At 67.9% G+C, this 51,718-nt stretch carries 42 protein-coding genes and 3 tRNA genes; 12 read left to right on the plus strand and 33 right to left on the minus strand.

Annotation, left to right across the window (positions count from 1 at the left end; all coding sequences use genetic code 11):
• Positions 1-593: 593 nt before the first annotated feature.
• From ASF40_RS20080 to ASF40_RS20090, 3 genes are all read right to left on the minus strand, one after another.
• On the minus strand, positions 594-1,331 hold the full coding sequence (locus ASF40_RS20080; protein ID WP_056372573.1) for a hypothetical protein: 738 nt from the start codon (positions 1,329-1,331) through the stop codon (positions 594-596).
• 125 nt (positions 1,332-1,456) lie between these two features.
• Positions 1,457-2,923, minus strand: coding sequence for a cardiolipin synthase (cls, locus tag ASF40_RS20085; RefSeq protein ID WP_056372574.1), 1,467 nt, complete (start codon positions 2,921-2,923; stop codon positions 1,457-1,459).
• A 160-nt stretch (positions 2,924-3,083) separates the two neighbouring features.
• Positions 3,084-3,278 carry a hypothetical protein gene (locus tag ASF40_RS20090; protein ID WP_056372494.1) on the minus strand — a complete coding sequence of 65 codons (195 nt, stop codon included), beginning with the start codon at positions 3,276-3,278 and terminating at the stop codon, positions 3,084-3,086.
• A 118-nt stretch (positions 3,279-3,396) separates the two neighbouring features.
• Between ASF40_RS20090 and ASF40_RS20095 the strand changes: the two genes are divergently transcribed.
• Entirely contained in the window at positions 3,397-4,704 is a 1,308-nt protein-coding gene (locus ASF40_RS20095) for a DUF4192 family protein (RefSeq protein ID WP_056372496.1), read from the plus strand.
• A 29-nt stretch (positions 4,705-4,733) separates the two neighbouring features.
• On the opposite strand, the gene lysS is transcribed toward ASF40_RS20095, so the two are convergent.
• Positions 4,734-6,248, minus strand: coding sequence for a lysine--tRNA ligase (gene lysS / locus ASF40_RS20100; RefSeq protein WP_056372497.1), 1,515 nt, complete (start codon positions 6,246-6,248; stop codon positions 4,734-4,736).
• Positions 6,249-6,394: 146 nt separating this feature from the next.
• On the opposite strand from lysS, the gene ASF40_RS20105 reads away from it, so the two are divergent.
• Complete coding sequence (locus ASF40_RS20105; protein ID WP_235560305.1) at positions 6,395-7,588, plus strand: MFS transporter; 1,194 nt, start codon at positions 6,395-6,397, stop codon at positions 7,586-7,588.
• 45 nt (positions 7,589-7,633) lie between these two features.
• On the opposite strand, the gene ASF40_RS20110 is transcribed toward ASF40_RS20105, so the two are convergent.
• From ASF40_RS20110 to ftsH, 11 genes are read right to left on the minus strand one after another with little or no spacing between them, the layout of a single operon-like run.
• Positions 7,634-8,428, minus strand: a complete 795-nt coding sequence (locus ASF40_RS20110) for an MBL fold metallo-hydrolase (protein ID WP_056372502.1) — start codon at positions 8,426-8,428, stop codon at positions 7,634-7,636.
• Positions 8,429-8,455: 27 nt separating this feature from the next.
• Positions 8,456-9,301: a pantoate--beta-alanine ligase gene (gene panC / locus ASF40_RS20115; RefSeq protein ID WP_056372503.1), complete on the minus strand. Its 846-nt coding sequence runs from the start codon at positions 9,299-9,301 to the stop codon at positions 8,456-8,458.
• The gene (locus ASF40_RS20120; RefSeq protein ID WP_056372505.1) at positions 9,298-10,014 is read right to left on the minus strand and encodes a Rossmann-like and DUF2520 domain-containing protein; all 717 of its coding nucleotides are present in this window, start codon (positions 10,012-10,014) and stop codon (positions 9,298-9,300) included. Before ASF40_RS20120 ends, panC begins: the two co-directional genes overlap by 4 nt.
• Positions 10,011-11,795 carry a PH domain-containing protein gene (locus ASF40_RS20125; protein ID WP_082497234.1) on the minus strand — a complete coding sequence of 595 codons (1,785 nt, stop codon included), beginning with the start codon at positions 11,793-11,795 and terminating at the stop codon, positions 10,011-10,013. Before ASF40_RS20125 ends, ASF40_RS20120 begins: the two co-directional genes overlap by 4 nt.
• On the minus strand, positions 11,792-12,388 hold the full coding sequence (locus ASF40_RS20130; RefSeq protein ID WP_056372508.1) for a PH domain-containing protein: 597 nt from the start codon (positions 12,386-12,388) through the stop codon (positions 11,792-11,794). The genes ASF40_RS20125 and ASF40_RS20130 overlap by 4 nt, the downstream gene beginning before the upstream one ends.
• A complete protein-coding gene (locus tag ASF40_RS20135; RefSeq protein ID WP_056372510.1) occupies positions 12,333-12,827 on the minus strand; it encodes a DUF3180 domain-containing protein in 495 nt (164 codons plus the stop codon). Before ASF40_RS20135 ends, ASF40_RS20130 begins: the two co-directional genes overlap by 56 nt.
• A complete protein-coding gene (gene folK / locus ASF40_RS20140) occupies positions 12,824-13,381 on the minus strand; it encodes a 2-amino-4-hydroxy-6-hydroxymethyldihydropteridine diphosphokinase (RefSeq protein WP_056372512.1) in 558 nt (185 codons plus the stop codon). The genes ASF40_RS20135 and folK overlap by 4 nt, the downstream gene beginning before the upstream one ends.
• Positions 13,378-13,773, minus strand: a complete 396-nt coding sequence (gene folB / locus ASF40_RS20145) for a dihydroneopterin aldolase (RefSeq protein WP_056372514.1) — start codon at positions 13,771-13,773, stop codon at positions 13,378-13,380. Before folB ends, folK begins: the two co-directional genes overlap by 4 nt.
• Entirely contained in the window at positions 13,773-14,600 is an 828-nt protein-coding gene (folP, locus tag ASF40_RS20150) for a dihydropteroate synthase (protein ID WP_056372516.1), read from the minus strand. The genes folB and folP overlap by 1 nt, the downstream gene beginning before the upstream one ends.
• A complete protein-coding gene (gene folE, locus ASF40_RS20155) occupies positions 14,597-15,187 on the minus strand; it encodes a GTP cyclohydrolase I (RefSeq protein WP_056372518.1) in 591 nt (196 codons plus the stop codon). The genes folP and folE overlap by 4 nt, the downstream gene beginning before the upstream one ends.
• 9 nt (positions 15,188-15,196) lie before the next feature.
• A complete protein-coding gene (gene ftsH / locus ASF40_RS20160; protein ID WP_056372521.1) occupies positions 15,197-17,206 on the minus strand; it encodes an ATP-dependent zinc metalloprotease FtsH in 2,010 nt (669 codons plus the stop codon).
• A 188-nt stretch (positions 17,207-17,394) separates the two neighbouring features.
• Here ftsH and ASF40_RS20165 point away from each other — a divergent pair, with 188 nt between their 5' ends.
• Entirely contained in the window at positions 17,395-18,441 is a 1,047-nt protein-coding gene (locus tag ASF40_RS20165; protein WP_056372522.1) for a hypothetical protein, read from the plus strand.
• A 6-nt stretch (positions 18,442-18,447) separates the two neighbouring features.
• Here the strand turns inward: ASF40_RS20165 and hpt are convergent, their stop codons facing one another.
• A complete protein-coding gene (gene hpt, locus ASF40_RS20170; RefSeq protein ID WP_056372524.1) occupies positions 18,448-18,999 on the minus strand; it encodes a hypoxanthine phosphoribosyltransferase in 552 nt (183 codons plus the stop codon).
• A gap of 23 nt (positions 19,000-19,022) precedes the next feature.
• On the minus strand, positions 19,023-20,018 hold the full coding sequence (tilS, locus tag ASF40_RS20175) for a tRNA lysidine(34) synthetase TilS (protein ID WP_056372526.1): 996 nt from the start codon (positions 20,016-20,018) through the stop codon (positions 19,023-19,025).
• A 168-nt stretch (positions 20,019-20,186) separates the two neighbouring features.
• Between tilS and ppa the strand changes: the two genes are divergently transcribed.
• Entirely contained in the window at positions 20,187-20,720 is a 534-nt protein-coding gene (gene ppa / locus ASF40_RS20180) for an inorganic diphosphatase (protein WP_056372528.1), read from the plus strand.
• 68 nt (positions 20,721-20,788) lie between these two features.
• Here the strand turns inward: ppa and ASF40_RS20185 are convergent, their stop codons facing one another.
• Positions 20,789-22,105 carry a M23 family metallopeptidase gene (locus ASF40_RS20185; RefSeq protein WP_082497243.1) on the minus strand — a complete coding sequence of 439 codons (1,317 nt, stop codon included), beginning with the start codon at positions 22,103-22,105 and terminating at the stop codon, positions 20,789-20,791.
• A 321-nt stretch (positions 22,106-22,426) separates the two neighbouring features.
• On the opposite strand from ASF40_RS20185, the gene ASF40_RS20190 reads away from it, so the two are divergent.
• From ASF40_RS20190 to ASF40_RS20200, 3 genes are all read left to right on the plus strand, one after another.
• A tRNA-Glu gene (locus ASF40_RS20190) sits at positions 22,427-22,499 on the plus strand.
• A gap of 20 nt (positions 22,500-22,519) precedes the next feature.
• Positions 22,520-22,593: transfer RNA gene (locus ASF40_RS20195), tRNA-Asp, on the plus strand.
• Between the two features lie 77 nt (positions 22,594-22,670).
• Positions 22,671-22,743 (plus strand) — tRNA-Phe (locus tag ASF40_RS20200).
• Between the two features lie 116 nt (positions 22,744-22,859).
• On the opposite strand, the gene ASF40_RS20205 is transcribed toward ASF40_RS20200, so the two are convergent.
• Entirely contained in the window at positions 22,860-24,002 is a 1,143-nt protein-coding gene (locus ASF40_RS20205) for a site-specific integrase (RefSeq protein ID WP_235560307.1), read from the minus strand.
• Positions 24,003-24,260: 258 nt separating this feature from the next.
• Here ASF40_RS20205 and ASF40_RS21215 point away from each other — a divergent pair, with 258 nt between their 5' ends.
• Both ASF40_RS21215 and ASF40_RS20210 read left to right on the plus strand, forming a co-directional pair.
• Positions 24,261-24,608, plus strand: coding sequence for a trypco2 family protein (locus ASF40_RS21215; protein ID WP_157549856.1), 348 nt, complete (start codon positions 24,261-24,263; stop codon positions 24,606-24,608).
• A 57-nt stretch (positions 24,609-24,665) separates the two neighbouring features.
• The gene (locus ASF40_RS20210; RefSeq protein WP_056372533.1) at positions 24,666-29,432 is read left to right on the plus strand and encodes a hypothetical protein; all 4,767 of its coding nucleotides are present in this window, start codon (positions 24,666-24,668) and stop codon (positions 29,430-29,432) included.
• A gap of 111 nt (positions 29,433-29,543) precedes the next feature.
• Here the strand turns inward: ASF40_RS20210 and ASF40_RS20215 are convergent, their stop codons facing one another.
• The 13 genes from ASF40_RS20215 to ASF40_RS20275 all read right to left on the minus strand — a co-directional run bounded on the left by ASF40_RS20215 (position 29,544) and on the right by ASF40_RS20275 (position 46,885).
• Entirely contained in the window at positions 29,544-30,611 is a 1,068-nt protein-coding gene (locus ASF40_RS20215) for a Gfo/Idh/MocA family protein (RefSeq protein WP_056372535.1), read from the minus strand.
• Positions 30,608-31,099: a heme-degrading domain-containing protein gene (locus ASF40_RS20220; protein WP_056372537.1), complete on the minus strand. Its 492-nt coding sequence runs from the start codon at positions 31,097-31,099 to the stop codon at positions 30,608-30,610. The genes ASF40_RS20215 and ASF40_RS20220 overlap by 4 nt, the downstream gene beginning before the upstream one ends.
• 46 nt (positions 31,100-31,145) lie before the next feature.
• Positions 31,146-33,332, minus strand: a complete 2,187-nt coding sequence (locus tag ASF40_RS20225) for a glycoside hydrolase family 3 N-terminal domain-containing protein (RefSeq protein ID WP_235560308.1) — start codon at positions 33,330-33,332, stop codon at positions 31,146-31,148.
• The gene (locus ASF40_RS20230; protein ID WP_056372539.1) at positions 33,325-34,224 is read right to left on the minus strand and encodes a hypothetical protein; all 900 of its coding nucleotides are present in this window, start codon (positions 34,222-34,224) and stop codon (positions 33,325-33,327) included. The genes ASF40_RS20225 and ASF40_RS20230 overlap by 8 nt, the downstream gene beginning before the upstream one ends.
• Complete coding sequence (locus ASF40_RS20235) at positions 34,221-34,808, minus strand: nuclear transport factor 2 family protein (RefSeq protein ID WP_056372541.1); 588 nt, start codon at positions 34,806-34,808, stop codon at positions 34,221-34,223. The genes ASF40_RS20230 and ASF40_RS20235 overlap by 4 nt, the downstream gene beginning before the upstream one ends.
• Complete coding sequence (locus ASF40_RS20240) at positions 34,805-35,770, minus strand: alpha/beta hydrolase (RefSeq protein ID WP_056372543.1); 966 nt, start codon at positions 35,768-35,770, stop codon at positions 34,805-34,807. Before ASF40_RS20240 ends, ASF40_RS20235 begins: the two co-directional genes overlap by 4 nt.
• 39 nt (positions 35,771-35,809) lie before the next feature.
• On the minus strand, positions 35,810-36,679 hold the full coding sequence (locus ASF40_RS20245) for an ATP-binding cassette domain-containing protein (RefSeq protein ID WP_056372545.1): 870 nt from the start codon (positions 36,677-36,679) through the stop codon (positions 35,810-35,812).
• Positions 36,676-38,529, minus strand: coding sequence for a dipeptide/oligopeptide/nickel ABC transporter permease/ATP-binding protein (locus ASF40_RS20250; protein WP_082497236.1), 1,854 nt, complete (start codon positions 38,527-38,529; stop codon positions 36,676-36,678). Before ASF40_RS20250 ends, ASF40_RS20245 begins: the two co-directional genes overlap by 4 nt.
• Positions 38,526-39,467 carry an ABC transporter permease gene (locus ASF40_RS20255; RefSeq protein ID WP_056372547.1) on the minus strand — a complete coding sequence of 314 codons (942 nt, stop codon included), beginning with the start codon at positions 39,465-39,467 and terminating at the stop codon, positions 38,526-38,528. The genes ASF40_RS20250 and ASF40_RS20255 overlap by 4 nt, the downstream gene beginning before the upstream one ends.
• Before the next feature lie 61 nt (positions 39,468-39,528).
• Positions 39,529-41,043: an ABC transporter substrate-binding protein gene (locus tag ASF40_RS20260; RefSeq protein ID WP_056372549.1), complete on the minus strand. Its 1,515-nt coding sequence runs from the start codon at positions 41,041-41,043 to the stop codon at positions 39,529-39,531.
• A 351-nt stretch (positions 41,044-41,394) separates the two neighbouring features.
• Positions 41,395-42,648 carry an ROK family transcriptional regulator gene (locus ASF40_RS20265; RefSeq protein ID WP_056372551.1) on the minus strand — a complete coding sequence of 418 codons (1,254 nt, stop codon included), beginning with the start codon at positions 42,646-42,648 and terminating at the stop codon, positions 41,395-41,397.
• A gap of 1,254 nt (positions 42,649-43,902) precedes the next feature.
• Positions 43,903-45,357, minus strand: coding sequence for an aldehyde dehydrogenase family protein (locus ASF40_RS20270; protein WP_056372554.1), 1,455 nt, complete (start codon positions 45,355-45,357; stop codon positions 43,903-43,905).
• Positions 45,358-45,391: 34 nt separating this feature from the next.
• Entirely contained in the window at positions 45,392-46,885 is a 1,494-nt protein-coding gene (locus ASF40_RS20275) for an APC family permease (protein WP_082497239.1), read from the minus strand.
• Between the two features lie 161 nt (positions 46,886-47,046).
• Here ASF40_RS20275 and ASF40_RS20280 point away from each other — a divergent pair, with 161 nt between their 5' ends.
• Both ASF40_RS20280 and ASF40_RS20285 read left to right on the plus strand, forming a co-directional pair.
• Entirely contained in the window at positions 47,047-47,991 is a 945-nt protein-coding gene (locus ASF40_RS20280; protein WP_056372556.1) for a LysR substrate-binding domain-containing protein, read from the plus strand.
• Between the two features lie 171 nt (positions 47,992-48,162).
• Positions 48,163-49,506 (plus strand): aspartate aminotransferase family protein, encoded by a 1,344-nt coding sequence (locus ASF40_RS20285; RefSeq protein WP_056372558.1) that lies wholly within the window; start codon positions 48,163-48,165, stop codon positions 49,504-49,506.
• 416 nt (positions 49,507-49,922) lie between these two features.
• Here ASF40_RS20285 and ASF40_RS20290 read toward each other — a convergent pair whose 3' ends face one another.
• Complete coding sequence (locus tag ASF40_RS20290; RefSeq protein WP_082497244.1) at positions 49,923-50,393, minus strand: Lrp/AsnC family transcriptional regulator; 471 nt, start codon at positions 50,391-50,393, stop codon at positions 49,923-49,925.
• A 115-nt stretch (positions 50,394-50,508) separates the two neighbouring features.
• On the opposite strand from ASF40_RS20290, the gene ASF40_RS20295 reads away from it, so the two are divergent.
• On the plus strand, positions 50,509-51,528 hold the full coding sequence (locus ASF40_RS20295) for a 1-aminocyclopropane-1-carboxylate deaminase/D-cysteine desulfhydrase (RefSeq protein WP_235560309.1): 1,020 nt from the start codon (positions 50,509-50,511) through the stop codon (positions 51,526-51,528).
• The last annotated feature ends 190 nt before the right edge of the window (positions 51,529-51,718 follow it).

Raw genomic sequence — 51,718 nt, forward strand, 5'->3', positions numbered from 1 at the left:
CCTGACAACGCGGTCGCTCGCGGTGGCGCTCGGTTCAGCCTGCTGTGGACAACGGCACCGCCGCTCCTCCTTGGGGAGGAACCAGCGCCTGCCGCTCCGCAGTCAGTAAGGGCTGGACTCGGGGCCCAGGACGCGCCAAGGGTGACTGCCGAACGAAGGCGCCCGAACGCCGGGGCACGCGGCGCCCGCACGGCGCGGTACGCGGCGCGCGAACGCCGGGGGACGCGGCGCCCGCACGGCGCGGTACGCGGTGCCCGAACGGCCGGGTACGCAGCGCCCGCCCACGGCGTTCCGCAGTCAGTTAGGGCGGGACTCGACGCCGGGAACGCGCCAAAAGTGACTGCCGAACGAAGGCGCCCGAACGCCGGGGTACGCGGCGCCCGCACGGCGCGGTACGCGGTGACCGAACGCCGGGGCACGCGGCGCTCGCCCACGGCGTTCCGCAGTCAGTTAGGGCGGAACTCGACGCCGGGAACGCGCCAAGAGTGACTGCGGAGCGATGAGCGGGCGGGCGGGTCGGCGGCAGGCGGGGGCGGGCGGGCGGCTGAGGGGTGGACGGATGCTGCGGGCCGCGGCATCCGTCCATCCGGGTGTCAGTTGGGGTAGATCGGGATGCGGATGTTGTCGAACTCGCCGCCGGTGAGGATCGCGAAGGTCTCGGCGTCCTCGTCTTCGAGGCCGTTGACCGCCGTGACGACGCCGCGCGGGGCCATGTCCATGGTGCAGACCTGGTCGGCCGGCGGGGTCACGAAGGTCACGGTGACCTCGGTCGCGCTGGTCGGCTCGGTGTTCTCGATCGTGGGGGCGCACGACGACGAGCCCCACGACAGGATCACGAACTGGCCGTCGACGTCGGTCCAGCCGGCGCTCGGCAGGTAGTCCGTCTCACCGTCGGCCGCGAGGCCGGCGACGCCCTCGAGGTCGGTGTCGCCGTGCCAGCCCTCACCGGTCACCTCGATCTCGACGCCCGCCGCCGGGTCGACGCCCTCGGGCACGCCCACGAGGGAGACCCGCGGAACAAGGTCCCGCGTGCAGGCGGTGTCGCCCGCCGGCTCGACCAGCGTCACCTTCATGATGCCGTTGTCGTAGGTCGCATCCTCGGCGGTGGGGATGCATGTCGACGAACCCTGCGTGACGATGCCGATCGTGCGACCGCCGTCGAGCCAGGCCGCGCCGACTTCCTGCTCGTTGCTGTCGTCGCTCTTGTCGGTCGCGGCCGGCGAGGGGGTGGTGCCGCCGCCGCCGGCGGGGGTCGCGCAGGCGGTCAGGAGTCCTGCGGTGAGCAGCGCCAGGCCGAGCCCGGCGAGCAGTGAACGGGAGCGAACGGGCATGAGGGCCTCCTGGAGTTCCGCGGACGCCATCCCCCGCGGCATCCGTCACCCATATCGTGTCGCAAAACGCCCCGGAATCTCAGCACTCCCATCACGTCGAGGTCACGATCCGCCGGGAGAACGCCCTACTGCAGCGCCGAGGTGAGACGCGCGAGATTGTCGAGCACCGTCGAGCGCAGCGGCTGCTTCTCCCACTCCTCGAGCGTGAGCTCGCGCGAGAGCGAGCGGTACATGTCTTCCACGATGCGCATCTGGCGCACGAACTCCTCGCCGCGCACGAGCATCGAGATCTCCATGTTGAGACCGAACGAGCGCATGTCCATGTTGCTCGAGCCGACGATGGCGACCTCGTCGTCGATGGTGAGGCTCTTCGTGTGCAGGATGAACGGCTTCTTGTACATCCAGATCTTCACGCCCGCGCGCAGCAGCGCCTCGTAGTAGCTGCGCTGCGCGTGGTAGACGATCGCCTGGTCGCCCTCCTCCGACACGAAGAGCTCGACATGGATGCCGCGTTGGCACGCTGTCGTGATCGCCAGGAGCATCGCCTCGTCAGGCACGAAATACGGGCTCACCACGATGATCTTGCGCTGCGCCGCATAGAGCAGCCCGGCGAAGAGCTTGAGATTGTTCTGGAATTCGAAGCCCGGTCCCGAGGGGATGATCTGGCAGTCGAGATCGCCCGGCCCGCTCGTCACGTCGAACAGGTCGATCTGGTCGGTGAGCACCTCGTCGGTCTCGCTGTACCAGTCGCTCAGGAAGACGGCATTGACGGATGCCACGACCGGGCCTTGGATGCGCGCCATGAGGTCGACCCAGTGCAGGCCCCGCTTGATGTTCTTGCGCAGGTTGTACGTCGAGGCGGTGACGTTCTGCGAGCCGGTGAACGCGACGCGGCCGTCGACGACCAGGAGCTTGCGGTGGTTGCGCAGATCGGGCCGCTGGTACTTGCCGCGCAGCGGCTGCACCGGGAGCATGAGGTGCCACTGCGCGCCCATCCCGGTCAGTCGTTTGAGCGTGCGCTTGTAGAACGGCTTGCCGCGGTTCGCCCAGTGATCGAGCAGCACGCGCACCGTCACGCCGCGCGCCGCCACCTCTTCGAGCGCGCGGAAGAAGTTGTCGGTCGCCGCATCCGCCTGCAGGATGTAGAACTCGACGTGCACGAACCGCTCGGCTTCGCGGATGGCGTCCGCCATCGCGTCGAGGCTCTCCTGGTAGTCGGGGATCAGGTGTGCGGCGTTGTCGCCCGCCAGGGGCATCGCACCGAGATTGCGGTTGAGCGTCACGAGCGACGTGAACCAGCTCGGCGCGTGCGGGCGCAGTGTTCCGAAGTCCAGCGACGCGCTGGTGTCGTGGATGTAGTCGTTGATGCGCTCCTGCTTGCGACGGCGTTTGCGCGGAAGCCGCGGGTTGCCGATCAGCAGGAACAGGAAGACGCCGATGATCGGGATGAAATAGATGGCGAGCAGCCACGCCATCGCCGCCGTCGGGCGGCGGTTGCGCGGTACCACGATGATCGCCGTGACGCGGATGACGATGTCGACGATGAAGACGAGCACCACCCACCACGTCGCGTCGAACGTGATGGTGATCATCGAGCGGAGCCTCTCCCCGGCGTCGGGCGGACCGACCGGATCGGACACGCCGATCGAGCGGTGTGCCCCACACTATCGGGGGCGGCGGACGCGGCCCTCATCCAAGCGAGGTCGGCGCGTGCCGCGCGGGATCGGCGTGCGGCGCCGGCGCCGGCGCCGATCAGGCGTCGGTGGAAGCGGTGCCGGGCGCCACCGGCGGCAGCCCGCGCTTGGCGCGCTCTTCGGCCTCGATCTTCGCGTAGACACGACGCTCGGTGCGGTCGGCGCGGACGATGCTGCGCAGCACGAAGAAGAAGATCAGCGACACGAGGACGGTCGGCAGGAGCGTCCAGAGCGCCGCGACCCAGTAATCCATGTCTTCAAGGATACGCCGTGCGGGTATCGCCTCCTCCCCAGTGCATCTCTTTCGGCCTTGCAGCGGCGGCGCCTGTGGAAACGGCGGTGAGGGCCTCGCGCGTCACGACACTCGTCCCATGACCCCTACCATCGTCAAAGCCGCGGACGCCGCGCAGTTCCTCTCCTTCGTCCCCCGCATGCTCGGCTACCACCCGACGCAGAGCCTCGTGGTGATCCCGTTCCACGGGGCCCGCAGCCTGGGCGCCATGCGCTTCGACCTCCCCGACGGCGACGCGGACGCCGTCGACCGGATCGCAGCGACGGTCGCGGGCATGGCGTGCCGGCTCCCCGAGGCCGATGCCGTCGCCGCGATCACGTATACCGGAGCACGGTTCCAGGACGAGAGACGGATGCCGCATCGCGACCTCCTCGCCGCGCTCGAGCGCCGCGCGGATGCGTGCGGACTGCGGGTCACCGATCTGCTGTGCGTCGGCGCCGACGGGTGGGGCTCGTTCCTCGACGCAGAGTGTCCCGCGACGGGGAGATCGCTCGGCGACCTGGAGTGGATCGGCTCCGGAGACATCCCGGAGCCGGACGGCGATCAGTCGACGGGCGCCGACCTGCCGGAAGGCTCGCCCGAGGAGCGGGAGCGGGTCGCGAAGGCGATGACGGCGCTCGACACGGCGGTGGCGGTGCTGTGCGGACCACAGGCGGACGGCGGGACGGCGGCGCGCACTGCGCGATCTGCCCGCACCGCGTGCGACGACGCGGTGACGGGCTTCGCCCGCGGAACGGAGGACGCGACGAGCGCGGCGCTGCCGAGCGCGCGGGTGAGCGACCTCGGCCCCGTTCCGGCGCCGGTGTCGGGCGCGGCGGAGGCTGCGGCATCCGTCGCCGACGAGGCAGCGCGGGTCGACCCGCAGGCGCTCGCGGCCTTCTGCCGGTTCGACGATCTGCCCGGGTTCTTCGAGGACGCCCTCGCACGACCGCGCGATGCGGCGGACGCGTACGACGTCGCCGCCCTCGTGTGGTGCCTCGCGCGCCCGTCGCTGCGGGATGTCGCGCTCGTGCAGTGGAGCGGCAACCTGGCGCAGGGCGACGAGGCGTTCGATGCGCAGCTGCGGTGGGAGTCGGGCGAGGAGTATCCGGCGCACCTCGCGATGCGCATGTGGGGAGAGGGCGACCGCCCGCAGGTGTCACGGCTCGAGACCGCCCTGCAGCTGTCGCGGGGGGCGGCCGCAGTCGCGCCGCGGGACGCGCAGCCGGGTCCGCTCGCGATGTGCGCGTGGCTGTCGTGGGCTCTCGGTCGCTCGACCCATGCGGCGGCCTACGCGGAGCGCGCATGCGAGATCGAGTCCGAGCACGGGCTGTCGCAGATCGTGCTGTCGTTCGTGAACGCCGGGCACCTGCCGGACTGGGCGTTCCAGAGGGCGAGCGCCCCGTGATCCGCGCGCGGGAGGATCCCGCCGGCGGACTACTTGACGAGCGGGAAGAGGATCGTCTCGCGGATGCCGAGCCCGGTCACCGCCATGAGCAGCCGGTCGATGCCCATGCCCATGCCACCGGTCGGGGGCATGCCGTGCTCGAGCGCGCGCAGGAACTCCTCGTCGATTCGCATCGCCTCGAGGTCGCCCTTCGCGGCGAGCTTGGCCTGCTCGACGAAGCGCTCCCGCTGGATGACCGGGTCGATGAGCTCGGAGTAGCCGGTCGCGAGCTCGAAGCCGCGAACGTAGAGGTCCCACTTCTCCACGACGCCGGCGATCGAGCGGTGCTCGCGGACGAGCGGGCTCGTGTCGACCGGGAAGTCCATGACGAAGGTGGGGCGCACGAGGCCCGGCTTCACGAAGTGCTCCCACAGCTCCTCGACGAGCTTGCCGTGGATCGCGTGCGGCGGCAGGTCGACGCCCTCGGCCTCGGCGAGCGAGACGAGGTCCTCGAACGGCGTCTCGGGCGTGATCGAGCGGCCCGCCGCCTCCGACAGCGACTCGTACATCGACAGGCGGTCCCACCGCCCGCCCAGGTCGTACTCGGTGCCGTCGGCCCAGATCACCGTGGTCGAGCCCGAGATCGCCACGGCCGCGTTCTGGATCAGCTCCTGCGTGAGGTCGGCGATGCCGTTGTAGTCGCTGTACGCCTGGTACGCCTCGAGCATCGCGAACTCGGGGCTGTGGGTCGAGTCGGCGCCCTCGTTGCGGAAGTTGCGGTTGATCTCGAAGACGCGGTCGATGCCGCCGACCACGGCGCGCTTGAGGAACAGCTCGGGCGCGATGCGGAGGTACAGGTCCGTGTCGAACGCGTTGGAGTGCGTGATGAACGGGCGTGCCGACGCTCCACCGTGCTGCACCTGCAGCATCGGGGTCTCGACCTCGATGAAGTCGTGCGACGCGAACGTCTGTCGCAGGCTCGCGTTGACCTTCGCGCGTGCGAGGACCGTGTCGCGCGCGCGGTCGCGCACGATGAGGTCGAGGAAGCGGCTGCGGACGCGACTCTCTTCACTGAGCTCGGAGTGCAGGTTCGGCAGCGGGAGCACGGCCTTCGACGCGATGCGCCACTGCGACACCATGATCGACAGCTCGCCGCGGCGGCTCGAGATGACCTCACCCGAGACGAAGACGTGGTCTCCGAGGTCGACGAGCTCCTTCCAGGCCTGCAGCGACTCGTCGCCGACGGCTGCGAGCGAAACCATCGCCTGGATGCGGCTGCCGTCGCCCGCCTGCAGCGAGGCGAAGCAGAGCTTTCCGGTGTTGCGGCTGAAGACGATGCGTCCGGCGACCGCAGCGGTGACACCGGTTTCGGCCCCCGCCTCGAGGTCGGCGAACCGATCGCGCAGAGCCGGGATCGTGTCGGTGATCGGCAGGCTGACCGGATAGGCCCCACCCGCGGCATCCGTGCGCTCCGCGATCAGTCGCTCGCGCTTGGCCAGCCGCACGGCCTTCTGCTCGAAGACTTCTTCTTCGGTCGGCTCGTCGGGCGCGGTCGCGTCGGTCACGGGGTGGGCTCCTCGGTGGGGTGTTCTCCGCAGAACGCGGACCCCCAAGTCTACCGAGGTGCTCAAGGGCGCGAGTAAGGTCGGGGGCGGCCCTTCGAACGCCCTCGACACGATCGGACGACGCGATGTCGCAAGCTCGTCGCACGATGTCGGATCTCGCCGGGTTCTGGGTCGTCGCGGCCGCGTTCACGAGCGTCACCGCCTACGCCACAGTCCCGACGCCCCTGTACCCGCTGTACCAGGCGGCCGACGACTTCCCCGTTCCGGTCGTGACGTTCATCTTCGCCGCGTTCGCGGTGGGGGTCGTCTTCAGCCTCTTCCTGGTCGGCCACATCAGCGACTGGGCGGGACGCCGCCGGATGGCGGAGACCGCGGTGCTCGTCTCGGCGCTCGCGGCGGTCGTCTTCCTCGTGTGGAACTCGGTCCCGGGCCTCATCGTCGCGCGGTTCGTCGACGGGGTCAGCGTCGGCATGCTCAGCGCCGCGGCGGCGGCCCACCTCGCCGAGCTGCGCGCAAGAGCCCGCCCCGCGGAGACTGCGGTGGTTGCGGCGTCGGTCGCCGGAGCCGCCAACCTCGGCGGGCTGGCGCTCGGCCCCCTGGTGGGCGGCCTGTTCGCCGAGTTCGCCCCCGACCCCCTCGAGCTGCCGCACTTCGTCTTCCTCGTGCTCTTCATCGCCGCGGCGTTCGTTCTGCGCCACGTGCCCGAGACGGTCGACACGTCGGCGCGGCATCCGGCCTACCGACCGCAACGGCTGGCGTTCCCCGCCGGGTCCGGCGCGGCCTTCGCTGCGGCGGGCACCGGCGCGGCCGCCTCGTTCGCGCTGTTCGCGCTGTTCACGTCGCTGGCGCCGACATTCCTCCACGACACGTTCCACGTGTCCGACCACCTCGTGGACGGTGCCACCGTCTTCGCCGTCTTCGGCGCCGCGGCGCTCGCGCAGCTGCTGCTGGTCCGCGTCGCCCAGCGGGCGCAGCTCCTCATCGCCATCCTGTGCTTCGTCGTCGGACTCGTGTCCATCGCCGCGGGCGCCCTGATCCCCGCGCTCGCGCTCTTCATCGGGGGCGGGATCGTCGCCGGGTCCGGCGCCGGCATCATGTTCCGCTCGGCGATCGCCGCGGCCGGGGCGCTCTCGGCGCCCGACCGCCGGGGCGAGACGCTCGCACTTCTCTTCCTCATCGCCTACGGGGGACTCGTCGCACCCGTGCTCCTCGTGGGCCTGAGCCTTCCGTTCGTGGGCGAGACGACGGTGCTCCTCGTCTTCTCCGCCGTCGTGCTCCTCGCGACGCTCGGCGCGGGTGTCGCCATGCGCCGCCACTCGCTCCCGGCACGCACGCGATAGGGCGACCGGGCAGGGTGATCCCGGCTGTGGCCTCCGCGGATCACCTCAAGGCAGGTCGACCGGCACCCCGAGCGGTGCCCAGCGGATGCGCTCCCGCACCGGCCCCGGGGCGGCGTCGAAGACCGCCGCGGCGGCCTCCTCCTGCTGCGAGAAATGGCTCCAGCCCTCGACATGGACGGGCACGGCGACGCCGGGCTGGGCGAGTCCGATCAGTTCGACCGCGTCGTCGGCGTCCATCGTGTACGCGAGCGGACCCGTGAGCGGGAACTTCACGGCACCGATGTGGACGAGCGCCACGTCGGGCAGCATCCCGGTCGCCGCGCGACGCAGGCCGCCGTACAGGACGGTGTCGCCCGTCATCCACAGGCCGGGCCGGGCGGCGCCCGCGAGCGAGAGCGCGAACCCGACGACGGGTCCGACGATCGGACCGGTGAGCGGGGCGCCGTGCCGGCACGGGGTCGCGGTGACGACGAGGTCGCGCTTGCCCTCTGCGGTGAGGGTGACGGCATCGCCGGTGGCGAGGCCCTGGGCGTCGGGATGTGCGCCGTCCTTCGTCAGCGCCTTCGCGCCCGCGACGGTGGTCAGCACCGTCCGCGCCGCCGACAGCCCGGCCCGACCCGCGTCGTCGAGGTTGTCGGCGTGGTGATGGTGGCTCAGCAGCACCACATCGACGGGGCCGATCTCGTCGAGCGGGATGGCGGGACCGGTGGTCTTGCGCGACGACGTGCCCAGCGCGAAGGAGTAGGTGCGGCCCGGCGGGTCGAACGTCGGGTCCGTGAGGATCCGCCACCCTTCCCATTCGACGAGGGCGGTCGGACCGCCGATCCGCGTGACGCGCATGTCACCTCCCAGCCCTTGTTCCCGGGGTCAGCCCAGGTAGATCTCGGCGTTGTCGATGAACCGATGCCCCGCCACAGAGGCGGCGATGAGAGCGAGGGCGGGACCGCTGCTGCCCTCGTCGACGGGCAGGAACGTCGCCGGGTCGACGACGCTCAGGTACTCCAGCCGGATGCGCGGCTCCCCCATGAGCGCAGACTGAGCGGCGGCGATGCAGGCATCCACGCCGCGGTCCGCGTTCGCAGCGGCCGCGTCGAGCGCGGCCGGCAGGAGCGCGGCGGCGGCGAGGTCGCGCTCCTCGAGCATCCCGACCCGCGTCGACACGGGAAGGCCGTCGTCCCCGCGCACGGTCTCCACCGTCGCGACCTCGACGTCGAAGAGCAGATCGCGGATCATGCGGCGTACGAGGAAGACCCGCTGCCGGTCCCGCTCGCCGTAGACGGCGACGTCCGGGTCGACGAGGTGGAAGAGCTTCGCCTCCACCGTGAGGAGCCCGTCGAAGTAGAACGGGCGCGCACGCCCTTCGTAGCGGAGGCCGAGATCGCCCGCGGTGATCTTCGTCGTCGCGGAGCCGGTGGGGAGCAGCTCGTTCGCGTCGGGCGCGAACACGACCTCGACACCGAGCGACTCGAGGAGGCGCTCGTCCTCGTCGGGCGTCCGGGGATACGCCGCGAACTCTGCCGGCGACGCGAAACGCAGCGGATTGACGAACACCGAGACGACCACGACGTCGGCGACTTCACGCGCGCGATGGACGAGGTCGATGTGCCCGTCGTGGAGGGAGCCGATGGTGGAGATGAGCGCGATGCGCGCCCCCGGGGCGGCGGCGCGGACCTCGGCGAGCCGAGCCCGCAGCTCGTCGACGGTGCTGATCATCCTTGGATCGTAGCGGGGGGTTCGCCACGCGCCGGACCAGAGCCTGCTTCTGCCAGCGCCTGATCGAGCGTGGTGTGCGCGAGAGCCGACAGGAACGACCCGGGATACGGCACCCCGGCCTCCGCCAGCAGCGCGGCCGCCTGGTGCACGATGGACCGTGAGAACACCCGCGCCGTCGCGATCGCCTCCCCGTATGCGGGACGCGCCGACTCTTCGACGACGACAGGCTCGCAGCCGAGTTCGACGGCGAGCGCCTGCGCGATCGGCAGCACGGGAGCGGGTGCGGTGACAGCCGCGTACGCACTGGAGAGCGCCCGCAGATCCATCGAGGTCCCGGTGAACTCGATCGCGGGGTGCACGGCGAGCGGGATCACGCCCTTCGCCACGGCGGCCGACAGGATCCCGGTGCCGAAGGTCGGATCCGTGTGCAGCACGAGCTGCCCCGGCTGCCACGCGCCGACCTCGGCCAGACCGCTGACGAGACCCTCGAGCTGGTCGTGCGGCACCGCGACGAGCACGAGCTCGCTCCGGCGGGCGACCTCGGTCGCGTCGAGCACGGGAACTCCGGGCAGGATGGCCTCGACCCGCTCGGGATCGGAGCCTTTCGTGACGCCCACCAGCGCGTGCCCGGCCCCGCCGAGCGCAGCGCCGAGCACGGGCCCGACCCGGCCGGCGCCGATGATGCCGACCCCGAGACGGCCCTCGCGGCTCACTCTCGGTCCTCCCCCGGCTTCGGAACGACGATGTAGCCCGCCGGCGGCGGGGGCACGGATGCTGCCGCCTGGGCATCTGCGCCGGCAGCAGGTGGAGCGGGCACCGCAGCGGCCGGCGCGTACACCTCGGGGGTCAGGGAGACGGAGTCGGCAGCTTCCGGTTCGTCCTCAGCCCAGCGGTGGGTGCGGTCGACCAGCGCCGCGCGCACCGACCCGTGGGCGACGTCGTCGAACAGCGCCAGGGCGGCGTCGCGGTCGACGGCCGCGAGGAACGGCGACACCGGACCTGTGACGACGTGCGCGCGCACGTTGGTCACGCGCGACGCGCGGTCGAGCGGCCCCTGGTGGAGCCCGAAGCTCTGCAGGCGCGCGAGCGGGAGGATGACGAGCTTGCGCCACACCACGCCGCGCCGCATCAGGAGCACGTCGTCGGTGAGGCGGAAGCCGTTGCGGCGGTACGAGAACGGCCGGATCCACCACGCGCGCTTCGGCGTGTTCGTGAACGTGTCATCGTCGGTCGGCCCGAACATGCCCTGCCGCACGATGAGCGCCCGCTCGTCGTCGGGCAGCGAGGGCTGGAGCAGGCGCAGCACCCGCTCGACGTCCGCCGCGGTGCCGACCGGCAGCACCGTCGTGAACTGATCGGTCGTGGTGTCGGCGGCGCTGCGGCCGGTGAGGCGGTTGATGCGGATCGTCCACCATCCGGCGGGGCGCCAGAAGACCCCCTGCGTCACTTCGACGGCATGCACCCGGCCGGGCGGGACGATCTCGGTGATCGTCGTGAAGAGCCCGAACGTGATGCGCACGCCGTCGGGCGTCGGCGCGATCGAGTAGCGCAGCGAGCGGACGATCGAGCGCACCCAGTACGCGCCGAAACCGATGATCGCGGGCACGAAGCCGAGCAGCAGCCACGTCACGCCCTGGCTGACACCGATCACGATGGCGATGATGGCGAACAGGAGTCCGAGCGTCGACGCGCTGAGGACATGGGATGCCACGAGCCGGCCGACCGGGATGTGCACGACCGATTCCCGTTCGGCGACGGGGGCCTCGGGTCCCTCGATGAGCCCCGTGATCTCGCGTCCGACGGTCTGGCTGAGGGACGCCACCCTGCCGGCCTGTCGCGACGCGGCCCCACTGCCGGGGCCGGCGGCCATCGCGAGGCGGCGCCCCGACGCGAGGCGGAGGATGTCGGCACGGACCGCCTCGGCATTGGCGGTCGAGAGGTACTCGAGCTTGACGTTCGCGTCGGTGCCCGCGCCGACGACCTCGAGCTTGGCCATGCCCAGCAGCCGCGCGATCATCGGCCGCGTGAGGTTGACGCCCTGTACACGGTCGAGGGGCGCACGCCGCTGCGTGCGGAACAGGATGCCGCTGCGCACCTCGACGTCGTCGTCGGTGATGCGGAAGGTGTGGAAGCGCCACGAGGTGTAGAACACCGCGACGAGCACGATGAGAACCGCGAGGACGGCGACACCCGCCAGCACGTAGAGGTTGTTCGCGATGATGAAGTCGATGGGGTCGCCGCCGACCTGCTCCCACTCCACGACCTCGTCCCCCACCCCGGGCGCGAGCCATGGCAGGAAGATGTACAGCAGGCGGTCGCGCAGGTTCGCGAAGACGATGCCGATGACGACGATGAGGAACAGGCCGCCGCGCAGCAACGGCGTCAGCGGGTGCAGCCGGTGCCACTCGCCGTCACTCAGCGGCGATCGCACCAGCTGCGGCGGCGGAGCGCCGGGGCCGGCAGGCGTCGCCTCAGGAGGGGGAAGCGTGCTCATAGCCCGGTACGGCGGCTCTCGGCGACCTCGACGAGGTGGTCGCGGAGGGTCTCGGCGGTGGACTGCGCCAGCCCCGGGATCACGACGCCTGTCGCGGCGGCGGCCGTCACGAACTTGAGCTGCGCGATGCCGAAGCCGCGGTCGAGCGGACCGTGCGTGATGTCGATGAGCTGCATGCGACCGTAGGGCACGGCGACGAAGCGCTGCCACAGGATGCCACGACGGAAGACGAGGTCGTCGTCGCGGAGCTGGTAGCCGATCGCCCGCGCCTGCCGCGGAAGGATGGCGAGGGTCCACGCGAGGATCACGGTCATGATGCCGCCGGGGATCCACGCCCACAGCTGGTGCATCAGCAGCGCGAGCACGAGCGTGGCGGCGATGACGATCAGCAGGAACGACCCCGTCGAGATCAGCTGCACCGTCACGTACTTCGGCGAGATCTGGTGCCACACCCCGCCCTCGAGCGCGAGACGGTTCTCGGACCGCGGCTCGACGAGCCCCTCGAACTCGGGGGCGGTGACGGGCACCGCGGCCGTCTCAGTGGTCGTGGATGCGCGGTTCGAGTCCGGAATCTTCTCCGGGCTGTTCGTCATCGTCGTCCTTCCGGATCGTGCACAGGTGCTCCGCGACCAGACCCGCGGCGACCAGCAGGGCGCCGCACACGGTCGTCGCGATGACCGTTCCCAACGAGCCTAGCGAGGGCGTGACCGGCCGGGTCGAAAGGAAGATCCACAGGCCTGCGCCCAGCCCGCCGATCGCGGCGCCCACGATGCTCGACGCCTTCGCGAGCATCGCGATGCGCACGGCGCGGAACGGGTCGACCGTCGTCTTGGCGATGCCGTGGGTGGCGCGGCGGATCGGGACCGCGAGGGCGATCACCACCACGCCGAGCAGCACGAGGAGGATGGGCAGGGTCACCGCGGGCGTGAACGTGGGGCTCCCCGCGGAGGTCAGCAGCTGGTCCACGAGGAAGCCCGCCGCGACCCCGAGGACCGCGGCGATGATCAGCACGCCCGCACTGGTGCGCTTCATCGGCTCTCCGTCCGCAGCCGGCGCAGCGCCTCGTCGACTCGGCCGGCACCCGGGAGCACAGCGTCGGGGTCGACGGCCAGCCACGGCCCGAGCACGAAGTCGCGCTCGGCCGCGCGCGGATGCGGCAGCAGCAGGCGAGGATCGTCGCTGACCACGTTGCCGTAGGCGATCAGATCGAGGTCGAGCGTGCGGTCCTCCCAGCCTCCCTCGCGCGCGGAACGCGCGACCGCCCGTACCCGGCCGTGCCGCTGCTCGATCGCGTGGAGGTAGCCGAGCAGCACCGAGGGCGCCAGGCGTGTGGTGAGGATCGCGACGGCGTTCAGGTACGCCGGAGCGGAGGCATCCGGTCCTTCCGGCTTCAGCGCGACCGACTCGACAGGCTCCGACACGCGGACGGCGTCGACGAGCGGCACGCGGGCGAGGTCCTTGATGGCCGCGGTCATCGTCTCGGCGCGGTCGCCGAGGTTGGCACCGAGCGCCACGACGGCTTCGACCGCCTCGCGCGGATGGCGTGCGGGGTCGCCGTCGAAGCCCTCGGCGAGTCGACGGTTCACGAGCCCACCGTCCTCGCCGGCTCGACGGGGCGGCCGCGGCGGATGGTGACCGCCACATCGGAGAACGGAACAGTGATCGGTGCCTGCGGCTTGTGCACCGTGACCGCCACCATCCGCACGAGGTCGTACGTGAGGAGGTCGTCGGCGATGCGCGCCGCGACGCCCTCGATGAGGTTCAGCGGCTCGCCGCCGACCAGCTCGACGATGCGCTCGGCGACCTCGCCGTAGTGCACGGTGTCGGCGACGTCGTCGGTCTCGGCCGCCTCCGTCGTGCTGAGGTACAGGGTCACGTCGACGACGAACTCCTGGCCCTCGCGGCGCTCGTCCTCGAACACCCCGTGGTACCCGTAGGCGCGCACACCGGTGAGCGTGATCTCGTCGATGAAGTCCATCAGCCCTCCCGGCCGCCTGTTCGATCCACGCCGGCCCAGCGCTCGGCGACCACCAGAGCATCCCGTGTGGCGCCGACATCGTGGACGCGCACCGCCCACACACCCGCCTGCGCCGCGAGGACGCTGGTCACCGCCGTCGCCAGGTCGCGCCGTGCCTCGGAGGCGTCGGCGGGATCTGCCGCGAGCGCGTCCGCCAGGAACCGCTTGCGGCTGGTGCCGATGAGCACCCGCTGCCCGATCCCGACGAAGCGGTCGAGACCCCGCAAGGTCTGCCAGTTCTGCTCCCCGCGCTTGCCGAAGCCGATGCCGGGGTCGACGATGATCCGCGCGGGATCGATGCCGGCCTGCGCGGCAGCCTCCATCCTGGCGGTGAGTTCGCGCGTCACCTCGGCCACGACGTCGTCGTAGACGGCACGCGCGTACATGTCGGCGGAATGGCCGCGCCAGTGCTGCAGCACCACGTCCGCATCGGTCGGGGCGACGGCCGCCAGCATCCCGGGGTCGGCCATGCCGCCCGAGACGTCGTTCACGATCCGCGCGCCCGCCTGGACGGCGAGGGCGGCGGTCGAGGCGTTCATCGTGTCGATGCTGACGACGACGCCTGCGTCCGACAAGGCGCGCACGACGGGGATCACCCGCTCCTGCTCGACCTCCGGCGGCACGCGCTCAGCGCCCGGCCGGGTCGACTCGCCGCCGATGTCGAGGATGTCGGCGCCCTGCGCCCGAAGGATCAGTCCGTGGGCGACGGCGGCCTCGGCATCCACGTACCGCCCGCCGTCGCTGAAAGAGTCGGGCGTCACATTGACGACGCCCATGATGAGGGTCATGAGCGGCCGGCCCCGATCAGCGCGACCAGCTCGGCGCGCGCGGCCGGTTCGGCGAGCTCCCCGCGGGCGGCGATCGTCACCGTCGAGGCATCCGGCTGGCGTCCGCCACGCATCGTCACGCACTCGTGCGAGGCGTCGAGCACCACGAGCACGCCGCGGGCGTCGAGGGAGCCGGCGATCACGTCGGCGATCTGCTCGCCCAGGCGCTCCTGCACCTGCGGCCGCGACGACAGGATGTCGACGACCTTGGGCAGTGCGCCGAGGCCGACGACCCGCTCGCCGGGGAGGTAGGCGAGGTGCGCGTGCCCGCGGAAGGGCAGGAGGTGGTGCTCGCACACCGAGCGGAAGATGATGTCGCGCAGGATCACCGCGCCAGACGGCAGGGTGTCGGGAGCGGGGCCGCGCGACACCGAGATCGTGTGCGCGAGCGGGGCGGCAGCATCCGCCCCCACCCCCGCGAAGAACTCGGCGTACGCGTCGGCGACCCGCTCGGGTGTCTGCTTCAGTCCGGGGCGCTCGGGGTCTTCGCCGATCGCCTCGAGCAGTTCGCGCACGAGCGCGGCGACGCGCTCACGATCGACGGCCATAGGCCGAGCCTACGCGGTCGCCGGGCGCGCCTGTCCGGTGGGGCGGCGCTTGGTCGCCTTCTCGGCAGCCGGCAGCTCGTCGGCTTCGACGCTCGCGGCGAGTCCTGCCTCGTCGCGACGCTGCGGGACCTCCACGGGCGGCAGCTCCGAGACGGGACGCTGCTCGCTCGACAGCCACTGCGGGCGCGGCGGGAGACGCTTGACATCCTTGAAGATCTCGGCGAGCTCGAGGTGGTCGAGCGTCTCCTTCTCGAGAAGCTCCAGAGCGAGCTTGTCCAGCACCGCGCGGTTCGCGTTGATCACCTCGTACGCCTCGTTGTGCGCCTGCTCGATGAGGTCGCGCACCTGGACGTCGACCCGCTCGGCGACGCGCTCCGAGAACTCCCGGCCGTGGCCCATGTCGCGGCCCATGAAGACCTCGCCCGAGGACTGGCCGAGCTTGACCGGGCCGATGTCGCCGGTCATGCCGTACTCGGTGACCATCTTGCGGGCGATGTTCGTCGCCTTCTCGATGTCGTTGGACGCGCCGGTCGTCGGGTCGTGGAAGACGATCTCCTCCGCGACGCGACCGCCCATCGCATACGTGAGCTGGTCCTGCAGCTCGTTGCGGGTGACGGAGTACTTGTCGTCGAGGGGCAGCACCATCGTGTAGCCGAGGGCCTTGCCGCGCGGAAGGATCGTGACCTTCGTGACGGGGTCGGTGTGGTTCATCGCCGCCGCCGCGAGCGCGTGACCGCCCTCGTGGTACGCCGTGATGAGCTTCTCCTTGTCCTTCATCACGCGCGTGCGGCGCTGCGGGCCCGCGATCACGCGGTCGATGGCCTCGTCGAGCGCGCGGTTGTCGATCAGCTGCGCGTTCGAGCGGGCCGTCAGGAGCGCGGCCTCGTTCAGCACGTTGGCGAGGTCGGCACCGGTGAAGCCGGGCGTCTTGCGGGCGACGACCTCGAGGTCGACGCCGTCGGCGAGCGGCTTGCCGCGGCCGTGCACCTCGAGGATCTTCGTGCGGCCCTTGAGGTCGGGGGCGTCGACGCCGATCTGGCGGTCGAAGCGGCCCGGGCGCAGCAGCGCCGGGTCGAGGATGTCGGGGCGGTTCGTCGCCGCGATGACGATGACGTTCGCCTTGGGATCGAAGCCGTCCATCTCGACGAGCATCTGGTTGAGCGTCTGCTCGCGCTCGTCGTGACCGCCACCCATGCCGGCGCCGCGGTGGCGGCCGACGGCGTCGATCTCGTCGATGAAGATGATGGCGGGAGCGTTCTCCTTCGCGTTGTTGAAGAGGTCGCGCACGCGGCTCGCGCCGACGCCGACGAACATCTCCACGAAGTCCGAGCCCGAGATCGAGTAGAACGGCACACCGGCCTCCCCCGCGACCGCGCGGGCGAGGAGCGTCTTGCCGGTTCCGGGAGGGCCGTACAGCAGCACGCCCTTCGGGATGCGGGCGCCGACCGCCTGGAACTTCGACGGGTCCTTCAGGAAGTCCTTGATCTCCTCGAGCTCTTCGATCGCCTCGTCGGAGCCCGCGACGTCTTGGAAGGTGACCTGCGGCATCTCCTTCGTCACGAGCTTCGCGCGCGACTTGCCGAACTGCATGACCTTGCTGCCGCCGCCCTGGGCGCTCGACAGCAGGAACCAGAAGAGGAGGCCGAGCAGCAGGATCGGCAGGAGGAGCGAGATGAAGCCGTCGAACCACGTGGCACGCGGGACGGCGTCGTTGAAGCCGTCCTTGGGGTTCGCCTCGTTGATCGCGGTGACGACCTCGTCAGCGCGCGCCGAGACGTAGTAGAACTGCACGTCGGAGGCGCCCTCGTACTCCTTCGAGAGCTTCATGTCGACCCGCTGGTCGCCGTCGGTGTTGACGACCTCGGTGACTGTGTCGCCCGAGAGCAGCTCCAGACCCTCCTGCGTCGAGATCTGCTTCGCGCCGCCCAGGCTCGAGATGAGCGAGAAACCCACGATGAGGAAGACCCCGATCAGCAGGACGTAGAAGAGCGGGTTGCGGGTGATCTTCTTGAAGTCCATGGCGCGGGCGAGAGCCCGACCCCTTTCGTCGACGTGCCGCCGCGGACGGGAAAACCCCCGTCGACGGTTGAATCAGGGTATCGCGCGATTCCTAGGCGCCGTCTGTGCATTCGCCCCGGGCGTAATCACAGTCCGCCCGATAGCGTTGGGGGCGAAGCGCCGCACGAGCCCACGACGAGGAGGACCCCGTGCCCCGCATCCACCCCTCGCTCATCGTCCTCACCGCAGCGGCCGTCGCGCTGACCGGCTGCGCGTCCGCTCCGACGGCGCTGACGCCCTCCGAGATCGTCGCCGAGATCTCCTGCGCGGGCACGGACCCCTTGGGCGGCGACCCCGGCGGAGCCGGCTCCATGCCCGATGACTTCGAGCCCGTCGCCGCGGTCCGCTGCGTGCCCTTCCAGACCGTCGAGGACGACGAAGGCATCTGGTCCGTCGTCCTCCGTGAACGGCTCGAAGGCGATCTCACGGCGCTCCTGCGTGCTCAGGCGGAGCCCGACGACGGGCGCTCCCTGGGACCATGCGCGGCGATCGCGATGATCGCCCCGCAGATCTGGTTGACGGATGCCGCGGGCCGAGGCATCCGTGTCCGCTATCCGGCCGACGGCTGCAGCCAGCCGAAGCTCGACCTGATCGGCGATGCACTGGCCGGGCTCGCCGTCGTGCAGACCGACGAGGAGCAGCGCACGCTCACGCAGCCGCGCGCCGCGCTCGACGCCGGATGCGCGCCGACGTGGTCGGCCCGTCCGCTTCAGATCGCCTCGCCGAAGGATCTCGAGGAATGGGAGGGCACGCTCGACGCACCCGCCCCTGCGCCGACGTCGACGTCGACGGGGATCCAGACCATGCCGTGGGCACCGCCGCGGACGCCCGCACCCGGCGAGGTCGAGGCGCTCCGGCTCTGCGCGTACTCGACCGACGATGCCGCGAACCCCTCGGCGGCGCCCACGGCCGGCGCGGCGACCTGGGCCACCGTCGACGTGGAGGGAACCGCGTGGTTCACCGGCAGCCGTCAGCTCGACGCCGCCGAGACGCGCGCAGTGCTCGAGGCGGCAGCATCCGCTCGGCCGATGCCGGAGCCGTGCGACGACATCCCCGGTTCCCTGGTCGTGCTCGACGCGAACGCGGAGGGGAAGGCACCGATCACGGTGGAGCTGGACGGATGCCGCCGGCTCATCGTCGACATGGTCACGACGTACGCCGTCCCACCGGCGCTCGCCGACATGCTCGCCGGCTGACCGGGATCAGCTGTAGACGTGCGGCGCGAGCACGGCCACGTCGCGCAGGTTGCGGTACTTCTCGGCGTAGTCGAGGCCGTAGCCGACGACGAACTCCGTCGGGATGTCGAAGCCGACGTACCGGCAGTGCACCTCGACCTTGGCGGCCTCGGGCTTGCGCAGCAGCGCGAAGACCTCGACGGATGCCGCACCGCGGGCCGCGAAGTTCTCCAGCAGCCAGCTGAGGGTCAGACCCGAGTCGATGATGTCCTCGACGATGAGCACGTGCTTGCCGAGGATGTCGGTGTCGAGGTCTTTGCGGATCTGCACGACACCGCTGGACTTCGTGCCGGCGCCGTAGGACGACACCGCCATCCAGTCCATCGTCACGTGCTTCTTGAGCGCGCGCGAGAAATCGGCCATGACCATGATCGCGCCCTTGAGGACTCCGACCAGCAGAAGGTCTTCGTCGGCGTAATCCTCGGCGACCTGCGCCGCGATCTCGTCGAGCTTGGCTCGGATCTCCTCCTCGGTGACGAGGACTTCGGTGATGTCGCTGGAAACGTCGGCCGCGCGCATGCGACGAGTCTAGAGGGGCACCCTCAACGGGCGGTGAACTCGACGCGCCCGCCGACGCGGCGGGCGCGGCATCCGGGAAGATCGATGGGTCCCTGACCCGACCAGTCCGTGACCAGGCGCGCCACCTCGAGCGTCTGCGTCCGCGTGAGGCTCTCGTGGAACTCGCTGGCCACGACGTGCCGGATGATGCGGTTGCGCAGCGCCGCCGGGTTGGCGACGAGCGCCGCCGCCGACACCGAGATGCCGGCCTCGGCGTGCTCGACGATGTCCTCGATCGTCTCGTCGATCATCTCGTCGAACGCCTCGGCGTCTTCGCGCAGCTGCGCTGCCGTGCGGGCGAGCGCCTCGGCGATCCCCGGGCCGAGTTCGGATTCGAGCACCGGCAGCACCGTCTCGCGCACGCGCACGCGCGCGAACCGCGGGTCGGCGTTGTGGGGGTCGTCCCAGGGCTCGAGCCCCTCGGCGGCGCACGCGGCGCGGGTCGTGACACGACGCACGCCCAGCAGCGGGCGCAGCAGCGCGACGCCCTCGAGAACGGATGTCTCGGCCATGCCCTGCAGGCTCGTGGCGCCCGCGCCGCGGGCGAGTCCGAGCAGGACCGTCTCGGCCTGGTCGTCGAGCGTGTGGCCGGTGAGGATCGCGGCCGCACCGATCGCCCGCGCCCCGTCGGCCAGGGCGCCGTAGCGCGCCTCGCGCGCCGCCGCCTCCGGACCGCCTGCTGCCCCGACCTCGACGCGCGCCACACGAGCCTCGAGCCCGAGCGCCTCGGCCTTCGCGGCCGCGGCGGCGGCAGCATCCGTCGATCCGTCCTGCAGGCCGTGGTCGACGGTGAGCGACGCGGCGCGCAGTCCTCGCTTCGGGGCCTCGAAGGCCGTCGCGGCCGCCAGCGCGAGGGAATCCGCTCCGCCCGACAGCGCGACCAGCACGGTCGCACCGGGTTCGAGGCCCGTGAGCGCGCTGCGCACGGCGAGCCGCACCTCGGCGACGGCGGGGTCGAGTCCGGGTCTGCGCTCCTCCACCCGCCCACCGTACCGGGGACGACGTACCGTTCTCAGGATCGGAGCCTCGCGGTCACGCCTCTCCGCGGCGTGTCGCGCCTGTGCGCGCCGACGATCCTGAGTTAGTGCCCGATAGGCGCCCGAACTAGGCTGGTCGCGGCAATCCACAGTCTTCGAAGGAGCACCACTATGGGCGCGTACGACGCCGTCATCGAGATCCCGCGCGGCAGCCGCGTGAAGTACGAGGTCGACCACGGCACGGGCCGCGTCTTCCTCGACCGCATCCTCTACACGCCCATGGGCTACCCGACCAACTACGGGTTCTTCGAGAACACCCTCGGCGAGGACGGCGACCCGCTCGACGTGCTCGTGATCCTCGACGTCGACCTGGCCCCCGGCATCCTCGCGAGCGTCCGCCCCGTCGGCGTGCTCAAGATGAGCGACGAGGCCGGCGGCGACGACAAGGTCGTGGCCGTGCTCGCCAAGGACCCCCGCTGGGCGCACATCCAGGACGTCGGCGACATCTCCGAGTACCTGCAGAAGGAGATCACGCACTTCTTCGAGCACTACAAGGACCTCGAGCCCAACAAGTGGGTCAAGGTCGACGAGTGGGCGAACGCGGCAGAGGCCGAGCGTCTGGTCGACGAGGCGTTCGCGCGCTTCGCCCAGCACGAGGGCCAGACCGCGACCCAGGGTGAAGGCGTCGCGCCGAACACGCTCTGACCAGTGTCTTCACGCGAGAACCGGATGCCTCGGCATCCGGTTCTCGTCTTTTTCAGGTGTGTCCGGGGTCAGACCGAGATGCCCCGCGCCGCCATGAAGTTGATCGGGTTCGTCGTGCCGCCGTTGACGTAGGTCTCGAAGTGGAGGTGGCAGCCGAAGGAGTTGCCGGTGTTGCCTTCGCTCGCGATCAGTTGACCCGCGTTGACCCACTGGCCGACGCCGACGAAGATGCCGCCGTTGCGGATGTGCCCGTAGCCGGTGCCGATGCCGCCGCCATGGTCGATCTTGATGTAATTGCCGTAGCCGCCGTTCGGGCCGGCGTAGACGACCCGACCGGCCGAGGCGGCGTAGATGCCTGAGCTACAGCCCGCGGCGAGGTCGACGCCGTAGTGGAAGCCGCTGGAGCAGTAGCTGTTGCCGCACTGCACGGTACGCGGGCCATAGCCGGAGCTGCGCCAGCCGGATGACGGACGGGCCCAGCCCGAACCGACGACGGCTCCGCCGCCACCGCCACCGCCACCGCCGCCTCCGCCACCGCCGCCGCCGCCCTGGTTCTGCTGGGCGAGGCGGTCGGCCTCCTCCTTCGCGCGGCGGGCTTCCTCCTCGCGGCGCAGGCGCTCCTGCTCGGCGCGGACGCGCTCGCCCTCCTGGTAGTCGGCGACGGTCTTGGCCGTCGCGTCCTGCAGGGCCGCGAGCTGGGCCTCGAGTTCGCCGCGCTTCGCGTTCTGCGCGTCGAGGGCGGCTTGCGCCTCGTCGGCGGCCTTCTGCGCGGCGACCATCTTCTCTTCGGCGATCTTCTGCAGCCGGTCGCGCTCCGCCCGCTGCACACCCGCCTGGTCGCTCAGGCTCTGCGCCGAGTCGCGGGCAGTGACGGCCTGGGCGTACACGTCCTGGTTGCGCTGGACGAGCTTGTCCATCGTGCCCAGGCGCGCCAGCAGATCATCGGCGCCGGCGGCCGATCCCGCGAAGAACAGCTCGAGCGACGTGTCGTCGCCGCCGTTGCGGTACAGCTGTGCCGCCACGCGGCCGGCCTTGTTCGCGGCGTCGATCGCGGCGGCGGCCTGCTCGTCGGCCTGCTGCTGCAGCTGGTCGGCGCGCAGCGCGGCGTCGAAGTACGCCTGCTGCGCGACGTAGAACTCGTCGGCCATCTGCTGCGCGACCTGCTGCTTCGCGGCGACATCGGCTTCGAGCCCGGCGATGAGCTGTTGGATCTTGGTGATCTCGGCGGCCTTGGCGGCCTCGTTGTTCTTCGCGGCGACGACGTCGTCCCACGACGGGTAGTCGGCGGCGAACGCCGGGGCGACGAGCGGCCCGAGCGTTCCGCCGGCGGCGCCGAGCGCGGCGACACCGAGGATTCCAAGCCCGAGCGCGGTGCGCCGATTCATCGCGGGCCAGAGCCGCCGCTGCTCGCGGGCAGACGGCGCGCACCCGCAGTCCACGGAGGCGTCGTCGGACACGGCCTGATCAGTGACGTTTTCGGGCTGCACCGGATCCCTCCCTCACGGCGTCAACTCGTTTCACACTAGCAACATCAGTAACATGCGCAACCCCCCAGAGGTGCGCGGCGACCGCCGCCTCGGGAAGCGGTCACCCGGTCAGTGTGCGCCTCGGGAACGCGATGCACAAGGGCGGCGCGCGCTCGATTCGCGTTTTCGCGAGGAGTTACGTATGCTTGGTCCTCGGCAGTGAGCCCCAAAGGTTCACCCGGCCCCATCGTTTAGCGGCCTAGGACGCCGCCCTTTCACGGCGGTAGCACGGGTTCGAATCCCGTTGGGGTCACTCCACAATTCAATAAGCATGGCCCTGTAGCGCAGTTGGTTAGCGTGCCGCCCTGTCACGGCGGAGGTCGCGGGTTCAAGTCCCGTCAGGGTCGCTCCGAGCGACGGGCCCTTTTTTCGAAGAGGGCCTTTCGTCTAGGACGCGGCAGGTCTTGTATGAGAGATGCCGTGCGGCTCTGTAGCTCAGTTGGTAGAGCGTTCGACTGAAAATCGAAAGGTCACCGGATCGATGCCGGTCGGAGCCACTGAAACCCCCGCGTAGCTTCTACATCGCGGGGGTTTCGTCTTTTCCGCGGAATTGCGCGGATCTCAGGGTGTCGCGGGCTCGGGAACGCGACGCAGATTCGGCCAGATCTCGTCGTCAGGGCGCAGGGCTTGGGTCGCCGTCGGGAGCTTTTGCCCACGGTTTGCCCACGAACGAATCACGCGCCGCCCGGTCGAGGGCGATCGAGACGGACGTAAGATCCTCCGGAAACAGGTCTGCGTAGACGTCGAGCGTCATCGCTGCGGACGCGTGTCCGAGCATCCGTTGCAGGATCTTCACATTGGCTCCGGCAGAGATCGCCAGACTTGCGGCGGTGTGGCGGAGGTCGTGCGGGGTGATGTGTGGGAATCCGTCTGGCGAGGCGAGTTGAAGCCTCGCGACGGCCGGCGCGAACACTCGACGACGAAAGTTCCCTCCGCGGAGCACGGTGCCCTCCGCTGTGGGGAAGACGAGATCGTGCCGCTGTCCCGTCCTGACGTGAGCGGCGATCCCCTCGTCGAGCAGAGACGGATACGGAACGATGCGCTGCTCGTGGGTCTTTGGGGTGCCGAAGATCAGGGAGCCACGCACATCAGCGACCGCTCGACGCACGTGCACGACTCTGTTCGCCAGATCCACGTCGACAGGCCTCAGTGCTGCTGCCTCACCCCATCGGAGCCCGCTGTAGGCAAGGAGCCTCACAAGCGTGCCCCACTCCCCCGTGGCATCTGCAAGCTCGTGTACCTGCACGTGGCTCAGGTAGTGTCGCTCCGCCTTCGAGAGCCTCGGAAGCTCGATGTCCGCAGCCACATTGCGGGCAAGTCGCCCGTCGCGGACGGCATATGCGAGCGCACCCGACACAACGAGGTATATCTGCCGCGTCGAGGACGCGGACAGGGTCGTCGACAGTCGGGCCACCCACGTTTGCACGTGTGCGTGATCGATGTCGACAATTCTCACGTCGCCCCATTCGGGCAACACATGCTTGTCCAGCGAGTTTCGATAGCCCGACCGAGTCGTCGGCTTCACGCGGATCTTGCTCGCATACCACGCCTCCGCGATCTCCGAGAAGCGCACGCGTGAGCGACTCGGGTCTACCCACTCGCCTCGAAGCTTCGACGTCTCCACGGAGGTAAGGAAGTTCTCCGCCTCGCGCTTTGTGCGAAACCCGCGCTTGTCGGTTTGCTTGTTGTCGGGGCGACGGTATCGCACACGATAGCGACGCCCCGCTTTGGAATCGTAGGATTCGACGCTACCCACGGGTTCATAGTACCAATGCTTTGCGGAATGGACAGAGAGTTACGCAGTTCTTCGATCCGCCCCCATCTAGGCGGATGCTTCACTGCGTCATCCAAGGCTCTGTACGGCTCGTCCTCCGAGGCGGGCTGCATGTCATGCGGCGGAGCACGACGAACGCACGAGAGAGGACTGTTCGCGTTGGCGGACAGTTACCGGCAGTATCGACAGGACTGGAGAGTTCGGGTTAGCGGTCTGAATTGGGGAATGAGCGGGGGAGCTATGGCGGATCGACTTGAGCTGGCGAATGTGATCAGTGCATTGCGCACGGAGCTTGCGAGTGCGTGGGCCGACGGTGCTGAAAGCGCCATGGCATTTGAAGCAGGGCCGATCACTATCGAACTCACGACGGAGGTTCAAGTGGTCGATGTGAGCGGCAAGGTCTCCGCGAAGTTCTGGGTGCTATCGGCGGAAGCGAGCGCAAATCACGGCCGGACAAACACGCAGACGTTGACCTTCTCCATTACTCCACGGCTGCGGAGCGCGCCGAGTGAATCGATGCTCATTGGAGGATCGCCAGAGCCGGGCGTCACACGCCGCGCCCAGGCAGGACCAGAATCTTCAGACTAGTCCCGGGACGGGCGGTAACCACTGCGATGTGAGTGCTTCATGGATCTAAATCGCGTCGTGCAGATCTTCTCCTACGACGTTGCCGGAAATGAGATCACCGGCTCGGGCTACCTGCTGGCGCCGGACGTGGTGTTGACGGCGTCTCATCTCGTCGGCCCCTCGCCCGATGGTATGCAGGTGGAGTCCGGATTAGTTGAAGGATGGACCTCACGGGTCACCCAAAGTTTCGATCTCGGCAGTGACGTAGCCGTCCTCATCTGCGCAACCGCGGCGCCGATGGAACTCGGCGAGCGGCCCGTGGTCGGAAGTCTGGGCCGCGCGGGTGCCGTCGTGAGCTGCAGCGCCGCCGGTTTCCCAAGCATCGCCACGAAACGCTCCAACGCCATCATCCCCGGTCGCGGTTCTCCCATGGGTGACCGCGCATATGTCAGGGTCACTCATCTAGCGGGCGAAGTGAGCACGGGAACGGGCTTCACCGATAGATCAGTCACCATGCACCTCGACGCGAACTCCCGCCCGATCACGATGCCCGCACCCGGGAAATCTTCATTCGCGGGCCTCTCCGGCTCAGCGTTGTTCGTAGGAAACCACCTCATCGGCGTGGTGACGATAGATCCATCTCCAGATCATCCGACCGTACTTGAAGGCGTGCGGATCGCCGATGTTCTCGCGGGCCTACAACTCCACGACCCGAAGTTGATACAGCAGTTGGCGGAGCGTGTCCCGCAGCTTTCGATTGCGCCATTCGATGACGTGACGATCGATCGAACGGCCCCGATGACGCGCGCGGCTCAACGAGCGCGGGTCCAGACAATCCTCGAAGCAATCGACGGACAGCGCGTGCGGGGCCGTGCGGCTGAGTTGGCGATCATGAGCGACTTCTGCGCGAACTCGGACAGCACATACTTGGTTTGGCACGCAGACGCCTGGTCAGGCAAGACCGCGTTACTGGCGACGTTCGTGGCGGACGCCCCGGCGGGCATCGATGTGGTCTCGTTCTTCACTAGCCGCAACAGGCCAGATCAGCGAGACGCACGCGCCTTCGTCGAGTCCATAACCCATCAGCTTGAGGCCTACCTGGGCGAGCCACCGACGCAGAGCATGTTCTCCTATCGACTCGGCACAATTCAGGAGGGGTACTACTTCGAACTCCTGAGACGCGCATGCGAGCACGCGGCGGAGAATGGCCGGAGACTCGTGTTCATTGTCGACGCCCTCGACGAGGACGAGGCCTTCGATCTCGGGCCAGCATCGACTCCGTCGATCGCGAGCCTGTTGCCGGGCAGCATTCCTGGGTTAAGAGTGATTGTCGCTACTCGGCCCTATGACCTCATCTATCAATCATTGCCGCGACACCACCCGATGAGGGCAGCGGGCCCGCTGCAACTGACCCCCTCCTCCTTCGCTGCGGGAATCGAAGAGGAAGCCCACATACAGATCCGGCAGGCAGCGCAGCGCGACGACGGCACCACAAAACAGATCCTCGCCCTACTCGCCGCTGCCGGGGTCGCGATGTGTGCGAACGATCTCGCGAGTGTGCTCACCCGCCTGACTGATCCGGTCAATCCGGCGCAGGTTCTTCAGCGCCTTCAGAGCAGCCTGAGCCGAGCGGTTCGACGGGTCGTCCCACCGTTGGGGGCGAGGATACCTTCCGACTTCAATACCGCGTACGAATGGTCGCACGAAACCATACCCGGCATCGTAAGAGATGAACTCAGCCGCTCATATGTCGACCAGTGCCGCACAGCGCTCTCGCAATGGATCGACGTCGAGCAGGCGGGCGGCTGGTCGACCGATCGACCAATGTTCTTCGAGACCGCCTATCCCGCGGTGCTCACGATTTCGAGGAACTTCAACGAGTTGGCGCGCTGTGCGGTCGACCCCTACCGGCAGGACTGGTTGCGCTCGCGCCTCGGCACGGATGACCAGGCTCATACCGAAGTCCGAGACGCCATCGAGATGGGTATTCGAGATGGCGTCGCGGACATGGGCGACCTGCTTGTGCTGCGAACCGCAGAGAAGCGACTCATCCGTGCGGACAGTCGCGTGCCCGACGAGCTCGTACGGCTCCTCATCCGACTCGGACACCAAACCCGGGCGATTTCGCTGGCTGGTCGCCGCGGGTCACCGCACGACCGCGCGGCAGCGCTCATCGATGCTGCGAGAGTACTCGCGGAGCACTCCCGGGAGGCGCTCGCGGCTGAAACTCTGACCGGGGTGGAACGAATCGTGGCTTCGACCGACGCCGGAGACGATTCCGACGCATTGCTGTTGAAAGTAGGCGTGACGTTCGCACTTATGCGTGCGCCCGAAGAGGCGTTCCGCGTCGTCGACGGCATTAACGGCGATGGGAACAGAGGTGATGCGCTGCGAGCTGTTGCCACGGCGTTCGCCAAATCAGGAAATCCCGACGAAGCTCAACGCTTCCTCGACCGCATCGCCGACGACGAGCCACAGGTCGACGAGTGGCGAGCCTTGGCGATTGCTTTCGCTACCGCGGGGAGTCCACAGAAGGCGCACCTCGTGTTGGCGGGGATCGACGACGACGAATCGCGGGAGGATGCGCTACGCGGAGTCGCGATCGCATTCGCCGAGGCAGGAGACCCCGACGAAGCGCACCGAGTTGTTAGAAGCATCGCCGACGACAGCGTGCGGGAAGTCGCGCTACACGGCATGGCTTCCGCATTTGCAACCGCGGGGGAACCACATGAAGTCCAGCTCGCCGTTGGGGGCATCACGGACGAGACGTACAGGGACGACGCATGGCGAGCCGTAGCGATCGCATTCGTTGAGGCCGGACTTCCTGTCGAGGCCAACCTAGCGCTCGACCGGATCCGAGATCAGGTTGAACGTCTGGTCGCGACGACTTTCGTCGTCGAAGAATTGGTGCAGGCACAGATGTTGACTGAAGCCGAATCTCTCGCCGGACGTTCAGCGGATCCGTCTGAGGCTCTTGCGCTGGTCGGCCAGGCCTTCGTGGCCAACGGCGACGTGGCCGCAGCATCGCGGGTGTTTGAGGAGGCCGAGAGGCAGGCACGGAAAAGGACCTTCGTTTCAGATGCCCTGTCGGAACTCGCTGTTGCTCTGGCTGCGGTCGGCAATCTCTCCGATTCGTCTCGACTGTTTGCCGAGGCTGAGCGCGTACTCGGCGAGCCTGGTGGAGACTCCATCAGGGCGATCGATCTACTTGAGCTGGTGGAGCGACTCGCGACAGCGGGCCACGTCACTGACGCCGCGCGTTTGCTATCTCGCGTCGATCTAACTGATCGCGGTGCAGAGGTCAGGGGCGAGCGGGCAGTGCAATTGACCATCCGGGCGTACGCGCGCGCCGGCGACGCTGAAGGAGCAGATCGCCTAGCGAGGACGATACGGTCAGCATGGTCTCGGGCGGACGCGCTTTCCGGCGCCGTCGTCGCCCTGGCAGAGAACGGAAACCTCGTCAAGGCACGGACTCTCGCAAACTCGATTCCGATTCAGCACAAGCGGGACGAGGCGCTCTCAGCGGTGGCGGTGACTCTGGCTACACAAGGGCTGCGGGGCGCTGCGGAAGGGTTTCTCTCCGAGATCCCAACGTACGAACGCACGGGCGCTGTCGTTGAGGTCGCGGAAGCGCTGGCCGATGCAGGATTCATGGTCGACGCGGAACAGCTGATTCTCGCCGAGGCGGATCGCTACATCGACGCGCGCCCTGCCGACTACCTCTCGTTCGCCCTGGCGGGCGTCGCCGAAGGGCTGGCGCGAGTGGGTCGCCTTACTGAAGCCGAGCGATTGATCGACGCGATCGCAGAGGGGACACTGAAGAACGCAGACGAACGAGAACGTGGATTCGGGTATCGATGCATCGTCGCTGAGATCGCGCGAGCGGGCAATTACGTCGAGGCCGAACGCATCGCTAGAAGCGTCCGCTCCGAGCTCATCAGGGCATGGGCTCTACTTGACATTTGCAAAGCGCTGACGGAGTCGAATCTCCGGACCGTAGCAACGCGGCTCCTACTTGACGCCGAAGACGTGGCTGTCCACATAGAGAACGATGATCAGCGTGCGCGATGGTATGCAAGCTCCGCGAGCGTTTGGGCCGCATTGGGAAGAGTCATAGAGGGCAGACGAGTCCTCGACGTTTCTGAATCCGCGGCCATTGCCGTATCCGACCAAGTCCAACGCGCGCTGACACTGACGAAGATTGCAGCAGCTGCAGTCAATCTGTGGCATATCGCTGACGCGGATCGCCTGTTCTTCGAAGCCGAGCAGTTGGCCGATGCTCTCGACCGCGGCTCAATGCATCAGATTCTCGCGGGCATTGCTTCCGCTCAGGCAGACGCAATGAATATCGGAGAAGTGACGCGGCTGGCTAAGCGGCTTCAGCGGACCTTCCATCACGACAGGGTGCTCAGCAGTCTGGCAATAGCCCTGGCCCGCGGCGGCGATACCCAACGGGCGAAGAACACCGCCCATGGGCTCGAGAATCAATGGCGCCGCGCCCAGGCCTACCTCGATCTCACAATGGCACTGATGGATACCCGCAACCCACGCGAGGCGGCCGACACTCGGGCCGAAGCATTGGAGATGGTCGCCGCGCTTGAGAAGGAAGCGGCCAAGGTCGTCGATCCCGTCGAGCGCGCGTCGTCATTCATGCGAGTCGCGGAGTTCTTCACGCAACTCGGCGAGTTTGCGAGGGCGCGCATCTACGTGCTTCAAGCATTGTCGCTCGCGCCCAACGACACAGGATCGGGTGAGATGTGGGCAACGCTCGCGGCTGCAGACCCCTCGGGTTGGCCGCGCCGACTTACATTGATCCTCCCGGGCACGAGACCCTCTGATCCGTAGGCAAGCGGGAACGGTTGTCGATCCCTTGTGAACATTGGGATCGACGCCGCCGGTTCACACATTGGTGCACACATCCCTGGCGTGTGCGAGAGCGGGCTCACCCCGCCGATCTCAACCACCCTGTCTGTGGTTGTGGACGAAAGCCGGCCGCGCGCTCCGGCGCAGCTGCCCTCGGACCTCGTCGATCGTCGCGAGGATCGACACCGTCTCGTCGTGCGTGTGCAGCGGCGACTCGACCCACCCCTCGGCCACGTATGACGCGAATGCGGTCGCCTGATAGGCGTAGCCGTCGGTCGGCCCGTCGACGGACGGATGCCGCCACGTCGCGGTCTCCTGGGCACCCCACGGCCCCACCACGACGGTCATCTCCGTGGGCGTGAACCATGGCGAGGCGAACGCGACGCGGCCCGCGGACCCGGCGACGTCGGCCGTCGCGGGGAGCGATGTGACAAGCGATGTCGACAGCAGGGCGGCGGAATCGGCTTCGCTGGTGAGCAGGATGTTCGCGGTGGCGTCGACGCCATCGGGTGTGACGGTGCCCGCCGCCACGACGCCTGACGGCGTGCCGAGCACCATCGACGCGAGCGCGATCGGGTAGATGCCGGCATCCAGGAGCCCACCGCCTCCCAGAGCCGGATTCCACAACCTGCTACCCGGGTCGTACGGGATGAGCGGGCCGAAGTCGGCGCGCACGAGTCGCACATCACCCAGCAGCCCATCGGCAAGGATTTGACGCAGCACGTCGGTCTGCGGCAGGTACCGCGTCCACATCGCCTCCATGGCGAGCACGCCGGCGGCGCGAGCTGCATCGGCGATCTCGCGCGCTGCGGTGGCGGTCATCGCGATCGGCTTCTCGACGAGCACGGGCTTACCCGCCGCGATCGCCTCGAGGGCGAAGTCCCGATGTAGTGGATGCGGCGTGGAGATGTAGACCGCGTCGACGCCTGGGTCGGCGATGAGGGCCGAGGTGTCGGTGTACCAGCGGTCGATGCCGTGCCGGCCCGCGACAGCCGCGGTCTTCGCTGCGTCGCGGGCGGCGATCGCCACCACACGCTGGGGTGTGTGGCCGTGGACGGAGCCGACGAACCGCGCACCGATGCCGGTGCCGATCACGCCCCACCGCAGCGGCGGCACCGCGGCCGGATCGATCAGCCGCGGCGAGGGAAGGATGAGTGTCACGAACGGTCTCCGGTCGAGGCGCGCCGTGTCGCGAGATGGCTGCGTAGGGCGTCGATGACGAGCGCGTGGTCTTCCGCGTCGCTCAGACCTGACACGACGGCCACCCCGACGGTGGTGCCCGCGACCCGAATCGGCACGGCTCCCCCAGCGAGGACGTAGCGCATCGGGTCAAGTCCGCCCGCCGGCTTGGCCTCGGTCACTCCGTAGCGACGTAGGCGCGACGTCACGATCCAGGAACTCGCGTCGTACCGGCGCGTGAGCGCGGCCTTACGTTCCATCCACGCGTCGTTGTCGGCAGAGGTACCACGCATGGCGGCGTGGAACACCCGCTGCTCCCCCAGCCAGATCGCCGTGGTGATCGCCAGTGCGCCATCGGTCGCCGTGCCGACGATGTGGCCCCCGACGGCGCGCGCATCGTCGTGGGTGAAGCGCGGGAACGACAGCGACCACTCTTCCTGCACGAGGTCGTCGAGCTCGGTATCCGGCATTGTTCTCCTTGCTTGTTCGCTTCGCCTGCAACGAGCACGCTGCGGCTCAGGGCGCCGTTGTCACGTCGATACGCGTTGCGAGCGCCGCATCCGACGACCCCCCGATGAAGACGTCGAAGGCTCCCGCCTCGACGTCGAAGCCTGGGGTGCAGTGCGACTCAGACCAGAACGCCAGATCCTCGAAGCCCAGATCGAACGACACCGACTGCGACTCGCCTGGCTCCAGGTGCAGACGGGAGAACTTCCGCAGCACTCTGATCGGCTGCACGCGATGGGCGACGAGGTCGTGCACGTAGAGTTGCACGATCTCGTTTCCCGCACGCTCGCCGACGTTGGTCACGGTGATCTCGAGACCGAACGTTGCGCCGTGCCGCAGACTGTCGAGGGTCAGCGTCCCGGTCGGCACGCGTGCTTCCGAGTACTCGAACCGGGTGTAGGTGAGGCCGTGTCCGAAAGGGAGCAGAGGCCCGAGGTCGAGGTCGAGGTACTTCGAGGAGTACTTGTCGTCGACGTTGTTGGGACCGTGGAGGGCCGGGTCCCACTTCGTCGGTTCCAGCTGGCCGCCGACGGTTGCGGGGCGTCCCGTGTTCTCGTGGCTGTAGAAGATCGGCACCTGGCTGCTGCTCCGGGGCAGCGATACGGGCAGCTTGCCGGACGGCGCGGTGCGCCCCGTAAGCGCGGAGACGATCGCGTGCGGTGCCTCGGTTCCGAGGTGCCAGGCCTGCAGCACGGCCGGCGCCCGATGAAACCATTCGCTCAGCGCGAGCGGCCGACCGCTCTCGATGACCACGATGAAGGGCACCCCTGTGTCTGCGATGGCATGGATGAGCGCCTCCTGCTGGCCGGGGAGGCGCAGGTCGCTTCGTGACGCGGCCTCGCCCGAGAGGTTGCTCGGCTCGCCGACGAACAGGACGACCAGATCACTCTCTGCGGCCCGCGAAGCCGCCTCCGCAGCAAGCGACGGGTCGTCTCCGCCGAGGAACGTCGCGCCCGGGCTCAGCAAAACCTCCGTCTCGGGGAGCCGGCGCCGCAGCTCGTCCACGATGTTTCCCGACGGAGTGGCGAACGACTGCACCCAGGCCCCGAGGTGATCGGTGCTGTTCGCGTACGGGCCGGTGACCAGGATTCGACTGGGCGCGGCGAGAGGCAGCAGTGCGTCGTCGTTCTTGAGCAGCACCATCGATGACGCCGCAACGTCGCGGGCGATCTGACGGTGTTCGGAAGTCGCCTCGAGGATCTCGCGTTCGGGATCGACGTACGGGTCGTCGAAGAGGCCGAGGGCGACCTTCAGTGTCAGGACCCGACGAACGGCGTCGTCGACGACCGTGGGCGAGAGCTCCGCGTCGGTGAGGGCGGGGATGCCGTCCTTCACCACGTTGCCTCCCATCTCGACCGTCAAGCCCGCGCGGAAGGCGAGGAGGAGTGCTTCGGAGGGGGTTGCCGCGATCCCATGCGGGATCAGGTTCATGACTCCGTCTGCATCTCCCACGACGACGCCCTCGAACCCCCACTCCCCACGCAGCACCTCGGTGAGCAGGCGCCCGTTGGCGTGCATGGGAACGCCGTCGATGGTGTTGAACGCTGCCATGACGGTGGCGGCGCCGGCATCCACCACCGCCTTGAAGGGGGGTAGGTAGGTGTTTCGGAGGCGGTACTCGGACATGTCCGTCGTGTTGTAGTCACGTCCGCCCTCTGCGTGGCCGTAGCCGACAAAGTGCTTCGCGCACGCGGCGATGGCGTCGGCGGCGGCCAGGTCGTCGCCCTGGTATCCGCGCACCATCGCCGCGCCGAAGGCGCTGTTGAGGAGGACGTCCTCGCCGAAGCCCTCGACCACGCGCCCCCAGCGCGGGTCCCGCGAGACATCCACCATCGGGGAGAAGGTCCAGTTCACGCCGCCGGATGCCGCCTCCCGGCCCGAGATGCGGGCGACGACCTCCGCCAGCTCCGGTTGGAAGCTGGAGGCCAGAGCGAGCGGTGTCGGGAAGATCGTCCGCTGGCCGTGGATGACGTCGAGACCGACGAGCAGCGGGATGCCGAGCCGCGTATTCGTCACCGCGTGGCGTTGCATCGCATTGGTCGCCTCGGCGCTGCCCTGCCAGAAGATGCAGCCCATGCCGGCGGAGACGAGGTCGCGCGTGCGTCCCGCATCCGGGTGATAGGTGATCTGCAGTTGGCCGAGCTTCTCCTGCCAGGTCATCCGGGCGAGGAGGTCTTCGACGAACTGGTCATTCACGAGGGTTTCCTTTCGAGACGGTCGCAGTGGCGTCGATCGACCACGGTTGCAGCGTCGCATAGCGATACCACGTCAGTTCTTCCAAGAGCCAGGGGCCCTGCTCGGATGAGCGCGAGTACCGTGCGAGCAGGCTTCCCCGCTGATGTTCGACCTGTCCGGGACCGCGGCGTGCGATGACGGTGACGCTGGCGAAGACATCCGCCGACAGCAGCCCCTCGCCCACGTGGACGACGGGCGAGGTCGCGAGGATGAAGCCGGATGCCCCGTCCCCGCTCGAGGTCAGCATCCGGCGGGCCGCTGACGCGGCCGAGGCGCTGATGTCGGCATCCGTCAGCACGTCCAGACCCCGCTCGTTGTAGCCGTGACAGAGGCCCATCAACGAGTTCCGGAGCTCCAATGTCAGCAGGGTGCGGGGGGAGACCCCCTCATCGGACACCCCTCGCACCCCCGCCGGGACGGCGACCCACGACTTGCTGTCGGCGAGGTGCTGCTCGAGATGCGGATCCGGCTCCCGCCGCCACGGTGTGGTGGACAGGAGGGGGCGCCACGCCAGCCGACGGAACTTCCACACGCCTTCGTGGAGCGCGAACTCGTTGTCGTAGGACCCGATGACGTAGCGGAGCGTCGGACCCATTCCGTCTTCCTCGGCGTCCGACGCCACCGCCCCCAACGTCGTCCATGACGCCCGAACCACTCCGCTGCGGCCCTCCGGGCGGATGTACTGCGTGGCAGGAAGGTGATTGCGCCACTGACCGGTGGGTCCCATGTCGTCCAGCACCACCTCTGCCCCCGGGCACAGCAGGTCGTCGATCTCGGAGGTTCGACCGGACTGCGAGAGCAGCAGCATCCGGCTCTGCGCGAACTGCACTCCGTAGAGGATGCTCGGTTTCATCGTGCTGACGCACCTCCTCGGGGAAAGGGATGCTCCACGAGGTGCATCTCGCGGCGGGTGGCGTAGGTGTCGTCCTCCTCGGCGTCCCAGACCCAGATCGGCTGCGCCATCATGAACCGCGCGTGCAGTTCCCGGATGCGCCACGCGCCGTGCTCCCTGACGAGGAGGTCGTCCCAGATCTCGAAGGCGGCCCGCACCGAGTACGGCGGCGAGAAGAGCTCCGGCGAGAAGTTGAGCACCAGGTAGCCGAACGTCGGAGCGATGATCCGCGCGTGCGCGCCGTCATCTTCCATATCGATCAGCGGCGCGCAGATCTGCCATCCAGTGTGGAAGGAGTCCTCCCGCGGCGACACCTTCGCAAGGTCCGAGAACTTGCGGCGGATGTCGTCGAAACCCGTCACCGTGTCGCCGGCGATGTCGAAGAGCGGATCCCTCTCGCTGAAGATGTGGGGGATCTCCTCGTGCCGGTGGAGGGCGTACGCCTGTTCGTAGAAGTACTTGAGCTGCTCGATCTCCAGCACGTCGTCCGCGTTCATCAGCGGCGGCGTCGCCTCGGTGGGGGCGCCGGCTGCAGACGGGCTCATGCGGGCAGCAGTCGTTCGGACAGGAATGCCACGGCCCGCTCGAGCTGCGGCATCGGGTCCACGTCATCGAAGACGTGACCTCCTCCGGGGACCATCACCACCTCCACCGGTACGCCGGCGTCGATGAGACGGTCGGCGAGCACCGTGGACTGCTGCGGCGGCACGGCTCTGTCTGCTTCCCCGTGGATGAAGAGGAAGGGCGGCGACGTCGGGGTGACGTGATGGGTCGGCGAGACGACGCGGTGTCCCTCCTCCCGATCGTAGGGAGAGCCGTCCAGCAGGACGTCGATGGGCGGCGGGAGGATCTCGCCGAACTGCGCGAGCATGATGCGCTTGACGGGCTCGGGCAGGTTGTCCTGCGAGGGCATGGTGGCGACGTCGGTCACGGGGTAGAAGCAGACGGCCGCCGCGACGCCGCTGTCACCCGTGGGAACACCGATGGTCCCTTCGAGGTCGGGGTCTCCGGCGATCGTGGCGCACAGTGCCGCCAGATGCCCGCCCGCGGACTCCCCCCAGACGGCGACCCGTTCGCGGTCCAGGCCGAGGTCGTCCGCGTACGCCCGCAGATAGCGGATCGCTGCCTTGGCGTCGTGAAGCTGAGCGGGGAACGCGGCCTCACGGGCGTGCCGGTAGTCGATCGTCGCGACAGCGATGCCGGCGTCGATCAGGAGCTGATCTACGGAGCCGATCGGCCAGTTGGGGGGAAGGAGCTCGCGGCCGCCGAACATCCAGGCACCACCATGGATCCACACCACAACGGGCACCGGAGCATCTGTGGCGGCGCCGTGCGGGACGTGGAGGTCGAGCTGCAGGTTCCGATATCCGATGGGCGCTGCGTAGGTGATCCCGGCGAAGGTGTCGGCTCCGCGGGGCCGTGGAGCCCGCACCGTGGGTGGGTAGAACGGAGGGACGAACCCGTTCTGCATGGCGGGGGCGGTCAGCTGGGACGGCGAAATGGTCATGATGTCCTGATGGGTCGTCGGTGAGGGCAGTATCTGCCGTCAGCGCACAGCCGTGATCGATTCGGTCTGCGATCTGAGGAATATCCGACGCTCCTCGCGACGGATTCTCTGCTGAGCGGGGTCGGCGATCGGGGCCGCCAAGAGCAGCGCGCGGGTGTACGGATGCTGCGGATCCGAGATCACATCCTCCGTGGGACCCGACTCGACGATGCGGCCTGCGCGCATGACGGCCACGGTGTGGCTGACGTGGCGGACGACGTCGAGGTCGTGCGTGACGAAGAGAAGGGCGACGCCGAGACGACCCTGGATCTCCTGGAACAGCGCCAGCACGCGCGACTGAGTGGACTGGTCCAGCGCGCTGACGGGTTCGTCGCACACGATCAGCCGAGGCTCACGGCAGAGCGCTCTGGCGATGGCGATGCGCTGTCGCTGCCCGCCGGAGAACTCGCGCGCATAGCGATTGCCGGAGTTCGACGGCAGGTGCACCTGATCCAGCAGCTCGCGAACGCGCCGATTCGCATCGTTGCGGGAGGTCCCTGTCACGAGAAGCGGCTCGGTCAGGATGTCGGCCACCGTCATCGCGGGATTGAGCGAGGTGTACGGGTCTTGGAAGACGACTTGGATGTCGCGGCTCAACGCCTGACGCTCACGCGCCCGGATCCGCGCGATGGAGCGACCGTCGAATCGGACGTCACCTGCGGTGACGGGGGCGAGTCCGAGGACGGCGCGGCCGATGGTCGTCTTCCCGGAGCCGGACTCGCCGACCAGCCCGAGGGTCTCACCGGGCCGGATCTTCAGGCTGACGCCGTGGAGAGCGCGGAACCCCCCGCGCCGGAACCGGCCGGGGTATTCCACCACCAGATCCTCGACGACCAGGAGGTTCTCATCCGCATCGTGTGCAGCGTTCATCGGTCGCTCCCTCCGTGCTCACCGAGCGGTTCGTCGGGCGCGGCGACTGCCGATTCGTCGCTGGGATCGGCGGAGGCGAGAGCCGAGTTGAGCAGCATTCGCGTGTACTCGTGCCGGGGAGCGGCGAAGAGCTCCGCGACGGCTGCCTCCTCGACGATCTCGCCGGCGCGCATGACGGCGACGCGGTCGCAGATGTCGGCGACCACCCCGAGATTGTGGGTGACGAGCAGGACACCCATCTCCCTCTCGGTCTGCAGGCTGCGCAGCAGCTCGAGGACGTCCGCCTGGACCGTGACGTCAAGCGCTGTGGTGGGCTCGTCGGCGATCAGCAGCTTGGGGTTGCACGAGACGGCCCCGGCGATCAGAACGCGCTGCGCCATTCCGCCCGAAACCTCATGGGGGTACGAATGGAACACCCTCTCGGGATCCGGTATGCCGACGCGAGCCAGGAGCCGGAGCGCTTCGTCCTTGGCTTCCCGCCTCGACAGACCGAGGTGCTGCCGCACGGGCTCCGTGAGCTGGAAACCGATGCGGAACGCCGGGTCCAGGTTGCTCATGGGCTCCTGGGGGATGTAGCCGATGCCGATGCCGCGGAGGGCGTTGCGCTGCGCGGAATCCAGGGAGAGGAGGTCCACACCGTCGAACGCCAGGGTCGCCGCACTGAGAGTGGCCTCCTCCGGGAGCAGTCCGAGAATCGAGAAGGCCGTCTGCGACTTGCCAGATCCGGATTCCCCGACCAGTCCGAGGACTGTGCCGCGCTCGAGTCGCAGGGAGACGCCGTTCACGACGACCGCCTCGGACTCGTCCGGACGAGGGTAAGACACCTTCAGGTCGTCGACGACGAGGAGGGCCCGATCGGCGCCCGCGCGGGCACCCTTGGGCGAGGCATCCCTCTTCTCCCGCGTACGCGCGCGGGCGGCGGCCGGTCGGCGGGTGACCTTCGCGCGGCGGCGGTCGGCGGGTGTGGTGTCGCCGGCCAGCGCATCGCGCAGTCCGTTTCCGATGAGCGTGAAGGCGACCACCGTCAGCACGAGGGCGACGCTCGGCCAGCTCAAGAGCCAGGGAGCGTTGTAGACGTTCTGGGTGGCGTCGGAGAGCATCATGCCCCAGCTGGCGCGATCAGCCGACCCCAGCCCGAGGAACGCGATTCCCGCTTCGATTCCGATTCCGGCACCGGCCAGGAGGGCGGCGTAGATGATGGTGGGCTTTATGACGACCGGCAGGATGTGGCGGCGCATGATGCGGGTGTCGGTCAGGCCGGAGACCTTCGCCGCGTCCACGTACAGCTCCTCGCGCACGGCCCGGACAGAGCTGCGGATGAGGAGGAACACGGTCGGGGCGATCAGGACACCGAACACCGCCAGCGCGAGGGCCGAGCTGCGCCCGACCCGTGCGAGGACCACCAGGAGCACGACGATCGCAGGTAGCGAGAGAAGGGCGCTGCTCACCCATGTGCTGATCCCGTCGACGGCGCCCTGCCGATATCCGGCGAGCAGGCCGAAGGGCACACCGATCAGCACGCTCACGCCGATCACGATCACGGCGCTCTGGAGACTCGTCTGTGTGCCATAGATGAGGTTCGCCAGGACGTCCCGGCCCAGTCCGTCGGTGCCGAGCAGATGCCCGGGAGAAAGCGGCGGTGCCAGCACGTTGTTGAGATCGCTCACCATGGGGTCGTACGGGGTCAGCAGGGGTGCGCAGATCGCGACGATGAGCAGAACGCCGACGAAGACGAGCGAGATGACGGCCGCCGGTTCGTGAAGGAGACGGCGGATGACGCCCGGGCGCCGCTCGTCTTCCTCCGTGAGCTGCATGCCGGTCGCGGCATCGGTGACAAGATCGGCGCTCATGAGACACGTACCTTCGGATTGATCCATCCCTGTGCGATGTCGACGATCAGGTTGACGAGGACGACGAGGACGACGGTCACGGCGACGACACCGAGGACGACGGGGAGGTCGCCACGGGATGCTGACGTGTTCGCCTGAGTTCCGATCCCCGGGATGTTGAAGACCTTCTCCACGATCACGGACCCGGAGATGGCGATGATGAAGGTCAGCGAGATCGTGGTGAGCGCGGGCCCGGCGGCATTCCGCAGAGTGTGTCGCAACAGCACGCTGCGATCGGACAACCCGCGACTGCGGAGCGTCCGGACGTAGTCCTGTCGGAGCACGTCGATCATCGATCCGCGCACTTGCAGGGCGATCGAGGCGATCGAGGCGAGTGCGAGTGCGGTGACGGGAAGAACGATGGATGCCAGCCAATCCGAGGGTGAGGCGGCGAACGCGGTGTAGCCGGTAGCGGGGAACAGACCGAGCTGCACGGCGAAGACGACGGCAAGCACGATCGCGACGAGGAACGCGGGCACGGCCTGGATGACGGTCGAGAAGAACTGTAGCCCGCGGTCGACGGCACCCCGGCGGGTGGCGGCGACGACGCCGATCACCGTACCGATCACCGTCGACACCAGAATGGCGCCGATGACCATGGACAGCGTGGGCGGGAGCGCGAACCCCAGAAGCTCCGTGACCGGCTGGCTCGAGTACCAGGAGGTGCCGAGGTCGCCCGTGATCGCCGATGTGAGCCAGTTGACGTACTGCACGACCACGGGAAGGTCGAGGCCCAGCTCCGCGCGCTTGGCTTCGACGAGCTCGGCTGAGGCCGTGGGGCCGAGGATCTGGCGTGCGGGATCACTGCCGATCGCGTTCAACAGGAAGAACGTGACGGTCACGATCACGAAGAGCAGGAAGATCCCTCCGCCCACGCGCCGGAGAAGAAAGTAGAACACAGGTACTCCTTGGTGTGGGGAGGGGCCGCCCGAGATCCTCGACCGGCCCCTCCCCTCGACGTCACGACGCTGGGGTGAAGTTCCAGATCGGCGGCCACGTCGAGAACTTCCGCGGCTCGACGTCGATGGCGCTGCTCACCCCGAAGACGCTGTTCGGCTGAACCAGGGTCGCGAACCATGCCTGATCGACGATGTACTCGTTCAGCTCGCGGAACGTCGCGTCGGCCTCCTCGCCCGTCTGCGTCTGCGCCGTGTTCACGAGGTCGACGATGGTCTCGTCGGTCGTGTGGAAGGGGTTCCAGAGCGAGTCGGGCAGGAGTGCGAGTTGGGCGAAGTCCCACGGACGGTGGCTGTTCAGGTTGAAGATCGCGGCGGGGTACTTGCCGGATAGGAGATCAGAGATGAACGTCTCCCCGTTCACCGGCTCGTACTGGGGCGTGATTCCGATGGCCGTGAGGGCCTCGGTGACCGCCGCCTGGCGCTTCGGATCGATGGGCCCAAGGTCCGGCATGGGCAGGGTGAACCCGTCCGCGTATCCGGCTTCGGCGAGCAGTGCCTTGGCGGCGTCGACGTCATGCTCGTACTTCTCGAATGACGGGTCGAAGGCTGCGCTGGACTCGCTGAAGGACTGGGCGGTCGGAGTGCCGACGCCTGCGTAGACCTGCTCGACGATCTGCTCACGGTCGAAAGCCGTGTTGATCGCCTGGCGTACCCGGACGTCTGCGAGCGCCGGAACGATCGTACCGTTGCGATCGAAGAGGAAGACGCCGCTGGCGGTGTAGGCGGGGAAGGACCGCACCTCTAGGCTGTCCGACTCGAGCGTTTCCGCTGCCTGATCGGAGATGCCCGCGAAGTCGACCTGACCCGAGCGGAGCGCGTTCGTCACGGCGTTTCCGTCATTGAAGACCGTGATCGTGATCTCGTCGAACGGGAAGTCGTCGGCATTCCAGTAGTCCGGGTTCCGCGTGTAGGCGTATGTCACGCCCGTCTGCGAGGCAGCCGTGTCGAAGACGTAGGGTCCGGATCCGACCGGCGTCGTGGCGAGTTCGGGAGTGCCGAGAGCCTCGGGACTCGCGAGCGAACCGGCCGCACCGCCGAGGTTGGTGAGAAGCGACGGATCCACCGCGGTGAGGGAGATGGTCAGGTGGGTTGGGTCTTCCACTGTCACCGAGTCGATGAATCGCAGTTGACCCGCGGTCTCGCCCGTTCCCGCCTTCGCCGCCTCGAGGTTCGCCTTCACCGCTTCCGCGTCGAGCTTGGCGCCGTCGGTGAAGGCGACATCGTCGCGGAGGGTGAGACTTAGCTCGGTGCCGGAGTCGTTGTAGCTCCACTCCGTCGCGATGCTCGGCTGCGGCTCACCGTCGTTGTCGTTGCGGAGGATGGTGTCGTAGACAGGCTGGATGAAGGCGGAACCGGGACCAGCATCGAAGTTTCCCGGCTCGAAAGACGCGATCGGTGAGATCGCTCCGATGCGAAGTTCCTGTGTTTCGCTCGCCGTGTTGGGCGATGCTCCCGAGCACGCCGTCAGCACAAGCGCGCATGTCGCGACGATCGCCGCCGCAAGTTTGTTTCGCATGATTCTCCTCATTGAAAGTCGTACGGCTCTGCGACGGTCAGCTGTGAGTCGGTCGGGAGCGCGGGGCGGAGACACTCTGGCCTCGGAGAGCGCCGATGTTGCCGGCGCTCATTCCCATGAAGATAATCCGGTTACCGGAAGAAGACAAAGCGATTGCTTCTATATCCGTCATCCACCGCACGAATATCGCGAGCGGATGGCGGCAGTCACACCGGTAACGGAAAGTCAGCGAGTACGTTCCTCTTCCTCGAGGCCAACTCGACACGCTGCACGCCCAGCCCTGTGTCGCCGTCCCGAGCCCTTCACAGCGCCGGCGCCTAGGGGGAGTTCATGCCATGCCGGCGGTGGGTTTCAGCGAGTGGGAGGGGTGCCGTCCGCGCGCCCGGCGGCGGAGAGAAGCAGTTGGTCGACGTTGGCCTTGTTGAACAGCTCGCCGATTGCCAGTTGCGTGGCTCCGAGCACTCCGCTGACGAGGTCGTCGAGCACCGAGAACTCGATGATGAGATCGGCTGTCGCTGCGGGAGGAAGACGCTCGTGGATGGCGGCGCGAAGAGGCTCGAGCGCGTAGTCCCGAGCGCGCGCCACACCGCCGCCAATCACCAGCATGTCGGGGGCGAAGAAGCTGAGAAGATTCGAGAGTGTGCGCCCGAGCACCGCGGCGGCCCGCTCGATGAGCTCGCGAGCGGCAACATCCCCCTGCTGAGCCGCGAGCGTGATGTCGTACGGCTCCACTGCGCCGGTCTGGGCGAGCGTACCTGCGAGAGCCGCGCTGCGTCCCGTCTGTGCCAGCAGGAGACCGTCCCGCGCGATCGCCCAACGACTCGCGACCGCGTCCAGACATCCCACTCTGCCACAGACGCACGAAACCATGCCGGCTTCGGGAACCGCGATGTGGCCGACAGACCCTGCGAGTCCATGCGCGCCGCGATAGGAACTGCCCCCGACGATCATCGCTGCCGCCGTGCTGGATCCCCCGCCGAAATAGAGCAGGTTGTTCGCTCGCGCGGCGCGAGGGTTCGTGACGACCTCCACCAGCGCGAGCAAGTTCGCTCGCCCGTCAACCCAGACGGGAACGGGCAAGCGCCGCGATAGCTCATCGCGTAAGGGGTACCCGGCCCAGCCGGGTAGCAGGGGCTCCTCGAGAGGAGCACCTGCATCGAAGTCCACCGGCCCAGGGATGCCGACGCCGGCGCCGAGCAGATTTCCCGCGGCCGCGTTCTCGGCGACGATTTCGTCGGCGAGAGTGAAGATCCTGGACATGACCTCTTCGGGTCCTCGACGGACGTCGATGGGCTCGCGGCGTGTGCTGAGCACATTGCCCGCCATATTCGCCACGCCGACGACTAGTCCCGTCGCCTCGATGTCGATGCCGAGGACGAACCCGGCATCGGGGTTCAGGGAGAGCCGGCGCGGTGCCCGGCCGCCCGTCGAGGGGCCGCGTCCCGCGCTGAGGATCAACCCGACCTCCTGCAGCTGAGTGACGCGTTCCGCCACCACGCTTCGTCCGAGCCCGACCCGCTCGGTGAGCGTCGTCTGCGTGACGCCGTCGTCACGTCGGATCGCGTCGAGGACGGCCGATAGCCCGGCTTGCCGCTCACCAGCCATGCAGATCCTCCGAGACTCGATTCTCCTCAAGTATGCCGTCCCGGAGCAGTTGTTCCGGTGATCGGAAGATGGCGTATGCCAAGACCAAGGGCGGCTCTTCACAGGACGGTGCGCGTGTCCGCCGCATTGAGCGCGTCAGCCACACCGTGCGTAGCGCAGGGAGGCACGGCCAAGGACGCTTTTCCGGCTTCGCTATCGCAGCGTCAAGCGGGGATGTCCACGGCGCCGGCCGCTTCCTCGGAGCAGCGGAAGACATCCGCGCCCGCCTGGGGATAGCCGGCCCAACCGTGTTCTCCTACCACCAACGTGTCTGACGCAACTCCAGTCCTCCCCAGCCGTTGACACTTTCGAGGTCGGTCGACACGAAGGACGGGAAGCGGTACTCGCGAAACTAATCGAAGAAGCCCTGAGTTGAGCCTTCGTGTAAGGATCCGCGAGCGGTCGGACGACGATGGGCCAGTATTCCGCCAAATGCACGTAGGCCGTTCCTCGTCGACCGGGTGCGCGCAAGAGGATCCAGCGCGCGTCCTCTTGGTCACTCCCAGGCGAGTCCTTCGCCGTCGCCATCGCCGCTGTTGCCGGTGCGGTTGGCGAACCAGTGCATGACCCTGCCTAGGTTTGGTCGTTGCGATTGAAGGGCCCGGTGGGGTGCCCGACGGTGTTCTTCTTCAGCTTCGTGCAGGAGGAGTACCGCTCCCACCATCGGTCGGGAGGAGGGGGGGACAGCCTTCCCTCCGAGAACAAGCGGTTCCATCAGACCTGTTCCGGTTCCTCGGCAAGCAGCCGCTGGCCGACACCCTCGACCAACTCCAAGCGCAGGTCGACCAGTTCGACATCGTCTACAACACCCACCGCCCGCACCAGGACCTGCCCGGCAGGACCACCCCGCAACGAGCCTGGGAGGCGACCCCCGTGGCCATCCCGCCGCGGCCCGCGACCCCGCACGCGCCGCTGCCCGGTCCGGGCGAGGACATCCGGATCAAGGTGGTGCGGCGCGGGGGCCGTCGCCTCCTCGCGCTCGACCGGCGTAACGGCGTGAGCACCTCGTTCGCAAGCTCGACCGTCTCTTCGCCGAGCCACGCCAAGCGAAGGCTGCGAGGTTACATTCTCCGACGCCGCGCTCGTAGTCCACACGCCGCCGACCTGCGGGAGCGGACTGACGATAACGCGGTTCCGGCATCTTCCACCGCCCGGATCAGGAGCGGAAAGGCCCCGGCACTTTCGTAGCCGGGGCCCCCGATGCGACAGCATCCCTCAGAAGGGGTAGCGAGCGATGTCCGCCTGCACGGTGACCCACTGCGTCTCGGTGAACGCCTCGATATTCGCCTCGTGGCCGCCGAACCGTGCCCCTGTGCCCGACGCCCCGACGCCTCCGAACGGTGCCACGGCCTCGTCATCGACGGTCTGGTCGTTGATGTGAACGATTCCCGACGGGATGCGCTCGCTCAGTTCGAGTGCGCGGTAAGCGTCTTTCGACAGGATGCCCAGTGACAGGCCGTAGTCCGATGACGTGGCCAGCTCGACGAGCTCGTCGATGCTCGAGAATCGAGTCACTGGGGCGACCGGGCCGAAGATTTCTTCGGCGAATGCCCGGTGGCCAGGCGCAACGTCGGCAAGCACGGTCGCATCATAAAAGAGATCCTGGTGCGTGCCACCCGCTGCGAGAACGGCCCCCGCAGCGACAGAGTCCTGCACGATGGCGTCGACCTTGGCGAGCTGATGGGCGTCGATGATCGGGCCGAGCGGTGCGCCCTCGAGCGGGTTTCCGGTGGGAATGTGCTTCGCCTTCGCGGCCAGGCATTCGACGTACTCGTCGTACACGCGCTCCTGAACGAGGTGACGTCCGGTTGTCATGCATATCTGACCCTGATGAAGGAACGAGCCCCAGGCGCCTGCCGACGCGGCCGCCTCGACGTCGACATCATCGAGCACGACAAGTGCGTTGTTTCCGCCGAGTTCGAGGTGCGCTCGCTTGAGCAGTCGTCCGGCGCGCTCACCCACTATCCGTCCCGCCTGCGTGGATCCGGTGAAGGAGATCACCCTCACGGAAGGTTCGTCGACGAGAGCGCCACCCACATCCGCGCCGCCGGGCAGAACATGGAACAGCCCTTCAGGAAGGCCAGCCTCTTCGAGGATCGCCGCGAAGATGAGACCACCTGAGATGCTGGTGCGCGGATCGGGCTTCAGGATCACGGCGTTGCCGAGCGCGAGCGCGGGCGCGACGGAGCGGGCAGTGAGGATGCCGGGGAAGTTGAAGGGCGAGATGACCCCGACTGTGCCGACGGCGCGGCGGCGAGCCATGCTCAGCCGTGGACGACTGCTGCGGAGGAGCTGCCCGTATGGCATCTGCGCGGTCGCGGCGGCGAAGTAGAACTCGGAGGCGACCAGTCCCGCTTCGAACGCGGCTTTACCCCCGCCCGATCCTGCCTCGCGCATCAGCCAGTCCTGCATGACAGATGCCCGCTCGGTGAACAGATCACCGGCTCGGCGAAGGATCGCCGACTTCGCGTCTGCGGGGACGAGCTCCCAGTCGCGCTGCGCCTGTGCCGCGACGGCCCCAGCGGAAGCGACGTCATCGACAGACGCGACACCGTAGCGTCCGATCTCCCCACCAGTGGCGGGTTCCCGTACGGGGGCGGAGTGCGCGGAGCCCCTCCATCCTCCACTGAACAGCTTTCCTTCCCAGGTCGACGGCTCGAAGAACGTCATGGTCTTCCTTCCTTTCGAGGTAAAGGGGTTGGCGTTAGCGCTCAACGATGGGATCTGCGGCAACGGCATCGTCGACCTGGATGACACCGGTTGACAGGTCGACGGTTCGCCCGCCTCGTGAACGTGCCGCTCCGATGATGAGGCCAGCGATGGCCGCGAGCACAAGCAGCCAGGGGAGCAGTGTGGCGGGGCCTTCCGTCACTCCGGTCAGGAGCGGGAAGTTGATCACCGCGAGGACAATCGCAGCGAGCAGCCCAAGCCCGCCGAGGCCGGGAGCGATGAAGTTCGTCCACGCATTGGTGCGGGATCGCCGGTTCCGCACGAAGTAGCCAATCACTGCGGCAGCGCCTGCCGCCTGCAGTACGAGGACTCCGAGCGTGCCGACGCCGACGAGCCAGAGGTAAATCGTGGTGAATGGGTCGGCGTTGGCGATGACGAACGCCAGCAGCACCAGCGCGGTGATGATCGACAGGACGACGCTCGCGACGCTCGGGCTGTGGTACCGGCGATGGGTGTGACCGAGGCGCTCGGAGAGGAATCGGGCACGTCCGAGCGAGAACAGGTATCGGCTGAGTGTGTTGTGGAAGGCGAGGAGTACCGCGATGAGGCTCGTGACGACGAGGATCCGCATGATGAGAGTGGACCACGCCCCGACGAACTGCGTGTTCGCTGCGAACACGAACTCGACGGGGTCCGCGGTGGCGGCCTCCTGTACGTCGGCAGAGCCGTAAGCGAGACCCAGCGCCCACATGGTCACGGTGTAGATAACCCCGATGACGAGGATGGACGCGTACGTGGCGCGAGGGATGGTGACCTTTGGACGTTTGGCTTCCTCGCCGTAGATCACGGTGGCTTCGAAACCCACGAAGCAAGCAAATGCGAACAGGAGACCGACGCCCATACCTGGCGTGAACACGTTCTCCGCTCGGAACGCGTCGAAGTTTATCCCGCCGGCACCGCCCGTGGCGATCACGACCACGTCGAAGATGACGAGGATCAGCACCTCGAGGATCATCAGAACTCCGAGCACCGATGCGGACAGCTGGATGTCGAGGTAGCCGAAGGCGCCGATCAGGACTACCCCCGCAAAAGCAATCACCTGCCAGGGGATGCTCCACCCGAACAGCGTCGAGAACAGGTCGGCGGCAAACACGGCGAACTGCCCGAACAATCCGATCAGCATGCCGGCGTACGCGAGAACGGCGACCCCTGCCATCAGATAGCCGGCGTACCGGCCCAGACCCTTGCTGGCGAACGCAGCGAATCCACCCGCACTCGTGGCGTACCGGCTCATGGCGGCGAAGCCCACGCCGAACAGCAGCAGGACTGTCGCGGCGATGACATACATCGCCGGCCCCCCGACGCCGGAGAAGATGAAGACGACCGGGCCGGCGCCGAGCACTGCTGCCAGCGGCGCGGCTGTCGCGACCACGAAGAACACGATTGCGGGAACCCCGAGCGAACCTCGCTTGAGAGTGGTCCCGTGGTGGGCTTCGGTCTCCGGACCGGGTGTAGCAGGGCGTGTCATGATCGGCTCTCTCCATCGAGGGCGGCCTGGACGGCCGGCACACTGCGCGCTCGGGTCAGCGCGTCGTACTATCGTCAGGTCACCGCGATTGCGCGGCAATGCCCGAATCGCGATCGCTCGATCGTGTGCAGCGATCGCACATCCCGAAGGAGGCGCGGAGGATGGAGCTGAGGCAGCTTCGATACTTCGCCCGGGTCGCGGAGACGCTGCATTTCGGTCGCGCCGCGGAGAAGGAGTTTGTCACCCAGTCGGTGATCAGCACTCAGATCGCCTCGCTCGAAAAGGAACTCGGGTTCAGGCTGTTCGACCGGACCAGCCATCGAGTGACACTCACTCCCGCCGGCACCGCTTTTCTCACCGACGTGGAGCGCACGCTCGGCGCCCTCGGTCAGGCGGTTAGCCAAGCGCGGAACATCGCGATGGGCCCGCAGCGGCGCCTGCGCGTGGGTGTCTTCGGTGAAGGCGCAGGACCGCTGACGCACCTGATTTTGTCGGCCTTCCGAGCAGGATCATCCGGAGTCGACCTTCAGTTCGTGGAACTCTCCATGGTGAATCAGCTCGCGGCGGTGCGCGAAGGGGATGTTGATGTCGCGCTGCTTCGACTGCCGATTTCGGACGATCGACTCGACGTCTACCCCTTGTTCGCCGAACCACGCGTGGCAGCGGTGCCGGCGGAAGATGAGTTGGCGGATGCGTCGGCGCTGACCGTTCAGGACCTCCTGGACCGCCCGTTCGCTGTTGCCGCTGATGGCGCGCCCACCGAATGGCGTTCTTACTGGTCCTTCGACGTCCAGCGCGGTGAGAGCAGTCGCGTCGCGGGAGAGGTCCGCTCGGTCCAGGAAAGCCTCGCCGCGATCGCCTATGGCAAGGCTGTCGACACGTTCCCGTCCACCGCGGCCGAGATGTTCTCTCATCCGGGCGTCCGCTATGTGCCCCTGACGGATGCGGAGCCGTCGAGCCTTGCGTTGGTGTCTGTTGCCAAGGCGGGGCGCGACGCCGTGATCGAAAAGTTCCGCGCCGTCGCAACCGAAACTGTGAAGCAGAACCTGGCGCTGGTGCCCGGCGCGGTCAGCCTCCTCCAGAGCGAGGACGAGGACAAGGGCTGAGCCGCCTCGGAAACCCTGCGATCGCGATTCGCGATCACGCGATCGCCGATCGGTCGTTGACGCTTCGATCTGTGGGCACCGACGATGAGACGACGTGCAGCCCGACCTGCACACTGCGCCGAACGGCCACCAAGGACCATTCGTGCCGCGCCCCACTGCGATGGAGAGAGCATGTCCAACCTGACCCTGGAATCCAGCCTCGAGAGGTTCTCTCAGAAGTTCGCCGTCTCGGCCGACCTCACCCGTGAGGGCAAGAATCTCATCCCGGGCGGCTACAGCCGCAACTCGTTCAACTTCGGCCCACACGCCGTGTTCGCCCAGAGTGGGGATGGCGCCTACATCACGACCGTCGACGGCCACCGGCTACTCGACCTCAACAACAACTTCACCGTGAATGTTCTAGGCCACGGCCACCCGGCGGTGACGAGTGCGCTCATCGAGGCGCTTCCTGGCGGGTTCTCGTTCGGCAACCCGAGCCCGGCGGAGGCCGATCTCGCCCGCATCCTCATCGACAGGATCCCGTCCGTCGAGAAGATTCAGTTCTCCTGCTCAGCGACCGAATCGTGCATGAGCGCAGTCCGGGTCGCTCGCGCATATACCGGCCGAACGAAAGTCGCGAAGTTTGAGGGCGGGTACCACGGCTTCAGCGACCTCCTGCACATCTCGTCGCACCCGAACCCCTCGCTGAGCGGTTCTCCCGAAGCTCCGATCCCGCAGCCCGACAGTAGCGGGATCCCGACCGACGACGTCGACAACGTGGTGCTCCTGACGCAGAACGACCTGGATGGCGCGGAGCAGATTCTTCGTTCTCACCCCGGCGAGATCGCATGCCTCATCATGGAGCTCCAGTCAGGCGCGGGTGGACTGGTCGTGCTCGATCAGTCCTTCGTTGAGGGAATCCGTGCCCTCACCGAAGAACTCGGCATCGTCCTCATCTTCGACGAGACAATCAGCCTGCGCGCAAGCTTCCACGGCCTGCAGGGCGTGTATGGCGTGACCCCCGATCTCACCGTAATGGGCAAGATCATCGGCGGCGGAATGCCGCTGGGAGCCGTCGGAGGCTCGGCCGAGATCATGACAGTACTCGAAGACGGACGAGTCACAATCTCGGGTACTCATCACGGTCACCGCCTGGCACTCGTAGCGGGCGCCGCCTGCATGAACACGCTTGACGAGGCCGCGTTCACGAGGCTGAACGGTTACGCCACCCGAATCATGACCGATCTCAACGAGTGGTCAGCCGAACGCAACAGCCCGTTCACCGTCTACGGCAAAGGCTTCTCCCACATGGCCTACGGATACATGAACGAACCAGGACTCTCCATTCGCACCCACCGCGACTACTGGAACAACCTCGACAGTGAGAAGACCCAGATCATCTCCTTGGAACTCGCGAACCGTGGATTCTTCCCAGTGCATCGGGGCGAGTTCTCGCTCTCACTGCCGATGACTGACGCCGACATCACGTCCTATATCGAATCGCTCAAGTCGATCGTTGGAGACCTCGAGAGCTAAGTGCTCGGCCCGTTCACGGCTTGATCGGCGACTGTCTCGACGGGAGCGAGACTCGATGTGTCCATCGCTATCGCGCGAGCGATGAAGGCGACTCACATCGGACCTGTCGCTCCCAGGAGAGATCACGCGACACGGAGGGTGTGCAAACGCACCGCACGTCGGAGTGCTCCTAGCTTGGAGCGCCATCGGTTCGCTCACCACATTGGATGCAGGCCCCGGCTTCCGTTCTCCCAGCCCTATGCAGCCGGCGCGTCGCGCCCGCAGCGCGCATCGGCGTCCTCGCACCACCGCATACCCGGCGATCCGCGTTCGTGGTCGCTCGCGAAGCACGCGGCCATTTCGCCCAGAACCATCTCGATACGGGCGCGGCGCGCGCTCTGCGCGCTCGCGGCGCGCAGCCCTACCAGCCGTCGTTATCAGATCGTCGCCAGCTCGCGCAGGAGCAAACCCATCCGATGGGGAACGACCTCCGTGGTCGCGATCGACGTGCTGCTGCGTTGCACGCCCGGCGCGAGCTGGATCCGTTGCGTTATTCGGTGCAAGTCGACGGTGTCGCGCGCGACCACCCGGAGCATGACATCCGCGTCACCAGTCGTGGTGTGCGCCTCGACGACCTCAGGGATCGCACGGATCGCGGCATAGACCGAGTCGATCTCCTGCTGAGAGACGGAGAGTGTGACGAATGCGAGCAGCGGCCGCCCGACGGCCGCAGGCGCCAGCGCACCGCTCGGGGGTCCCAGCGCGCCGCCCTCACCGAGCCTCTTCAGCCGGGCATACACCGTATTGCGGGATATACCGAGCCGACTGCTGATCTCTATCAACGACGCTTCCCGGGAGCTGTCTCGAGCGAGCAGTATCCGAGCGTCGACCGCATCCAGGCTGTACATGTGCACGATGATACTTACGGCGGACACTGCAATCATGTGCATATGCCATGTAGTAGTGAATGAACTTGTGCATATGTGACCCTCAAGCGTAGCTTGCCTGTCCATGAGTACAGCAATGAAGCCAGTAGACCTCCCCCGTCTCGACCTGCGGGGGTTCACGTCGCCGGTTCAGTTCCTCCCGCGACTCACCGACGATCTCGGCGTGGAGATCTGGGTAAAGCGCGACGACCTTGGCTCGGTGGGGCTCGCAGGAAACAAGGTGCGCAAGCTTGAGACCGAGCTCGCCCAGGCGCGCGCCTTGGGTGCCACCCACATCGTGACTGAGGGGTCGCGTCACTCGAACGCCACCCGGGCCGCCGCAGCAGCTGCCGCGGCGATCGGGATGAAGTGCACACTCGTGCTCTGCCACGACGAGCCGAAGGAACCCGTTGGAAACCTTCTCCTGGACGGTCTCTTCGGCGCTGACCTCCGCCTGGTCGGCGACATTTCTTGGGTAGAGCTCGCTGAGGTGACATCAGGTGTGGTCCGTGACATCGAGGAGGCCGGCGAACGCGTCTATCGCCTCCCGATCGGCTCAGCAACCGGCCGCGGTGCCGCGAGCTTCGCGTACGCGTACGCCGAAGCCGAACGGCAGATGGAAGCTCAGGGCGCCGTCTTCAACACGATCGTGCACGCGAGTTCCGCCGGAAGCACGCACGCGGGACTTACGTTGGGTCGTGCGATCCGCGGGAACTCCACGCGGATCATCGGCGTAATCGTCGCCCCGGAGGTCTATGAGGACGTCCCAGGCAACTACCTCCGGCTGGCCAACGAGGCCGCGGACCTCATCGCTCCATCGCTGCGCATCACCTCGTCTGACCTCGAACTCACCGAGGACTATCTCGGCGAGGGATACGGCAAGCCGGCGGCTGGCGTAACGGAAGCCATCGACCTCATGGCACGTCTCGAAGGAATCGTCGTCGACCCGGTGTACACAGCCAAAGCGGTGGCCGCCATCATCGACATGGCACGCAACGGCACCATCGAAGGTCCGGTCCTCTTCTGGCACACAGGCGGCTACCACGCGATGTTCGACCCGACCTACGCCACATCGGTGTGGTCCGACATTCCGCGACTTCGGGACATCAAGCTTTAGCGGCGCTTGGGATCGGACAGGTGGGTTCAAACGACGCCCGGATCGACGTCGTCCAACAGCTCTAAAACTGACGGAGGTTGTTGACAGTTGGGTCTTCCGATTGGGAGGAAGATTCCATGTCAGATCGAGAGCTCGAGCGGCGGGCGAATCACAAGCTCGCGGTGCTCAGGCACGTCGAGGAAGTCAGCTG

Source organism: Microbacterium sp. Leaf288 (genome assembly GCF_001422925.1).
Classification (GTDB): Bacteria; Actinomycetota; Actinomycetes; order Actinomycetales; family Microbacteriaceae; genus Microbacterium.

Coding starts and splice junctions, on each gene's coding strand:
- ASF40_RS20095 (WP_056372496.1), top strand. CDS start 3,397: ATGACCCCTACCATCGTCAAAGCCGCGGACGCCGCGCAGTTCCTCTCC.
- folP (WP_056372516.1), bottom strand. CDS start 14,600: ATGACCCTCATCATGGGCGTCGTCAATGTGACGCCCGACTCTTTCAGC.
- hpt (WP_056372524.1), bottom strand. CDS start 18,999: ATGCGCGCGGCCGACGTTTCCAGCGACATCACCGAAGTCCTCGTCACC.
- ASF40_RS20235 (WP_056372541.1), bottom strand. CDS start 34,808: ATGAGCCCGTCTGCAGCCGGCGCCCCCACCGAGGCGACGCCGCCGCTG.
- ASF40_RS20230 (WP_056372539.1), bottom strand. CDS start 34,224: ATGAAACCGAGCATCCTCTACGGAGTGCAGTTCGCGCAGAGCCGGATG.
- ASF40_RS20125 (WP_082497234.1), bottom strand. CDS start 11,795: ATGAGCACGCTTCCCCCTCCTGAGGCGACGCCTGCCGGCCCCGGCGCT.
- ASF40_RS20090 (WP_056372494.1), bottom strand. CDS start 3,278: ATGGATTACTGGGTCGCGGCGCTCTGGACGCTCCTGCCGACCGTCCTC.
- ppa (WP_056372528.1), top strand. CDS start 20,187: ATGGGCGCGTACGACGCCGTCATCGAGATCCCGCGCGGCAGCCGCGTG.
- ASF40_RS20295 (WP_235560309.1), top strand. CDS start 50,509: ATGAAGCCAGTAGACCTCCCCCGTCTCGACCTGCGGGGGTTCACGTCG.
- ftsH (WP_056372521.1), bottom strand. CDS start 17,206: ATGGACTTCAAGAAGATCACCCGCAACCCGCTCTTCTACGTCCTGCTG.
- ASF40_RS20265 (WP_056372551.1), bottom strand. CDS start 42,648: ATGGCTGGTGAGCGGCAAGCCGGGCTATCGGCCGTCCTCGACGCGATC.
- ASF40_RS21215 (WP_157549856.1), top strand. CDS start 24,261: ATGGCGGATCGACTTGAGCTGGCGAATGTGATCAGTGCATTGCGCACG.
- ASF40_RS20250 (WP_082497236.1), bottom strand. CDS start 38,529: ATGAGCGCCGATCTTGTCACCGATGCCGCGACCGGCATGCAGCTCACG.
- ASF40_RS20185 (WP_082497243.1), bottom strand. CDS start 22,105: ATGAATCGGCGCACCGCGCTCGGGCTTGGAATCCTCGGTGTCGCCGCG.
- ASF40_RS20260 (WP_056372549.1), bottom strand. CDS start 41,043: ATGCGAAACAAACTTGCGGCGGCGATCGTCGCGACATGCGCGCTTGTG.
- ASF40_RS20280 (WP_056372556.1), top strand. CDS start 47,047: ATGGAGCTGAGGCAGCTTCGATACTTCGCCCGGGTCGCGGAGACGCTG.
- ASF40_RS20290 (WP_082497244.1), bottom strand. CDS start 50,393: ATGTACAGCCTGGATGCGGTCGACGCTCGGATACTGCTCGCTCGAGAC.
- ASF40_RS20275 (WP_082497239.1), bottom strand. CDS start 46,885: ATGACACGCCCTGCTACACCCGGTCCGGAGACCGAAGCCCACCACGGG.
- ASF40_RS20110 (WP_056372502.1), bottom strand. CDS start 8,428: ATGCGCGTCACGCGGATCGGCGGTCCGACCGCCCTCGTCGAATGGGAA.
- cls (WP_056372574.1), bottom strand. CDS start 2,923: ATGATCACCATCACGTTCGACGCGACGTGGTGGGTGGTGCTCGTCTTC.
- ASF40_RS20130 (WP_056372508.1), bottom strand. CDS start 12,388: ATGACGAACAGCCCGGAGAAGATTCCGGACTCGAACCGCGCATCCACG.
- ASF40_RS20220 (WP_056372537.1), bottom strand. CDS start 31,099: ATGCCGGATACCGAGCTCGACGACCTCGTGCAGGAAGAGTGGTCGCTG.
- ASF40_RS20135 (WP_056372510.1), bottom strand. CDS start 12,827: ATGAAGCGCACCAGTGCGGGCGTGCTGATCATCGCCGCGGTCCTCGGG.
- ASF40_RS20245 (WP_056372545.1), bottom strand. CDS start 36,679: ATGAACGCTGCACACGATGCGGATGAGAACCTCCTGGTCGTCGAGGAT.
- folB (WP_056372514.1), bottom strand. CDS start 13,773: ATGGACTTCATCGACGAGATCACGCTCACCGGTGTGCGCGCCTACGGG.
- ASF40_RS20240 (WP_056372543.1), bottom strand. CDS start 35,770: ATGACCATTTCGCCGTCCCAGCTGACCGCCCCCGCCATGCAGAACGGG.
- ASF40_RS20285 (WP_056372558.1), top strand. CDS start 48,163: ATGTCCAACCTGACCCTGGAATCCAGCCTCGAGAGGTTCTCTCAGAAG.
- panC (WP_056372503.1), bottom strand. CDS start 9,301: ATGATCAGCACCGTCGACGAGCTGCGGGCTCGGCTCGCCGAGGTCCGC.
- ASF40_RS20270 (WP_056372554.1), bottom strand. CDS start 45,357: ATGACGTTCTTCGAGCCGTCGACCTGGGAAGGAAAGCTGTTCAGTGGA.
- ASF40_RS20080 (WP_056372573.1), bottom strand. CDS start 1,331: ATGCCCGTTCGCTCCCGTTCACTGCTCGCCGGGCTCGGCCTGGCGCTG.
- ASF40_RS20105 (WP_235560305.1), top strand. CDS start 6,395: ATGTCGGATCTCGCCGGGTTCTGGGTCGTCGCGGCCGCGTTCACGAGC.
- folE (WP_056372518.1), bottom strand. CDS start 15,187: ATGGCCGTCGATCGTGAGCGCGTCGCCGCGCTCGTGCGCGAACTGCTC.